The 55432-nt window shown below is 69.1% G+C and carries 59 protein-coding genes and 1 tRNA gene (2 of these 60 only partly in view); 23 read left to right on the top strand and 37 right to left on the bottom strand.

All coding sequences use genetic code 11. The annotated features are described in order from the left end of the window. On the top strand, positions 1-1005 hold the 3' portion of the coding sequence (locus tag ACWDUD_RS10545) for a sensor histidine kinase (RefSeq protein ID WP_307845987.1). 654 nt of this gene lie to the left of the window's left edge; 1005 of the gene's 1659 nt are visible here — the last part of the coding sequence; its start codon lies off the left edge, out of view; its stop codon occupies positions 1003-1005. 28 nt (positions 1006-1033) lie between these two features. Here the strand turns inward: ACWDUD_RS10545 and ACWDUD_RS10540 are convergent, their stop codons facing one another. Next, positions 1034-1681, bottom strand: coding sequence for a response regulator transcription factor (locus ACWDUD_RS10540; RefSeq protein ID WP_197250507.1), 648 nt, complete (start codon positions 1679-1681; stop codon positions 1034-1036). A 184-nt stretch (positions 1682-1865) separates the two neighbouring features. Between ACWDUD_RS10540 and ACWDUD_RS10535 the strand changes: the two genes are divergently transcribed. The 3 genes from ACWDUD_RS10535 to ACWDUD_RS10525 are packed head-to-tail and all read left to right on the top strand — an operon-like array spanning position 1866 to position 4008. Then, complete coding sequence (locus ACWDUD_RS10535; RefSeq protein ID WP_450109276.1) at positions 1866-2789, top strand: nitroreductase family protein; 924 nt, start codon at positions 1866-1868, stop codon at positions 2787-2789. A gap of 23 nt (positions 2790-2812) precedes the next feature. Beyond that, entirely contained in the window at positions 2813-3760 is a 948-nt protein-coding gene (locus ACWDUD_RS10530; protein WP_450109275.1) for an acyl-ACP desaturase, read from the top strand. Next, positions 3757-4008 (top strand): hypothetical protein, encoded by a 252-nt coding sequence (locus ACWDUD_RS10525; protein ID WP_450109274.1) that lies wholly within the window; start codon positions 3757-3759, stop codon positions 4006-4008. The genes ACWDUD_RS10530 and ACWDUD_RS10525 overlap by 4 nt, the downstream gene beginning before the upstream one ends. Positions 4009-4070: 62 nt before the next feature. On the opposite strand, the gene ACWDUD_RS10520 is transcribed toward ACWDUD_RS10525, so the two are convergent. The 3 genes from ACWDUD_RS10520 to ACWDUD_RS10510 form a co-directional block, all read right to left on the bottom strand. Beyond that, positions 4071-4976 (bottom strand): universal stress protein, encoded by a 906-nt coding sequence (locus ACWDUD_RS10520; RefSeq protein WP_450109273.1) that lies wholly within the window; start codon positions 4974-4976, stop codon positions 4071-4073. Positions 4977-5012: 36 nt separating this feature from the next. Beyond that, positions 5013-6053 (bottom strand): LLM class F420-dependent oxidoreductase, encoded by a 1041-nt coding sequence (locus ACWDUD_RS10515; RefSeq protein ID WP_450109272.1) that lies wholly within the window; start codon positions 6051-6053, stop codon positions 5013-5015. An 80-nt stretch (positions 6054-6133) separates the two neighbouring features. Then, the gene (locus ACWDUD_RS10510; protein ID WP_450109271.1) at positions 6134-7024 is read right to left on the bottom strand and encodes a universal stress protein; all 891 of its coding nucleotides are present in this window, start codon (positions 7022-7024) and stop codon (positions 6134-6136) included. A gap of 182 nt (positions 7025-7206) precedes the next feature. Here ACWDUD_RS10510 and ACWDUD_RS10505 point away from each other — a divergent pair, with 182 nt between their 5' ends. The 3 genes from ACWDUD_RS10505 (at position 7207) to ACWDUD_RS10495 (ending at position 11252) form a co-directional block, all read left to right on the top strand. Further along, positions 7207-7647 carry an RrF2 family transcriptional regulator gene (locus tag ACWDUD_RS10505; protein ID WP_197250512.1) on the top strand — a complete coding sequence of 147 codons (441 nt, stop codon included), beginning with the start codon at positions 7207-7209 and terminating at the stop codon, positions 7645-7647. Between the two features lie 55 nt (positions 7648-7702). Continuing rightward, complete coding sequence (locus ACWDUD_RS10500; RefSeq protein ID WP_450109270.1) at positions 7703-8926, top strand: globin domain-containing protein; 1224 nt, start codon at positions 7703-7705, stop codon at positions 8924-8926. Between the two features lie 73 nt (positions 8927-8999). Then, a complete protein-coding gene (locus ACWDUD_RS10495) occupies positions 9000-11252 on the top strand; it encodes a M28 family peptidase (protein WP_450109269.1) in 2253 nt (750 codons plus the stop codon). Between the two features lie 64 nt (positions 11253-11316). Here the strand turns inward: ACWDUD_RS10495 and ACWDUD_RS10490 are convergent, their stop codons facing one another. Continuing rightward, entirely contained in the window at positions 11317-11814 is a 498-nt protein-coding gene (locus tag ACWDUD_RS10490; protein WP_450109268.1) for a hypothetical protein, read from the bottom strand. Positions 11815-11934: 120 nt separating this feature from the next. Between ACWDUD_RS10490 and ACWDUD_RS10485 the strand changes: the two genes are divergently transcribed. After that, positions 11935-12549: a TetR/AcrR family transcriptional regulator gene (locus ACWDUD_RS10485; RefSeq protein WP_450109267.1), complete on the top strand. Its 615-nt coding sequence runs from the start codon at positions 11935-11937 to the stop codon at positions 12547-12549. Here the strand turns inward: ACWDUD_RS10485 and ACWDUD_RS10480 are convergent. Both ACWDUD_RS10480 and ACWDUD_RS10475 read right to left on the bottom strand, forming a co-directional pair. Next, positions 12546-14057: a glutamate-cysteine ligase family protein gene (locus tag ACWDUD_RS10480; protein ID WP_450109266.1), complete on the bottom strand. Its 1512-nt coding sequence runs from the start codon at positions 14055-14057 to the stop codon at positions 12546-12548. The two genes, ACWDUD_RS10485 and ACWDUD_RS10480, sit on opposite strands and share 4 nt — an antisense overlap. A 68-nt stretch (positions 14058-14125) precedes the next feature. Beyond that, the gene (locus tag ACWDUD_RS10475) at positions 14126-14944 is read right to left on the bottom strand and encodes a M23 family metallopeptidase (RefSeq protein WP_248675782.1); all 819 of its coding nucleotides are present in this window, start codon (positions 14942-14944) and stop codon (positions 14126-14128) included. A 259-nt stretch (positions 14945-15203) separates the two neighbouring features. Here ACWDUD_RS10475 and ACWDUD_RS10470 point away from each other — a divergent pair. The 3 genes from ACWDUD_RS10470 (at position 15204) to ACWDUD_RS10460 (ending at position 16663) form a co-directional block, all read left to right on the top strand. Continuing rightward, positions 15204-15276, top strand: a tRNA-Arg gene (locus tag ACWDUD_RS10470). 23 nt (positions 15277-15299) lie between these two features. Then, entirely contained in the window at positions 15300-16103 is an 804-nt protein-coding gene (locus ACWDUD_RS10465) for an amidohydrolase family protein (RefSeq protein ID WP_450109265.1), read from the top strand. A 101-nt stretch (positions 16104-16204) separates the two neighbouring features. Next, positions 16205-16663, top strand: coding sequence for a hypothetical protein (locus ACWDUD_RS10460; RefSeq protein ID WP_450109264.1), 459 nt, complete (start codon positions 16205-16207; stop codon positions 16661-16663). 16 nt (positions 16664-16679) lie between these two features. Here the strand turns inward: ACWDUD_RS10460 and mddA are convergent, their stop codons facing one another. The 7 genes from mddA to ACWDUD_RS10425 all read right to left on the bottom strand — a co-directional run bounded on the left by mddA (position 16680) and on the right by ACWDUD_RS10425 (position 23486). Then, a complete protein-coding gene (gene mddA, locus ACWDUD_RS10455) occupies positions 16680-17462 on the bottom strand; it encodes a methanethiol S-methyltransferase (RefSeq protein ID WP_450109263.1) in 783 nt (260 codons plus the stop codon). A 72-nt stretch (positions 17463-17534) separates the two neighbouring features. Further along, positions 17535-17864, bottom strand: coding sequence for a YnfA family protein (locus ACWDUD_RS10450; RefSeq protein ID WP_450109262.1), 330 nt, complete (start codon positions 17862-17864; stop codon positions 17535-17537). Next, on the bottom strand, positions 17861-18889 hold the full coding sequence (locus ACWDUD_RS10445) for a hypothetical protein (RefSeq protein ID WP_450109261.1): 1029 nt from the start codon (positions 18887-18889) through the stop codon (positions 17861-17863). Before ACWDUD_RS10445 ends, ACWDUD_RS10450 begins: the two co-directional genes overlap by 4 nt. Further along, positions 18886-20079, bottom strand: a complete 1194-nt coding sequence (locus ACWDUD_RS10440; RefSeq protein ID WP_450109260.1) for a sensor histidine kinase — start codon at positions 20077-20079, stop codon at positions 18886-18888. Before ACWDUD_RS10440 ends, ACWDUD_RS10445 begins: the two co-directional genes overlap by 4 nt. Beyond that, complete coding sequence (locus ACWDUD_RS10435; RefSeq protein WP_450109259.1) at positions 20076-20342, bottom strand: LuxR C-terminal-related transcriptional regulator; 267 nt, start codon at positions 20340-20342, stop codon at positions 20076-20078. The genes ACWDUD_RS10440 and ACWDUD_RS10435 overlap by 4 nt, the downstream gene beginning before the upstream one ends. 124 nt (positions 20343-20466) lie before the next feature. Next, the gene (locus tag ACWDUD_RS10430) at positions 20467-21159 is read right to left on the bottom strand and encodes a LuxR C-terminal-related transcriptional regulator (protein WP_450109258.1); all 693 of its coding nucleotides are present in this window, start codon (positions 21157-21159) and stop codon (positions 20467-20469) included. A gap of 65 nt (positions 21160-21224) precedes the next feature. Beyond that, complete coding sequence (locus tag ACWDUD_RS10425; protein ID WP_450109257.1) at positions 21225-23486, bottom strand: ATP-dependent DNA ligase; 2262 nt, start codon at positions 23484-23486, stop codon at positions 21225-21227. A 67-nt stretch (positions 23487-23553) separates the two neighbouring features. On the opposite strand from ACWDUD_RS10425, the gene ACWDUD_RS10420 reads away from it, so the two are divergent. Next, positions 23554-24465 (top strand): ABC transporter substrate-binding protein, encoded by a 912-nt coding sequence (locus tag ACWDUD_RS10420; protein ID WP_450109256.1) that lies wholly within the window; start codon positions 23554-23556, stop codon positions 24463-24465. A gap of 3 nt (positions 24466-24468) precedes the next feature. Here the strand turns inward: ACWDUD_RS10420 and ACWDUD_RS10415 are convergent, their stop codons facing one another. Beyond that, positions 24469-24900 (bottom strand): type II toxin-antitoxin system Rv0910 family toxin, encoded by a 432-nt coding sequence (locus ACWDUD_RS10415; RefSeq protein WP_450109255.1) that lies wholly within the window; start codon positions 24898-24900, stop codon positions 24469-24471. A 786-nt stretch (positions 24901-25686) separates the two neighbouring features. Between ACWDUD_RS10415 and ACWDUD_RS10410 the strand changes: the two genes are divergently transcribed. After that, on the top strand, positions 25687-25950 hold the full coding sequence (locus ACWDUD_RS10410) for a WhiB family transcriptional regulator (RefSeq protein WP_450109254.1): 264 nt from the start codon (positions 25687-25689) through the stop codon (positions 25948-25950). Positions 25951-25959: 9 nt separating this feature from the next. Here ACWDUD_RS10410 and ACWDUD_RS10405 read toward each other — a convergent pair whose 3' ends face one another. Beyond that, complete coding sequence (locus tag ACWDUD_RS10405; RefSeq protein ID WP_450109253.1) at positions 25960-26559, bottom strand: TetR/AcrR family transcriptional regulator; 600 nt, start codon at positions 26557-26559, stop codon at positions 25960-25962. Positions 26560-26708: 149 nt separating this feature from the next. Further along, positions 26709-27716, bottom strand: a complete 1008-nt coding sequence (locus ACWDUD_RS10400; protein ID WP_450109252.1) for a LacI family DNA-binding transcriptional regulator — start codon at positions 27714-27716, stop codon at positions 26709-26711. Positions 27717-27860: 144 nt separating this feature from the next. On the opposite strand from ACWDUD_RS10400, the gene ACWDUD_RS10395 reads away from it, so the two are divergent. The 3 genes from ACWDUD_RS10395 (at position 27861) to ACWDUD_RS10385 (ending at position 31304) form a co-directional block, all read left to right on the top strand. Beyond that, positions 27861-29048 carry an acyl-CoA dehydrogenase family protein gene (locus ACWDUD_RS10395; RefSeq protein WP_450109251.1) on the top strand — a complete coding sequence of 396 codons (1188 nt, stop codon included), beginning with the start codon at positions 27861-27863 and terminating at the stop codon, positions 29046-29048. Continuing rightward, a complete protein-coding gene (locus ACWDUD_RS10390; protein WP_450109250.1) occupies positions 29045-30148 on the top strand; it encodes a CaiB/BaiF CoA transferase family protein in 1104 nt (367 codons plus the stop codon). Before ACWDUD_RS10395 ends, ACWDUD_RS10390 begins: the two co-directional genes overlap by 4 nt. 160 nt (positions 30149-30308) lie before the next feature. Further along, entirely contained in the window at positions 30309-31304 is a 996-nt protein-coding gene (locus ACWDUD_RS10385) for a linear amide C-N hydrolase (protein ID WP_450109249.1), read from the top strand. A 136-nt stretch (positions 31305-31440) separates the two neighbouring features. Here the strand turns inward: ACWDUD_RS10385 and ACWDUD_RS10380 are convergent, their stop codons facing one another. From ACWDUD_RS10380 to ACWDUD_RS10325, 12 genes are all read right to left on the bottom strand, one after another. Then, positions 31441-33078 carry a solute symporter family protein gene (locus ACWDUD_RS10380; protein WP_197250910.1) on the bottom strand — a complete coding sequence of 546 codons (1638 nt, stop codon included), beginning with the start codon at positions 33076-33078 and terminating at the stop codon, positions 31441-31443. Further along, positions 33075-33365, bottom strand: coding sequence for a DUF485 domain-containing protein (locus ACWDUD_RS10375; RefSeq protein WP_197250921.1), 291 nt, complete (start codon positions 33363-33365; stop codon positions 33075-33077). The genes ACWDUD_RS10380 and ACWDUD_RS10375 overlap by 4 nt, the downstream gene beginning before the upstream one ends. Before the next feature lie 190 nt (positions 33366-33555). After that, positions 33556-35364 (bottom strand): sodium/solute symporter, encoded by a 1809-nt coding sequence (locus ACWDUD_RS10370; RefSeq protein ID WP_450109248.1) that lies wholly within the window; start codon positions 35362-35364, stop codon positions 33556-33558. Between the two features lie 6 nt (positions 35365-35370). Beyond that, positions 35371-35739, bottom strand: a complete 369-nt coding sequence (locus ACWDUD_RS10365) for a hypothetical protein (RefSeq protein ID WP_197250908.1) — start codon at positions 35737-35739, stop codon at positions 35371-35373. Continuing rightward, positions 35736-36518, bottom strand: coding sequence for a LytR/AlgR family response regulator transcription factor (locus tag ACWDUD_RS10360; RefSeq protein ID WP_197250907.1), 783 nt, complete (start codon positions 36516-36518; stop codon positions 35736-35738). The genes ACWDUD_RS10365 and ACWDUD_RS10360 overlap by 4 nt, the downstream gene beginning before the upstream one ends. A gap of 32 nt (positions 36519-36550) precedes the next feature. After that, entirely contained in the window at positions 36551-37768 is a 1218-nt protein-coding gene (locus ACWDUD_RS10355) for a sensor histidine kinase (protein ID WP_450109247.1), read from the bottom strand. Positions 37769-38041: 273 nt separating this feature from the next. Further along, positions 38042-38644, bottom strand: a complete 603-nt coding sequence (locus tag ACWDUD_RS10350; protein ID WP_450109246.1) for a hypothetical protein — start codon at positions 38642-38644, stop codon at positions 38042-38044. After that, positions 38641-39324 carry a hypothetical protein gene (locus ACWDUD_RS10345; RefSeq protein WP_450109245.1) on the bottom strand — a complete coding sequence of 228 codons (684 nt, stop codon included), beginning with the start codon at positions 39322-39324 and terminating at the stop codon, positions 38641-38643. Before ACWDUD_RS10345 ends, ACWDUD_RS10350 begins: the two co-directional genes overlap by 4 nt. Before the next feature lie 68 nt (positions 39325-39392). Next, a complete protein-coding gene (locus ACWDUD_RS10340; protein ID WP_450109244.1) occupies positions 39393-41027 on the bottom strand; it encodes a Na+/H+ antiporter in 1635 nt (544 codons plus the stop codon). A gap of 179 nt (positions 41028-41206) precedes the next feature. Continuing rightward, positions 41207-41395, bottom strand: a complete 189-nt coding sequence (locus tag ACWDUD_RS10335; RefSeq protein ID WP_450109243.1) for an antitoxin — start codon at positions 41393-41395, stop codon at positions 41207-41209. A gap of 70 nt (positions 41396-41465) precedes the next feature. Next, the gene (locus tag ACWDUD_RS10330; RefSeq protein WP_450109242.1) at positions 41466-41762 is read right to left on the bottom strand and encodes an antitoxin; all 297 of its coding nucleotides are present in this window, start codon (positions 41760-41762) and stop codon (positions 41466-41468) included. A 59-nt stretch (positions 41763-41821) separates the two neighbouring features. Then, a complete protein-coding gene (locus ACWDUD_RS10325; protein WP_450109241.1) occupies positions 41822-44299 on the bottom strand; it encodes an HAD-IC family P-type ATPase in 2478 nt (825 codons plus the stop codon). 96 nt (positions 44300-44395) lie between these two features. On the opposite strand from ACWDUD_RS10325, the gene ACWDUD_RS10320 reads away from it, so the two are divergent. Next, on the top strand, positions 44396-45007 hold the full coding sequence (locus ACWDUD_RS10320; protein ID WP_450109240.1) for a flavodoxin family protein: 612 nt from the start codon (positions 44396-44398) through the stop codon (positions 45005-45007). A 16-nt stretch (positions 45008-45023) separates the two neighbouring features. On the opposite strand, the gene ACWDUD_RS10315 is transcribed toward ACWDUD_RS10320, so the two are convergent. Both ACWDUD_RS10315 and ACWDUD_RS10310 read right to left on the bottom strand, forming a co-directional pair. Further along, a complete protein-coding gene (locus tag ACWDUD_RS10315; protein WP_248676580.1) occupies positions 45024-45212 on the bottom strand; it encodes a hypothetical protein in 189 nt (62 codons plus the stop codon). Positions 45213-45223: 11 nt separating this feature from the next. Beyond that, on the bottom strand, positions 45224-46609 hold the full coding sequence (locus ACWDUD_RS10310) for a cytochrome P450 (protein ID WP_450109239.1): 1386 nt from the start codon (positions 46607-46609) through the stop codon (positions 45224-45226). A gap of 100 nt (positions 46610-46709) precedes the next feature. Here ACWDUD_RS10310 and ACWDUD_RS10305 point away from each other — a divergent pair, with 100 nt between their 5' ends. Together ACWDUD_RS10305 and ACWDUD_RS10300 are read left to right on the top strand one after the other, a co-directional pair. Then, a complete protein-coding gene (locus ACWDUD_RS10305; RefSeq protein ID WP_197252601.1) occupies positions 46710-46931 on the top strand; it encodes a helix-turn-helix transcriptional regulator in 222 nt (73 codons plus the stop codon). Further along, a complete protein-coding gene (locus ACWDUD_RS10300; RefSeq protein ID WP_450109238.1) occupies positions 46928-47431 on the top strand; it encodes a DUF2029 domain-containing protein in 504 nt (167 codons plus the stop codon). The genes ACWDUD_RS10305 and ACWDUD_RS10300 overlap by 4 nt, the downstream gene beginning before the upstream one ends. A gap of 38 nt (positions 47432-47469) precedes the next feature. Here ACWDUD_RS10300 and ACWDUD_RS10295 read toward each other — a convergent pair whose 3' ends face one another. The 3 genes from ACWDUD_RS10295 to ACWDUD_RS10285 form a co-directional block, all read right to left on the bottom strand. Beyond that, positions 47470-47970, bottom strand: coding sequence for a hemerythrin domain-containing protein (locus tag ACWDUD_RS10295; RefSeq protein WP_450109237.1), 501 nt, complete (start codon positions 47968-47970; stop codon positions 47470-47472). Positions 47971-48077: 107 nt separating this feature from the next. Then, positions 48078-49196, bottom strand: coding sequence for an MBL fold metallo-hydrolase (locus ACWDUD_RS10290; protein WP_450109236.1), 1119 nt, complete (start codon positions 49194-49196; stop codon positions 48078-48080). Between the two features lie 78 nt (positions 49197-49274). Next, positions 49275-50006: an enoyl-CoA hydratase gene (locus ACWDUD_RS10285; RefSeq protein WP_450109235.1), complete on the bottom strand. Its 732-nt coding sequence runs from the start codon at positions 50004-50006 to the stop codon at positions 49275-49277. Positions 50007-50179: 173 nt separating this feature from the next. On the opposite strand from ACWDUD_RS10285, the gene ACWDUD_RS10280 reads away from it, so the two are divergent. Further along, positions 50180-51169, top strand: a complete 990-nt coding sequence (locus tag ACWDUD_RS10280; protein WP_450109234.1) for an Acg family FMN-binding oxidoreductase — start codon at positions 50180-50182, stop codon at positions 51167-51169. A 39-nt stretch (positions 51170-51208) separates the two neighbouring features. Here ACWDUD_RS10280 and ACWDUD_RS10275 read toward each other — a convergent pair whose 3' ends face one another. Beyond that, on the bottom strand, positions 51209-51439 hold the full coding sequence (locus ACWDUD_RS10275; RefSeq protein ID WP_450109233.1) for a hypothetical protein: 231 nt from the start codon (positions 51437-51439) through the stop codon (positions 51209-51211). Between the two features lie 15 nt (positions 51440-51454). Then, complete coding sequence (locus ACWDUD_RS10270; RefSeq protein ID WP_450109232.1) at positions 51455-52342, bottom strand: SPFH domain-containing protein; 888 nt, start codon at positions 52340-52342, stop codon at positions 51455-51457. Positions 52343-52495: 153 nt separating this feature from the next. Between ACWDUD_RS10270 and ACWDUD_RS10265 the strand changes: the two genes are divergently transcribed. Then, complete coding sequence (locus tag ACWDUD_RS10265) at positions 52496-53596, top strand: NAD(P)-binding domain-containing protein (RefSeq protein WP_450109231.1); 1101 nt, start codon at positions 52496-52498, stop codon at positions 53594-53596. A 2-nt stretch (positions 53597-53598) separates the two neighbouring features. Beyond that, positions 53599-54666, top strand: a complete 1068-nt coding sequence (locus tag ACWDUD_RS10260; protein ID WP_450109291.1) for a S1C family serine protease — start codon at positions 53599-53601, stop codon at positions 54664-54666. A 79-nt stretch (positions 54667-54745) separates the two neighbouring features. On the opposite strand, the gene ACWDUD_RS10255 is transcribed toward ACWDUD_RS10260, so the two are convergent. Beyond that, a complete protein-coding gene (locus ACWDUD_RS10255; RefSeq protein ID WP_450109230.1) occupies positions 54746-55249 on the bottom strand; it encodes a pyridoxamine 5'-phosphate oxidase family protein in 504 nt (167 codons plus the stop codon). Positions 55250-55359: 110 nt separating this feature from the next. Here ACWDUD_RS10255 and ACWDUD_RS10250 point away from each other — a divergent pair, with 110 nt between their 5' ends. Beyond that, positions 55360-55432, top strand: the 5' portion of a protein-coding gene (locus tag ACWDUD_RS10250; RefSeq protein ID WP_450109229.1) for an ABC-F family ATP-binding cassette domain-containing protein. Its footprint extends 1565 nt past the window's final position; 73 of the gene's 1638 nt are visible here — the first part of the coding sequence; its start codon is at positions 55360-55362; its stop codon lies off the right edge, out of view.

The following is a 55432-nucleotide window of genomic DNA, read 5'->3' as shown; positions in this document are numbered from 1 at the left end:
GGGTCGCTCACCGGTCAGGTCCGCGACCTCGCACGCGGCGCCGGTGCTTTCGTCGTCCTGGTGGACGGCTCGCACGGCACTGTGCGCGCCGCGTCACCCGCCGCACCGGCGACCGGGCCGGTCCTCATCGATCTCACCGATTCGCCTGTGCTGGAAGCTCTTCGATCGCGGCGCCCGGTGCGCACCGAGACTCTGGAGGGGTTGCCGTCGGCGGGTGCGGGCACCGCGGGGAGCGCGGTGGTGCTGCCGTTGTCGGCGACCTCCCCCGTCACCGGTGTGCTGATCGTGACGCGCGCGCCCGGCACCGACCCGTGGGACAGCGAGGACGTCGCGCACCTCGAATCGATGGCGAATCTCGCCGCGGTGGCACTCGAGTTCGCCGAGCAGCAACGCAAGAAGCGGCTGCTCGACGTCCTCGCCGATCGCGATCGGATCGCACAGGACCTGCACGACAACGTGATTCAGCGCCTGTTCGCCACAGGCATGAGCCTGCAGAGCGCGATGGTGCCCGGTGCCGATCCCCAGCGGGTCTCGGAAGTGGTCCAGCATGCGGTGGAACAGCTGGACCGGACCGTACGCGAGATCCGGACCACGATCTTCGATCTGCACACCACGGGCGCGGCGGCATCGACGAGTCTGCGCCGGCGACTGCTCGACGCGGTCGGCGACCTGAGCATCCACTCGTCCGTCGCCCCGAACGTGCAGTTCGTCGGTCCGATCGACACCCTCGTCCCCGACCGGATCCACCCGCACGCCGAGGCGGTGCTGCGGGAGGGGCTGAGCAACGCGCTGCGGCATTCGCAGTCCGACAAGATCACCGTCTCGGTGACCGCCGGCGAGTCGTTCTCCATCGAGATCGTCGACAACGGAACGGGTTTGCCGGCGACCCCGCGTCGCAGCGGGCTGGCGAATCTGGAACGCCGCGCCGAGCAGTGCGCGGGCGAGTGCAGCATCGGACCCGGCCCGGACGGCGGCACCCGCGTGCTGTGGACGGTGCCGCTCTGACCGGACCGCCCCGGCCGGGCCGGCACGGTCAGGCGGGACCGTTCCCGCGTTCCTTGCGCAGTTCGGTCGCCAGCACCGCGGCCTGCGTGCGTCGCTGCATGCCCAGTTTCGACAGCAGCCGCGAGACGTAGTTCTTGATCGTCTTCTCCGCCAGGAACAGCCGCTCCGCGATCTCGCGGTTGGTCAGGCCCTCACCGATCAGTTCGAAGACGGCCCGTTCCTGCTCGGACAGCTCGGCCAGCGGATCGGCGGTCCGGGAGGCGCGGATGCGGTCCATGAGCGCGGCGGTGGCGCGGCTGTCGAGCAGCGACCCGCCTTCCCCGACCGTCCGGATCGCCGAGACCAGATCGGTGCCCAGGATCTGCTTGAGCACGAACCCGGACGCGCCCGCCATGATTGCGTCGAACAGCGCTTCGTCGTCCGCGAAGGACGTGAGCATCAGGGCCCGCAGTTCCGGCATCCGCGCCCGCAGCTCACGGCACAACTCGACGCCGTTGCCGTCCGGCAGGCGCACATCGAGCACCGCCACCTCCGCACCGCTGCCGGGGATGCGCGCCAGCGCCTCCCCCACCGACGCCGCCTCACCGACGACGGTGAAATCCGGCACGCTGCTGAGCAGGTCGACCAGACCACGCCGGACGATTTCGTGATCGTCGACGAGAAACACGCGAGGCATCGGAGCCACCTTCCTTTCACACGGTCGGGTCCATCGTCCCAGTTCGGTGCAACCGTGGCGACGTCGGGCCGTTCGACGACTGTTTCGGGACCTTCGCCCGCTGCGCGCAGCACCTGCGGTGGGTGATCCTCGTGGAAACATCCCGTGACCTGCGTGAGGTGCCCGACGAGACGAGGAGTTCGACATGGCCGTCCCGAGCGACACCTGGACCACCGGAGACACCGAGATCATCGCGCGCGCCGTCATCGAGGCACCGTCGATCCACGACACCCAGCCCTGGAACCTCCGCCTGCCGGGCCGTTCCGCTGAACTCGACGAGCGGCTCGAGTTCGCCGAGCCGGGTCTCGATCCGCTGCGGCCGGACCGGTTGATCTCGTGCGGTACGGCACTGGCCAACCTCGAACTGGGTATCCGCGTCCTGGGCTGGCGCACTCGCACCACGCTCCTGCCGGACCCGGAACGACCCGAGTTGATCGCGCGGGTCGACGCCGTGGAGGTGCATCCCCCGTCGGGTTCCGACCTGCGCTTCTACGCCGCGATCTCGCATCGCCGCAGTCATCGTGAATCGTTCGCGCGGATTCCCGTGGCGGCGGAGACCCTCGCGGACGTGATGGCCGCGGTCGCCGAGGTACCCGGTGTGCAGGTGCGGTTGCTGGCGTCCGACGAGGCGCCGGTCCTGGCCGACACGCTGACCTACTCGGCGGAGGAGGTCCGCCGCAACCCGCACTACCAGCGCGAGATGTTCTCGTGGACATCGCACTGGCAGCCCGAGGGCAGCGCGGAGGTCGTCACCGACTGGGACGCCGGCCTGGACGTGGGCGGCGCCGCCGGCAAGGCGCTGGTCACCACCGGCATTCCCAACACCACCGCTCTCGCCGAGGCGATCGACCGGGAGTCGGTGCTGGTGTTCACCACCGCCACGTCGGAGCCGCTCGATCTGATCCGGGTGGGGATCGCGACCGAACGTGCCTGGCTGGCCGCGGTCGATGCCAGGCTCTCGGCGTCGGTGCTCACCCACCCCCTGCGCGTCGAGGACTCGGCGGCGCGGTTCGCCGACCGGCTCTCCCTGCCGGGACTGCCGCAACTGATCATGCGCATCGGATACTGACACCGAGACGAGGGATTCGCACTGTGACAAGACGACTCACGGACATCGAACTGCTCCGCGAACTCGAACCGGTCGCCGAGGAGAACGTCAACCGGCACCTGGCGATGGCGAAGGACTGGCATCCGCACGACTTCGTCCCCTGGGACGACGGCCGGAACTTCGCGGCGCTGGGCGGCGTCGACTGGGATCCGGAGCAGTCCTCGCTCAGCGAGACGGCGAAGGCCGCGATGATCACGAATCTGCTCACCGAGGACAACCTGCCGTCGTACCACCGCGAGATCGCCGAGCATTTCGGTTTCGACGGGGCGTGGGGCACGTGGGTGGGGCGGTGGACCGCCGAGGAGAACAAGCACTCGATCGTCATGCGTGACTATCTGGTGGTCACCCGCGGGGTCGATCCGGTGGCGCTCGAGAACGCGCGGATGGAGCACATGACGAACGGGTTCGCGCCCGGCGCCACGTCGATGCTCGATTCGGTGTCGTACGTGACCTTCCAGGAACTGGCCACCCGCGTCTCCCACCGCAACACCGGCAAGGCGTGCGGCGATCCGATCGCGGACCGGATGCTCGCACGGGTCGCCGCGGACGAGAACCTGCACATGATGTTCTACCGCAACATCGTCGAAGGGGCGCTCGACATCGCACCCGATCAAGCCCTCGAGGCGGTTCTGAAGGTCCTCACCAACTTCCGGATGCCGGGCGCGTCGATGGCGGGCTTCCGGCGCAACGCCGTGCTCATCGCCAAGGGCGGCATCTACGACCTGCGTCAGCATCTCGACGACGTCGTGCAGCCGGTGCTGCGCAAGTGGCGGATCTTCGAACGCACCGACTTCGGTGCGCGCGGTGAGGATCTGCGCGAGCAGCTCGACCGGTTCCTGGTGGACCTCGAGGCACAGGCGGTGCGGTTCGAGGAGTCCCGCGACCGCGCGCTCGCGCGGCAGGCCCGTAGAGGAGAGAAGGTGGACGCGTGAGTGCCCCGACCGAGAAGCCGGCGGACGAGCTGTTCCACGCGGTCCTGGAGATGGCGCGGAACGCCAAGCAGCAGAACGCGTCCGGCTGGCTGCGCGCCCGCTACGCGTCCGAGCACACTGAGGACGCCGCGTATCTGACGTCGCTGATGCTGGGGGTTCTCATCGAGAACGACGCGATCCGCCGCGGGGTGCACCCGGCGGACGTGTGGGCACAACTCCGCGAGCGGGGAATCGACGAGTTCGGCTGAGCCGCAGCCGAATCCCCACCGGCGGGTGGCGGCTCGGCCCCGTGGGACCGAACCGCCACCCGTTACGGCACGTCGTACGGGCGCACCACGATGACCGGGCAGTCCGCGGTCTGGATCAGCGCGTTGCTGGTCGAACCGAGCAGCAGGCCCTTGAATCCCCCGCGACCACGGGTGCCGACGACGAGAAGCTGTGCGGTCTCGGCGTATTCGCTCAGGACCCGCACCGGCCGGTCCCGCGCGACCACCCGTTCCACCACGACGTCCGGGTAGCGTTCCCGGAACCCGGCGAGGCGCTCGGCGAGCACCACTTCCTCCCCGGTCTGGATGGTGCTCCACTGCGGATCCTCGGGCACCGCACCGAGCGACGGCTGGACGCTGACGTCGCTCCACACGTTGACGGCGACGAGGGTCGCTCGTCGTGCCGCGGCCTCCTCGAACGCGACCTCGACGGCCGCCTCGCAGGATTCGGAGCCGTCGACACCGACGACGACCGGCCCCTCGGCGGGCGGTGCACCGTCGAGGGTGCGCCCGCGCACCACCGCGACCGGTGCGTGCGAATGCGCGGCGACCGCGAGCGTCACCGAACCGACGAGCAGGCCCTTCACCTCACCGAGACCGCGCGACCCGAGAACGAGCTGCCGGGCGTGGGCGGACAGGTCGACGAGGGTCTGCGCGACCTTCCCCTCGACCTGGGCGGTGGTCACCGCGAGCGGACGGCCGATCTCCTCGGCGGTCTGCCGCGCCAGGACTGCCGAGCTGTCCAGCCGGGCTCGCGCGGTGTCCTTCATCTCCTGGTGGAAACTCTGCGCGAGATAGGGCTCGGAGTAGTAGAACGACGGCACGTGCACGACGGTGACGATGTGCAGCGGCAGGGCACGGGCCGCGGCGCTGCGTGCCGCCCAGATCACGGCGGTGGTGGCCGCTTCCGATCCGTCGACGGCCACGACGATCGGCTTGGGATCGCTCATCTGTGTCCTCTTCTCGATGTTGACGCGGTGGGTCTGTCAGTCGCAGATCGCCCGGAGCTGCTCGATCAGGCGGATCCGGCCGGCGCTGTCGGCGGCGAGCGGGGTCACCGACAGGGTGGTGACGCCGGATTCGGCGAATGCGGCGACGCGTTCGCGGACATAGCCTTCCGGTCCGATCAGCGAGACGGCGCGCACCAGATCGTCGGGAACCGCGGCGGCGGCTTCCTGCTTCTTGCCGGCCAGGTAGAGGTCCTGGATGATTTCGGCTTCCTTCGCGTAGCCGTAGCGGACGGCGAGGTCGTTGTAGAAGTTCTTGCCCTTGGCGCCCATGCCGCCGATGTACAGCGCGAGGTGTGGCTTGATCCACTCGAGCATGTGGTCGACGTCCTCGCCGATGGCCAGCGCCGGGGTGGTGTAGATCTGGAGGTCGCCGAGCGACGGGTCGCGCTTGGCCTTGCCTTTCGCGAGGGCCTCGCCCCAGACGTCGGCGGCCTTCTCCGGGTAGTAGAAGATCGGCTCCCAGCCCTCGGCGATCTCGGCGGTCATCGCGACGTTCTTCGGGCCAAGCGATGCGATGACGATCGGGATCCGTTCCCGCACCGGCTGATTGATGATCTTCAGCGGCTTGCCCAGGCCGGTGCCGCGGTCGGCGGGCAGCGGGATCTGGTAGTACCGGCCCTGGTGCTGGACCTTCTCGCGGCGCCACACCTGCCGGCAGATGTCGACGATCTCGCGGGTGCGTCCGAGCGGCGCGTCGTAGGGGACGCCGTGGAAGCCCTCGATGACCTGCGGACCGGAGGCGCCGATACCCATGACGAAGCGGCCGTCGGAGACGAAGTCGAGACCGGCCGCCGTCATCGCGGTCAGGCTCGGGGTCCGGGTGTACAGCTGGAAGATGCCGGACGCCAGCTCGACCCGCGTGGTCTTCGCGGCGAGATAGCCGAGCTGGCTGACCGCGTCGAACGAGTACGCCTCCGGGACGAAGACGATGTCGAGACCGGCCCGCTCCAGGTCCGCGACCTCGGCGGCCGTCTCGGCGAATCCGCCGCTGTAGTTCAATCCCATCCCGATGCGCATGCATCTTCCCCAATCGTGCGGCGCCCGGCAGGGCACTCGTCGAAACCGTGCACCCGAACCCTACCGTCAGCAATTCGGGCTTACGCGGGACGCACCACCATCACCGGGCAGTGCGCTTCCCGGATCAGACCGTTGCCGGTGGAGCCGAGCAGCAGGCCGGTGAAGCCACCGCGGCCGCGGCTGCCGACGACGACGAGCTGCGCCTTTTCGCTCCACGCCTGCAGGTGCAGGCGCGGCCCGTCGAGGTACACCTCGCGGTGCACGACCACATCCGGGTACCGCTCGCAGTAGCCGCTGAGACGTTCGGCGAGCAGCACCTGCTCGCTGTCCTCGAACGCCCGCGGGTCGAGCAGCTCGGCCCGGTCGGCCCCGGAGAAGGTGCCCACCTTGACGTCGCTCCAGACGTGGACGGCGACGAGCGGGACCCCGCGCTGCGAGGCTTCCTCGAACGCGGCGGCGACGGCGCGCTCGCTGATCGGGCTGCCGTCCACTCCGACGACGACGGGCGCGGTCGGGTCGGGCTCGTCACCGCGCACCACCACCACGGGGCAGTGCCCGTGGCTCGCGACCACGATCGGGGTGGATCCGAGCAGGGCCTGCCCGATCCGCCCGCTGCCGGACGCGCCCAGCACGATCATGCGGGCCCGGGCGGACTCCTCGACGAACCAGTGCGCCCCACCGGCCGGCACGAGCGTGGTCTCGATCCGCACGTCCGGCGCGACCTCGCGAGCGACGGCCGCGGCGTCGGACAGCATGACCCGCCCGTCCTCCTCGGCCCATTCGAAGACCTTCGCGGACTCGACGTACGGCGCCCCGGCGTAGCCGGTCGGCGAGAAGTCGATGACGTGGACTATGCGGAGCACGAGGTCGCGAGCCGCCGCGGTCGCGGCGGCCCAGCGGACCGCTGCTGTCGATGCGGCCGATCCGTCCACACCGACGACCACCTGATTGTTGCCTTCTGGAAGCGTCACGATCCGAGGCTAACCCGCCGCCTCGGGCTCGGGTACGGACTTTGGTCCCACCGGGATCGGGCCCGGACTTCTCTGGCGGCAGCACTAGCGGATCGGCACGATGGATACATCGGAATCTTCGATTCTGCGATCCGGGTCACATTAAATTGTCATAACGGATGCAAATTATCTAGTCTGTGTCCATGCAACTCACCCAGTTCACCGATCTCGGACTGCGAGTTGTCATGCACCTGGCAGCCACCGCGGCGGACAGCCTGCCCAGCACCAAAAATGTTGCCGAGCAACTGAATCTGTCCTACGCACACACCACCAAGGTGGTTGCCCGCCTGAGCGAGCTCGGTGTCGTCACCACCCGTCGCGGCCGCGGCGGTGGCCTGACCATCACCGAACTCGGCCGGTCCGCCTCCATCGGATGGCTGGCTCGGCAACTCGAAGGCGACGACGAAGTCGTCGACTGCGAGGGAGGGAAACCGTGCCCGCTGCGGTCCGGTTGCAGCCTTCGCAAGGCGTTGCGCGACGCGCAGGAAGCGTTCTACGCCGCACTCGACTCCGTCACCATCGCGGATCTTGCTACGGCGCAACAGAATCCTGTGCTGCTGCAGCTCACCCGTCCTGCAGTCTGAACAGCCCACAAGTACGACCGCGTTCCCCGGAACCCCTCAAGAACGGAGCCCAACGATGCCGCTCTCACCCGAATCCAAGGAAGTGATCCAGGCGACGCTGCCCGCCGTGGGCGCCGCCATCGGTGACATCACCCCCTTGTTCTACAAGAAGATGTTCGCCGCACATCCCGAACTCGAACGCGACCTGTTCAACCGCGGCAACCAGAAGCAGGGTGAGCAGCAGAAGGCACTGGCCGGCTCCATCGCGGCGTTCGCGACGCTGCAGCTCGATCCCGATCCGGCCCGTGTCGAGACGATCCTGTCCCGCATCGCCCACAAGCACGCCTCGCTCGGCATCAAGCCCGAGGAGTACTGGATCGTGCACAAGCACCTCTTCGAGGCGATCGTCGAAATCCTCGGCGAGGCAGTTACTCCCGAGGTAGCCGCAGCGTGGGACGAGGTGTACTGGCTGATGGCCAACACCCTGATCAAGATGGAGGACGACCTCTACAAGGCCGCCGGTGTGGCTCCCGGTGACGTGTGGCGCAACGTGCGTGTCGCCGAACGTGTCTACCAGTCCGCGGACACCGTCTCCTTCGTCCTCACTTCACTCGACGGCGCTCCCCTTCCGGGATTCCGTGCCGGACAGTACCTTTCGGTCGGCGTCAAGCTTCCCGACGGCGCCCGTCAGATCCGCCAGTACAGCTTGTCGAGCGCGCCGTCGCAGGGGGACTGGCGCATCACCGTCAAGCGTGTGCTCGCGCACCCCACCGAGGACGGCACCGTCGCCCCCGCCGGCGAGGTCTCGAACTACCTGTTCGAGAACGTCTTCGAGGGAGACGAGCTTCAGGTGACCACGCCCTTCGGCGACCTGGTTCTCACCGAGAACGACGCGCCGCTGTTCCTCGCGTCGGCCGGCATCGGCTGCACCCCGATGATCGGCATGCTCTCGCATCTCGCGGAAACCGGTGACGCCCGCCGGGTCTCGGTGCTGCACGCAGACCGGTCCGTCGCGAACCACGCGCACCGCCAGGAGCTGGCGACGCTCGTCGAACGCATCCCCGGAGCCGAGGTACACCGCTGGTACGAGGATCTCGGTGCCCGTCAGCCGCTCGCGACGGTCCGCCTCGGTCGTGCCGAGCTGAGCGACCTGCCGCTCGATCCCGACACCCAGGCCTACCTGTGCGGTCCGCTGCCGTTCATGCTGTCGATGCGCGAGGCCCTGATCGAGCGCAACGTCCCGGCCGAGAACATCCACTACGAGGTCTTCGGTCCGGACAGCTGGTCGCCCGCTTCCTGACGCTCCACCTGCTACAGCCGTACCCCCGGTCCAGTGCCCGGGGGTACGGCTGTTCCTCCGCTACGCTCCCAGCATGGATCGCCTGCCGAACGTGCTGGGCCTGCTCGTCGTTCTCCTCGTCGGGGTCGCCGCGACGGTCGTCCCCGATCCCGCCGCCCCGCTCGGCGCCGACGCTCCGCCCGACCGGTTCAGCGCGGCGCGCGCGGCCGAACACATCGACGTCGTGGCCGCCGAACCGCGACCGCTCGCGTCACCCGGCCACACCGCGGCGCGCGACTACCTGCTGCGCGTCCTCGAGGACCTCGGCTGGGACACCACCGTGCAGGAGGGCACCGGCTGGTTCTCGCCGACCGATTCCCACACCCGGCGCGGCGCCCGGCTGAGCAACGTCGTCGCGACGCTGCCCGGCACGGATCCCACCGGAACCGTCGTGCTGGCCGCGCACTACGACACCGTGACCGCTTCCCCCGGCGCCTCCGACGACGGCATCGGGGTCGGCACCGTCCTCGAGACGGCCCGCGCCCTGGCCGACGGCGAGCGCCCCCGCAACAACGTCCTGGTTCTGGTCACCGACGGTGAGGAACGGGGCCTGCTGGGCGCCCAGCTGTTCACGACACAGCCGCCCCCGTTTCCGGGCCCGATGGTGGTGCTCAACCACGAGGCTCGGGGCAATGCCGGGATGCCGCTGACGTTCCGGATCTCCTCCCCCAATGCGGATCTGGTCCGCATCCTGGCGCAGGCACCGGACGCCCTGGCCGACTCGTTCACGCAGACGGCGTTCGAGGCGTTGCCCAACGACACCGACTTCCGCCGATTCGACGAGGCGGGCCTCCACGGCTACGACACCGCGATCGCCGGGGGCAGCGCCTACTACCACACCCCGCTCGACACACCCGATCGCCTGAGCCGGTCGTCGCTGCAACAGATGGGCGACGTCGCCCTCGCCACCGCGCTCACCCTGGGCGCGACCGATCTGACCGCGCTCGGCGGGGGCACCGACATCGTCGCCACCACGCCGTGGGGCCTGCTGTACTACCCGCGGTGGATGGAGGTGGCGCTGACCCTCGTGCTCGCCGTCGCGGTCGCGGTGCTCGCGGTGGTCCGGATCCGCCGCCGCGACGCCTCCGCCGGACAGATCGGTCGGGCCACCGGGGTCGCGCTGGTCGCGGCGGTCGCGGCGGGAGGCGCTGCGTTCCTGCCGTGGTGGATGTCGCAGCGGGTCGTCCCCGGTCTCGGTTCCGTCCCGATCAGCGAGCCCTACCGGACCGGCTTCTATCAACTCGCCGCGGTCGTCGCCGCGGTCGGTGTGCTCACCACCGCATACGTGGCGGTGCGCCGGCGATTCGGTGCGCCGGCCTTCGCGGTCGGTGCGCTGGTGGTCGTCACCCTCGTGGCGCTCGCCGCCCTGCCGTTCATGGGGATCGCGAGCGTGCTGGTGCTGCCCGCGCTCCCCGCCGTCCTCGGGGTGCTCGTCGCCGAGGCGATTCCGCAGCGGTCGACGTGGTGGCGGACCGTCGCGGTGGTCGCCGGACTCCTACCGGCCGCCCTCGTCACCGTCCCGGCGGTGCTCGCCTCGTTCGACGCCGGCCTGATGTTCGGAGCGCCGCTCGCCGGCGCGTTCGTCGCGGTGCTGTTCGCGCTCCTACTGCCGCTGACGGGCCCGCTCCTGCCGGACCAGGGCGCCGTGCCGATCGCGGTGCTCACCGTGTTCGCGGTCGTCGGGTGCACGCTGCTCGGCGGTTACACCAACCGCGCCGGCGCGACCGCACCGCGCCAGGAGGAGGTGTTCTACTCTCTCGACGCCGATCGCGGTGAGGCGGTATGGGCGTCGCCGGATCGGCCGCGCTCCGACTGGAGCGCCGAGCTGCTCACCGAGTCCCCCGCCCCGTTGCCCGACTATTTCCCTTGGCGCCCGGGAACTTCGCTGGCTCACGGTCCCGCACCGATCGCCCCGCTCGAGCCGCCGAGGGTCGACGTTCTGGACGATGCGCAGGTCGACGGCGGCCGCGTGCTGCAATTGCGTCTGTCCTCCCCGCGCGGCGCTGCCACCCTGGGTTTGTGGGTCGAGGGCGCGACGGTGCGGGAGGCGATCGTCGACGGCGCGGCCGTCGAGCCGGGTGCCGACTTCGGATTCCTGTACACCACCGAGAACCCGGAGGGCGTCGAGGTGCGCCTGGATCTCGAAACCACCGGCCCCGCAGACGAAGTCGAGTTTCGCGTCGCCGACCTGTCCGGCGATCTCGCGGTCGTTCCCGGGTACACCCCACCCGACGGGAAGGTCGTCGTCGGACCCATCGTCGCTGTCACCCGCACCGTGGTGCGCTGACGCGCCGGTGTGCCTTTGTGGCGGTGGGAGCCGCCACAAAGGCACACCGGCGGCGAAGCCGCACTCAGTACAGCGACCACAGAACGAACGCGAACATGAGCAGAATCAGCAGCGCTCCGACCTCGGCTGCGACCCCGCTGGGCCCCGCGACTCCTCCGACGTTCGCACTCCACGGCCGCAACGACCCTCCGACGCCACCCGATGCCTCGATCGGCACGTCTTCGGCGGCGCGGGCCAGCGTCGGGCCGCCGTGGGGCGAGTTGTGGTCGATCAGGCGCCGCAGCGCGGGCTCCGCGTCGTCGACGCGCTCCCATGCGGATCGGGCGATCTCCGCAGGGCTCGCTCCGGTGCTTTCCCCGGCGAACGCCTCCTGCTCGAGAAATCCCCGGTAGAGCACGGCCCATTTCGCTTCGAGCGCCGAGACCAGGTCCGACTCCGACGCGAACACACTCGACGCCTCCGGCACGTCGACGTACGGCAGCGTGGTCTGCCCCGTCTCGGCCGCCCGGTCCAGGACGGCGTCGAGGACGGCGGTTTTGCGGTGGTACTCGTCCCAGCTCATCACGACCTCCTCGTGCACAACATTCCTGGGTGCTGCGCCGGCCGGAGTTCACAAACTCGTATCGGTTCACATACTCCGAGTCGGTCAAATACCTATGGTCGGAGAGTATCGTCGCGTACTGTGAACGTTGTCAAGTCCGGCCGCCGCGAGATGTACGCCGCCCTCACCAGGGACGCGGTCCTGGAAGCGGCACGCTCCCTCTTCGTCGACCGCGGGTTCGCCAACACCTCGGTCGAGGACATCGCCAAGCTCGCGAACGTCAGCAAAGGCGCCGTCTACCACCACTTCTCGGACAAGCAGACGATCTTCGCGCAGCTGGTCCGGGATTCGCTCGCCGACGGCCTGGCGACCGTCGTGAACGCGATCGGCGACGTGACGGACCCGTGGGAACGGGTGGAGCGGGCCCTGCGCGCCTACCTGAAGGTGTACGCCGAGGACAGGGACGCACGCGCCCTGCTGCGGCAGGTCGTCGGGGTCCTCGGCGAGGAACGCACCTGCGCACTCGACAACGAGTTCGTGATCCCGACGATCAAGGCACTACTCGTCGAACTGGACAACGCCGGTGAACTGAAGCCGCTGCCGATCGAGATCACCACACGACTGCTCTTCGACCTCCTGTGCGGCGCCGCGAAGTCGCTGGCCGGCACCGAGGAAACCGAATCGACGTCACGCGAAATGGAAACGGTTATCCTGCATATGTTCTCGGGCCTGCGCCGGAACCCGGTGCCACACTAGGCTTCCCACTCGTGCACGGGCCGGCCTCCGGCCATGTTGCGCACATAGTCGCGCATCATTTCGGTGAGCGCGGTTCGGCGATCCGCCCCCGCGGCCTCCCGGCGGGCGACCTGCGCACGCTGCCACGCCGCTCCCGTCTGACGGCTCAGACTGCGCTGTTCGATGATCCCGAGGTAACGGTCCTGCGCCCGCGACGACAGCCCGAACGCCTCGAGTCCCGCGTGCGCCAGCGGCAGCAGCCGACGCAACACCAGTTCGTCCGCGCCGACCCAGCCCAGACCGGGCCAGTACAACCGCGCATCCAGTCCGTATTTCGCGCCGATACTCAGATTCCCTTGTGCCGCATCGAAACTCATTCGGTGCCAGATCGGGAGTTCGGCGTCGACGAGGGCCCGCAGCGCGCCGTAGTAGAACGCGGCATTGGCCATCATGTCGAGCACCGTGGGCCCCGCAGGCAACACGCGGTTCTCGATGCGCAGGTGCGGATGACCGTCCGCGATGTCGTAGACCGGCCGGTTCCACCGGTAGATGGTGCCGTTGTGCATCTGCAGCTCACGCAGTTCCGGGACACGACCCGCCGCCAGGTCCGCCTCCGGGTCGGCCTCGGACACCTCGGGCAACAGCGCCGGAAAGTACCGGGAATTCTCCTGGAACAGGTCGATCACCGAGTCGATCCACCGTTCCCCGAACCACACGCGCGGACGCACTCCCTGGTTCTTGAGTTCCAGCGTGCGGGTGTCGGTTGCCTGCGCGAACAACGGAATCCGGCTCTCGTGCCACAGCGCCTTCCCCGCCAGGAAAGGCGAATTCGCCGCCAACGCGACCTGCACGCCCGCGAGGCACTGCGCGGCGTTCCAGTGCGCGGCGAACTCCTCCGGCGCGACCCTCAGGTGGAGCTGCAGCGACGTACACGCCGCCTCCGGCACCACCGAGTTGGTGTCCGCCCGTAGCTGTTCGACGACGTCGGTGCCCGGCAGGGGCACCCCGTCGAGGTCGAGTTCGATGTCCTCGCCGCGCGCCGCGAAGATCTGTTCGTTGAGCGCCTCGTAGCGAGGGTTCGCCGTGATCCATTCGCGGCCGAGATGGTGGAGTTCGAGCGTCGGCAACATCCCGACCATGACGAGTTGCGCGTTCTGCCGGTGCATTCGCTCGTCGGCGCGCCGCAGCGACTGCCGGAGCTTTTCTTCGAGTTCGACGGTCGCGTCGCCGGTCAGCCGACCGGGTTCGACGTTCATCTCGACGTTGAACTGCCCGAGTTCGGTCTGGAACACCGACGCGTCGTCGATCGCCTCCAGGACCTCGAGGTTCGACATCGCCGGCGCCATGTCGTCGCGCACGAGATTGAACTCGATCTCCATGCCGAGCTGCGGTTCCGGCGGCTCGTGCACATCGATGAAAGCGTCGTCGCGCAACATGCGATCGAGCACCGACACGCAGGCTTGTACCTTGCGGCGGAACTGACGTCGGTCGTCACGCGTGAAGGATCGCATCCTGATCTCGGTGCCCATGACGTCCCCGTTCGATCCGGTAGCCGACGAACGTCCGGCCTATCCCCGGATACTATCCCCGGATCGGGTTACACGGCGCGGTAGCTGCTCCAGTCGGCGACGACACCGCGGGTGTTCAGCCACGCATTGGGATCGGTCTTGTTGCCGTCCTGATCCCACACCTCGAAATGGAGGTGCGGTCCGGTGGACCAGCCGCGGTTGCCGACGGTGGCGATCTGGTCGCCGGCGCTCACGCGCTGGCCCGCGGCGACCTGGTAGGTGTCGACGTGGCCGTAGACGGCGGTGCTGCCGTCGTCGTTGAGCACGCGCACCCACTGGCCGTAGCCGGAGGCCGGGCCGGCGTCGAGGACCGTGCCGTCGGAGGCGGACTTGATCGGGGTGCCGATCGGGGCGGCGATGTCGATGCCGCCGTGGTGCGAGCCCCAGCGCTGACCGAAGTCGGAGGTCAGGGTGCCCGACACCGGCTGCACCGTCGTCGGCTTGATCGGGTTCAGGTCGTTCAGCCACTGCCCGGCGTCGCCGAACTGGTCGACGAGGTCTGCGAGCGGGGCGGGAAGTTCGGGGCCGTGCACGTGGCCGTGGTCGTCGACGGGGGCGGTGACACCCGGGACCGCGGGAATCTCGAATCCGGCGGGCAGCAGGCCCTCGGGAACCTCGAACGGCAGCGAACCGGTCTGGGCCGGCGCCGGGGCGGCAGCGGCGGTACCCGCGGTGAGCTGAGCACCGACGGCGAAGAAGGCGCCGGTCGCGGCGGCGACGGTCGCGGCCTTCACCGGAACCGAGGGACCGGTGGGCTCCACGCGGTGACGGCCTCGCTCAGCGGCGGTGCCGGGCAGGTCGAACTCGAATGCCGCGACCTCGTCACGTCCGCGCTGGTGCCGTCCCACAGTTGCTACCTCGTCTTCGTCCGCTTCCGTCCGGAGGGTTCCGGCCGTTCCTGGCCGAACCAAGGTAACAAAACGATATCGCCATGCGCCACCGTTACGTTTCCTTTATCTCGAGTATCGGGAATCGGACCGACGCGTCGGTTTCGGAAACCCTTCCCCGCCCGGTGTGAGCGCACGGATCGACCGCGTCACAACCCCTGCTGCCCGACCGCTACACTCACATCCGCGCAGCGAATCGGCCCGCCCGTCTCCTGTGCACGCCCTCGTAGCTCAGGGGATAGAGCACGGCTCTCCTAAAGCCGGTGTCGCAGGTTCGAATCCTGCCGGGGGCACTTCACCGCACTACCGTTGCCCCGTGCCCGACTTCCCGGTGTTCGACGCCCACCTGCACATCATCGATCCGCGCTTCCCGCTGATCGAGAACGACGGCTACCTGCCGCCCGCGTTCACCGCCACCGACTATCGGAGGCGCGTCGCCACGCTCGGCGTGACCGGCGGCGCCGTCGTGTCGGGGTCGTTCCAGGGTTTCGACCAGAGTTACCTGCTCGACGCGCTGCAGGTTCTCGGCCCGGGCTTCGTCGGGGTGACTCAGCTTCCGGCCTCGGCGACCGACGACGAGATCGTCCGGCTCGACGCGGCCGGGGTCCGCGCGGTCCGGTTCAACGTCCGCCGGGGCGGATCGGCGTCGATCACCGACCTCGACGCACTCGCACGCCGCGTCCACGAGGTCGCCGGGTGGCACGCCGAACTGTATGTCGATGCCCGGGACCTGCCCGGACTCGCGGCGACGATCGAGCGGCTGCCCGCGGTGAGCATCGATCATCTCGGGCTCTCCGCGGAAGGACTCCCCCACCTGCTGAAACTCGCCGAGCGTGGGGTCCGGGTCAAGGCCACCGGGTTCGGGCGGGTCGACTTCGACATCCCGTCCGCACTGTGGGCCGTCGCCGCCGCGAATCCGTCGGCGCTGATGTTCGGCACGGATCTGCCGTCGACGCGAGCACCCCGCCCGTTCCGCGACGAGGACGTCGAACTCGTCGTCGATGCTCTCGGGGCCGAGCTCGGCGCGGCGGCCCTGTCCGGCAACGCACGAGAGTTCTATCGCCTCGATCGACTGCGCCAAGATCACCGAAACAGCCCCGAGACCGAAACCGGTCGATAAACTCGATCGAGTCAAACGGTACGCGGGACGCGCCGCGTGCGCTTCGGGGAGCGCAGTGGTGGACGCCCGGACGTGACATCCCCTTTCGAGGAAGCAGCAGCATGAGCGCCCTGCGAATGACCCGTCGAATCCTTGCCGTTGCGGCGCCGATTGCGGCGGCCGCACTCTTCACCGGCGTCGCGGCAGCGGCCCCGCCTCAGGGACTGGGGACCGCCGTCACCATCGGTTGCCTCAACCAGGGCAGCCTCGCGTCGTTCTCGGCCATCACCGCGCAGCCCGGCCCCGAAGCGTCGCCGCCCATCGGCGCCGGCGAGGTGCTGTTCACGAGCGCACCCGCTCTGGGACCGGTCCCCGCCGCCGGTCAGGTCACCGTCGCCTGGCTGAACCGCGACACCGGCCAGGCGGGAATCACCGACCTGACCGGTACCTACCCGAACCTGTGGGGTGTGGCGAAGACCGGCTCGGGCAACGTGCTGACCACCGTGTTCGGTTCGGTCAGCCTGGGCAGCGGACCGGTCTGCAACTCGACGCCTGCGACCGGGATGGTCTTCGTTCCCTGAGTTCGCAGTCCCGAGTTCAGGAACGGCTGAGTTCACGCACCGGTGACACGCGGCGCCGGCCCGGCACGAGCATCGGCACCTGAGTCCGGTAGGTGCGGTACCTGTCCCCGAAGGTGCCGATGAGGTCGTGTTCCTCGAGCTGTATGGCGACGAGGACGTAGACGGTCGTGACCGCGGCGAACATGAGTCCTCCCACGGACATCGTGGGCGCCACCCAGAACGCGATCAGGAAGCCTGCGTACAGCGGGTGCCGCACGATCCGGTACAGGCGCGGCGTGAGGAATTCCGCGGTGGCAGCGGGCAATTCGAGCTGATTGCGGATCACCTGACGGACACCGAACAGGTCGAAGTGGTCGATCGCGAATGTCGACGCCAGAACCAGTGCGAACCCACCGAGCGAGACGGCGTAGAGGACGACGCGCAGCCACATCGTCTCGACGTCCCACACCTGCTGCGGTATCGGACGCCACTGCCACATCACCAGTGCCAGTGCGGCGGTGGCGAACAGGACGTAGGTCGCGCGTTCGATCGGTGGTGGAACGATGCGGGTCCACCGGCGTTTGAACCAGGGCCGGGCCATCACCGAATGCTGCACCGCGAAGATCGACAGCAACGCGAGGTCGATGACCACCGCGACCGCGGTGGGTGCGGCGGGCCCCTCGTCGATCGTGCGGGGTACGACGAGTCCTTCGACCCATCCGATGGCGTAGAGGAATACGACGAGGAACGCGCCGTAGGCGAGCATGCCGTATCCGGTCATGAGGGTGCGGGACAGGCGTGAGGTGGTGTGAGTTGTCATGCGGTCGAGTCTGTGGACCGGCACACCCACCGGATAGGCACCCGGGGTGGCGGATTCGGCCACCCCGCCGTTTCAGCGTGGGCTGTACATGATCAGCCCGACGCCGACCAGGCACACCAGGGCTCCCGCGATGTCCCACCGATCGGGGCGGAACCCGTCCATCACCACGCCCCACAGCAGCGAACCGGCGACGAACACCCCGCCGTAGGCCGCGAGGATCCGGCCGAAGTTGGCGTCGGGCTGCAGGGTTGCGACGAATCCGTAGGCGCCGAGCGCGATGACCCCGGCGCCGATCCAGATCCAGCCGCGATGTTCCCGCACGCCCTGCCACACCAGCCAGGCACCGCCGATCTCGAACAGGGCGGCGAGAGCGAACAGGACGAGCGATTTGGTGACGGTCACGCGAAAGACCCTACGGTCCGGTCCCGCCGGTTGCCGTCGGGCCCGAACTCCGCGCGTCGCACCGATTCTCCGCTCACCAGTACGGACACCATCGTTGCCCGGCCGGGAGGAAGCACCCGGACGGTGACGGAACCGTCCGTCACGGCGGCGAGCTCGTCGGCGATCGCCGCCTGAACCCGATCCCGCACAGCGGGTTCGGCGTCGTCCATTCCGTGGTCGTCGAGCAGCACGACGTCCACTCCGCGACGGCGCGCGGCCGCAACCTCCTCGACGAGGGCGGGGTTCTGAAGCATGGGGGCCCGCACTGTGTCGCGGAGCCGTGCTTCGAGCACCAGGCATTCGAGGCGTTCGGCATCATCGAGTTCCGATCCGGACGCGATGCGCTCGAGAAGCGGGCGAGCGAGCTCGTCGAGCCTGTCGAGTTGCGCGTCGCGTTCCTCGATCATCGCCGACGCCGCGGCCTCCGCCGCGATCCGCTGGGTGGACTGCTCCCGCAACTCGTAGATCGATCGGACGACCGGTCGGATCATGTATGCGAAGACGGTGCCCATGAGTACGGGAGCAGCGTTGATCGCCACGACGACGAATCCGACTTCCCCGGCCTCCCCGGCACCGACGATGGCGGTCGCGAACATCAGCACATAGCCAAGCCAGGCGAGCGCGACACGCCCCCGCACGCACATGAACGAAAAGATGATCTTCGACAGACCGACCGTCCACAGCGGCGAGAGATCGGGCATCGGCAGCGGGCCGGCCAACAGCACGAACCCGCAGGACACCACGCCGCTCGAGGCCAGCGCGATCGACGGCCCGAGCGGCATCGGGTCGCCCGGGACCGCCACGAGCGCAACCGCGGCGGCGATACACACCCCCGCCGCAGGTATCAGCGGCCAGATCGACCCGGCGTCGGGCGCAGCGTCGACGGCGAGGAGGACGCAGGTGACGGCATACAGGGCGACCAGCGCCCAGGCGGCCGGGGTGCGCATCCCGAGCAGATCACGGATATCGGGGACGGGTCCGGTCATCTCGGCTCCTGCCAGGTGATTGTGACGATCGTGCCCTGCCGGGGCGCCGACTCGACCGTCGCGTCGCCGCCGTCGAGCGCCCGCATGCGCGCACCGATGGAGACGGCGATGCCGAGTCGGCGGCCACCGACCCGGGCCGGATCGAACCCGATACCGTCGTCTGCCGCGGTCACGGTGAGGGCTCCGGCAGCGGCGTCGACGGTGACCGCACGCGTCGCCGCCGCGCCCGCGTGGCGGACGCTGTTGCGGAGCGCCTCGGCGAGCGCGGCCGCGACGGCCGCGCCCACGTCGCGCGGGTACGGCGTGCCCGCGGCGCCGGGAGCGATGTTCACCACGAACCCGACATTCTCGTCGACTTCGGTTGCGACGGAACGAAGCCGAGCCACCACGCCGCCGACATCGGATCCCGGGTCGTCGCCGGAGTTCACGCGGAGATCGTCGAGTTCGGCGATCGCGCGCCGGGCCTGCCCGACCACTCGCTCGTCCGTCTCCTGTCGCCCTGCGGACAGCAACGTCGACATGACCCGGTCGTGGACGAGCGCGGCGAACCGCGTCCGTTCCGCGGACTTCGCCTCGGCCGCGGCGGCAGCGGACGCGGTGGCGTGGGTGGTCGCGATCGTCGCGTCGAGGGTCCGGCCGGCTGCGAGCCCGATGGTGGCGGCCCCGACGAACATCATCGAATAGGTCGCGATGAACGCGAAGGACGGCAGCGCATGATCCCCGACCGGAATGTCACGCACGATCCGGTCGGTGGCGTGCACCAGCACTTCGACGACGGCGAGATACGCGAACGGACGCCAGCTTCGCCATGCCGCGACCGCGGACAGCGCGGGCAGCCCGGGGACGAGGGTGAGCCACAGGTAGTCGTCGCCGGCGATGTGTCCACCGTTCCAAGCCGGCCACCACAGCACGGTCACCGCGACGAACAGCCACGCATTGGCTGCTGCGGTGCGGCGGAGACAGCGCACGTCCGGATGGAACGTCGCCGCGCCCATCGCCAGCGCGGAGCCGACGATCGCGGTCACGGCGAGCGGGGTCCACCACCCGGCGGTCACGGCGGCGGCGGTGGGCATGTAGCCGATTACGGGCACCAGGTAGAACAGGTAGCCGAGGACCACGAAGCGGACGAAGACCCGCACGAACCGGTCGCCTGCGGAACCACCCTCGTCGAACCGGACGCGCCGGCTCACAGCTCGTCGATGTCGATCAATCCGTCCTGCAAGGCCCGGGCGAGCAGCATGGCCTTCGTCGGGGCCGCTCTGCCGACCAGCGCGTATTTGTCCCGGATGCGGGCGATGTGGGTGCTCACCGTCGTCGGAGCGACGAACAGCCGTGCCGCCGCCTTCGATTTCGAGTCGCTCATCAACCATTCGCGCAGGATCTCCACTTCCCGTGCCGACAGCGTCGGCTTGACACTCTCCTGGTCCACAGGGCGTTCGAGCATGCTGGTCATGGGCAGGTCCTCCGTTGTCGAGCGATCTGCTGCGAAATTACGCAAACTGCGCATGCGTGCCGAGACGGATATTCCTCTGCCCAAGAAACCGGGGGCATCGTTACCTTTGCTTACAAAATGCCGCTCAGTAGACGCCCGGACCTTCACTCGCCGTCCGCGGACGTTCGGGAATCGGCAGCAATCCGTCCTCGACCGCGCGCTTGTACAGGTCCGTCTTCGTCGGCGCGGGCCGGCCCGCCTCGGCGTACTTCTGCCGGATGCGCTGCAGGTAGTCGTTGACCGTCTGCGGCGCGAGTCCGGTCAGCCGCGCCACCCGGTCGAGCTTCTCCCCCGACGCATACAGTTCGAGAACCTCCAGCTGGCGGGGGCTCAGGCCGACGTCCCCCAGATCGGGGTCCCCGTCGATGGCCGCGGCCCAGTCCGTGCTCACGACCTGCCCACCCGACGCCGCCGTCCGGATCGCCTCGACCACCACGGCCGCCGGCGCGGATTTCCGCACCACCCCGAGAACACCCGCGCGCGCGGCGGACCGCACCAGGTACGGATTCTCCGCACCGGTGAAGATCAGCGTCTCGATGCCCGCGGCCCGAAGCTGCTCGACATTGTTCTTCGGTGACGATCCGTCCTCGAGCCGGAGATCGAGGATCGCGAGATCCAGACGGACATTGCGGGCGAGCAACTCCTGCACGGTCGGTGCGGCACACACCAGTTCCAGGTCCGATTCGGCAGCGAGCATCGCGCCCAGACCCAGCACCACCGACTCGTGGTCCTCGACAACACCGATTGCGCGGACGGACGTCCCGGAATCCTCGGCCAACTTCGCCCCTCCCGAACACCCGACACAGATTCGAGAACGTTAACAGGGGAATGAGACACGTGGCGTCAGGCGCGACGCACGTCGGCGGGCTCGATGTCCTCGCGCAGTCCCCGCCAGATCGGGTGCCGCAGCCGGCCGCCGTCGGTCCACGACTGGAAGCGCACCTCCCCCACCAGTCGCGGGGTCACCCACACGGCGCCGCGCGCGTCGGCGGTGGGAATGGCCTCCACGAACGGCGAGGTGCGCCGCCGCAACCGATCGAGGGACGCGGTCAGCGTGGTGAGGGTGCGGTCGTCGAACCCGGAGCCGACGCGCCCGACGAACACGAGGTCGTCACCCTCGTACACCCCGAGCAGGAGCGCACCGAAGGTGTCCGACCGGGCGCCCTGACCGGGCCGGTATCCGCCGACGACGACCTCCTGGGTGAGCCAGTTCTTCGCCTTGATCCACGCGGTGCCGCGCTTGCCCGGCAGATACACCGAGTCGCGCCGCTTGGCGATCACCCCTTCCCAACCGCGGTCGAGGCTCTCCTCGAGGGCCTCGGTTCCGCCGCCCGGCAACGTCTCCGGCACCTCCAGTCCGGGCGCGGCCGCACCCAGCAGTTCGAGCACCCGCCTGCGGTCGCTGTACGTCTTGCGGAGCAGGGAGACTCCGTCGAGATAGAGGATGTCGAACACGAGGAAGGTGGGCCGGCCACCGGACTGCAGCAGCGGAAAACTCGACACACCGTGCGGGTCGAAGGTGACGATCTCGCCGTCGAGGACCGCGTCGTGACCGTCGAGGATCTGCGCGAGAACCCCGAGCGACGGATAGTCCGCGGTGATGTCACGACCCGACCGGGAACGGATGCGCAGTCCGCCGTCGTGGACCTCGACGATGGCGCGGATGCCGTCCCATTTGCCTTCGAACGCCCAGTCCCGTTCCTCGAGGCCGCTCACGTCGCCGAGGGTCGCGAGCATCGGCGCGAGGTCGCGGGGGAACGGCCCGGACGGCGACGGCGTCCGATCCTTCATCAGGTGCGCGAGCCACTGGGTACCTTCGGTGCGGATCAGGGCGTAGCGACCCTGCACGCGACGGCCCTGCAACTGCACGATGACCTCGTCGTCCCGCCATTTCTCCGCCACATAGGTGCCGGTGTCCCACACCGTCATCGTGCCGGCGCCGTACTCGCCCTTCGGGATGGTGCCGTGGAACGTGAGGTATTCGAGCGGGTGGTCCTCGGTGCGGACCGCCAGGTGGTTGCGGCCGGTTTCGTCGGGCAGGTTCTTCGGCACCGCCCACGACGCCAGCACGCCGTCGCGTTCGAGCCGCAGGTCGTAGTGCAGCCGCCGGGCATTGTGCTCCTGGATCACGAACCGGTCGCCGGGACCACCGGCGGCGACCGTGTCCGGCACCGGTTCGGGCGTGCGTGACGCGTCGCGTTTGCCGCGGTACTCGGCCAGTGCGTCCGCCCGATCCCGGCCGGGCAGCGGCGGATCCAGCCCCTCGAGCAGATCACCGTCGGCCTCGACACGGGCGAGCACCTCGTCGAACCGCAGCTGCGACAGACCGGGGTCCTCGAGCTCCTCCCAGGTGCGCGGCGCCGCGACCCAGGGCTCGTCGCGACCGCGCAGCGAATACGGCGCGACCGTCGTCTTGGCGGCGTTGTTCTGGCTCCAGTCGACGAAGACCCGGCCTCCCCGAGCGGCTTTCGCCATCGTCGCGGTCACCAGGTCGGGGTGCAGCTTTTCGAGATTCGTCGCGACGGTCCGCGCGACGGTCGACGCCCCGTCCGACTGCAGCGGCCGATCCAAGGGGACGTAGAGGTGAATTCCCTTGCTGCCGCTGGTCACCGGATACGCCGTCCATCCCAGTTCGGCGACCGTGTCGCGCACGAGACGCGCCACCTGCGCACAGTCCGCCAGCCCGACACCCTGGCCGGGATCGAGGTCGAACACGATGCGCGTCGCGGCGCCTCGCGTGTTACCGGCGAAACGCCACTGCGGGACATGCAGTTCCAGCGCACCCTGCTGCCCGAGCCACGCGAGGGAGGCCACCGAATCGAACAGTGGATAGGTGACGGTGCGCTGCTTGTGGTGCAGCGTCCGGCGGTCGAGCCAATCGGGGGCGTGCGCCGCCAGATTCTTCTCGAAGAACGACTGGTCGTCCACGCCGTTCGGCCAGCGCTTGCGGGTGCCGGCACGACCGGCGACGTGGGGCAGCATCGCGTCGGCGATCGCCACGTAGTAGTCGATCACCTCACCCTTGGTGGTACCGGTGCGGGGGTAGAGCACCTTGTCGAGGTTGGTCAGCTTCAGGCGACGGTCCCCGAACGTGCGGGTAGGCATCACCTCATTGTGCCAATCGTTCGCGTTGATCTTGCTGGATCGGGACGGGGAAGGCAGTATTGCCCGCGTGTTGTCCCCGCTGCGACGCCTGCGCGCTGCGGCGGTGATCATTGCCGTCGCGGCGATTCCGGCCGCCTGCACCGCATCGCCGGAACCGGATCCGGTCCCCGCGACCACCACGTCACTCGCACCGGCGACGAGCCGGATCCCACCCACCGACGCGATCGACGACTGCGGACCCGGCTCCCGCACCACCCACACCGACGGGGTACTCACCCTCGCCCCCGACGATCCCGCATACGCTCCGTGGTTCGTCGACGACGATCCCGCCAACGGCCGGGGGTACGAAGGTGCGGTCGCCGCCGCGGTCGCGGAAAGACTCGGCTACACCCCCGAGCAGGTCCGCATCGAGCGGGTCGGTTTCAACGAGATGATCGCGCCCGGGGACAAGTCCTTCGACGCGGCGCTCGGACAGGTCACGATCGTCGACACCCGCCGCGACGCGGTGGACCTGTCGTCCCCGTACTACGCGGTCGGGCAGGCGATCGTGGCGCGACAGGGCAGCCCTGCGGCAGCCGCCACCTCGCTGGCGGACCTGTCCGGGATGAAACTGGGTGCGCAACAGGGTTCGACGAGCCTGCTCGCCATCACCGACACCATCCACGCCGCCGCCGAACCCGTGGCCTTCGAGACCACCGACGACTCCAAGTCCGCCCTCGCGGACGGGACGGTCGACGGAATCGTGGTGGATCTGCCGACGGGGTTCCAGATCACCGAGCAGATTCCCGGCACGGTGGTCGTCGGTCAGTTCCCGCGGCCCAACGAGGTCACCGAGTTCTTCGGCATGGTGCTCGAGAAGGACAGTCCGCTCACGCCGTGTGTGTCGGCCGCGATCGACAGCCTCTACGCGGACGGGACACTCGACGAATTCGCGACGCAGTGGCTCGCCGGAACCGGCGGAGCGCCCGTCCTCGAATAGTCGTCAGCCGTAGAGTTCGGCGAATTTCCGCAACGACGCCTCGAGATCGCCGCGCAGAGTGCGCGCGACACCCGACCCGATCGGCCCGAACAGCGGAGCCCCGCCGAGGTCGATGTTCAGCGACAGGTCCGAACCGCCGGTGGTTCCGGTGACGGTGAGCAGCAGCCGAAACTTCGTTCCGCCCTTGCCGTTTCCGCGCAGCACCAGATGGTGCGGGGCGTCGATCTCCTCGACCTTCCACGCGACCCGGTTGCGCAGTCCCTTGACGGACACCACGGATTCGGCGGTCGTACCCACCGTCAGCTCCTCGGGCAGCTCGCTGCGCCAGCCGTCGTGGATGGTGAGCCACTCGTCGAATCGGTGCAGGTCCGACGCGGTGGCCCAGGTTCGTTCCGGATCGAGCGGGACGCGGGTGGTGACCTCGAGTTTCGCCATGCGCGGAAGCGTAGACACCGATCCGGCCGTCTCGCCAGCCCGCTTCGCGGATCCCCGTTTCGTGTCGGCCCGTCGTATTACGCTGCGAGCACGCGACCGGCCGACGATCGACGCGCCGAGTACGAATTCGCTCACGCTGCAGTCCGAGCGGATTCCGACACGGCGAGCGCATTCGGGGCCGGCCGGAGATACAGCGGTGGGCCCGCTCGGCATCCCGCGAGAAATTCCGCCGAGCGGCTCGAACCCGCTCTCCGCTTCGCACGTTTCGCGCCGCCCATCGGTGCATCCCGGCGGATCCACGGGCTTCGACTGGTCGCCACGGACGTCGATTGGGCCACGGGACGAGGACCCGAGATCCACGGGCCCGGTGAAGCACTGCTGATGGCGATGGCCGGTCGTTCCGGCGTCGCCGACGAACTCGACGGTCCCGGAGTGGCGACACTGCGTTCCCGGATCTGACACCGAAAAAATTCCCACACCTCCGCGCTTCGACATGGCACACTGGGCGACCGGAACAGCCGAACTCGACCGGAAAGGAACTCCGATGCACACCGCTTCGCACTCGCAGCGCATGTCGCAGAAGAAGATTCGTTTCCTGGATCGAGTTCTCGAAAATCCCGGTCGGAACACCGGAGTCCGCGTCCACTGACGCCCCGCCTCGGGGCGTGTGCGCCCCGAGCTTTTCGCCACCGTCACGGTGACCATCGGCCTTTCTCGGCCGTCGCGGGACCATCACGCCTCGACCATCACCACTTGCATTGCGAGAGAACGAGGTTGTCGATTGTCATGCGCCGCTCACCCACCGCCGTGACCACGTACCTGGCCGAGCACCCGCCGACCACCGACGACGCGGACTGGTCGGCTGCCGCCTGCCGCGGCGACCGGCACCCGGACCGCTGGTTCCCCGACCCGAGCGAGTCGTTCGACTACGCGGCCGAGATCTGCGGCCGCTGCCCCATCGCCGCGGCATGCGGCAGCTACGCAATCGCGACCGCCCAGACGGGCGTGTGGGGAGGACGAGAATACCGCCGCGGCAAGATGATTCGCTGACCGCTCGGTCTATCGCTTCGGGCTGCCCCACTCACCCTCGACCGCGGTGAGCCATCGTTCCACGCGCTCGATGGTTTCGGCGTGGCCGAGGGTGAAGCCGAGCGATTCCTCCATCACGACGACACGGGACAGACTGGTCGTGAGGACCGACGCGACGACGGGCGGAAAATCCTCGTGCGCAACGCCGTACCGGTCGAGCAGCACCTCGATCGCCTCCGCCTGGTCGCGCCGGAACCGCTCGGAGTAGTCGGCGAGAAGTTTCCGCAGCGCGGGCCGGTGCCGCGACATCGCCATGAACTCCATCGTCAGCGCCACCCCGGACGGGTTGCTGCTGTACCGCCACAGTGCCCACAGCGGTTGCGGGGATGCCAGCGCTTTCCGCTGCATCTCGAGGCCCTGTTCGGCGCGGCGCCGGAACACCTCTTCGAGCAACTCGTCCATGTTCACGAAGTAGTAGTGCACGAGCTGCGGCTTGAGGCCGGCCTGCTCGGCGACGCGGCGGGACGAGACGGCCGCATAGCCGTGCTCGAGCATGACCTTCTCGGCGGCGTCCAGCAGGACCGTCCGATTCTTCGCATCGGGAGCCCCGATCCTGCGCGGCGAGGGCATGCGCGCTGTCCACCTCCACAATTCGAACGGGTCTCCGTTGTCGCCCGGACATCCTATCGCTCCGAAAACGATGCGACCTCGGCCGAAGGCACGCATCGTCACGGAGGCACATTCGCCCTGGGGCTGCCTGCGCATGCCCCGGCAGCGCATCAGCTCGAGGCGCGTACCACCAGCTCCACGGGCAGCCGCATCGACTCGGCGTCACCGTCGCGAACCAGGTCGAGCAGGCGGCGGACGGCCGCGACCCCGATGTCGTGCGCGGGCGAGCGGACCGTGGTCAACGGAACCGGCAGCTGCGCGACGACGGGAATGTCGTTGTAGCCGACGACGGCGAGATCGTCCGGGATGGACAGCCCGAGGTCGCGGGCGACGCCGAGGATGCCGATGGCGATGGTGTCGCTGACCGCGAAGATCGCGCGGGGCCGATCGGGCCGGTCGAGCAGCGCCCGGCCCGCCTCCACGCCGCCGGAGACGTCGAAGCTCGACGGGACGATCCGGCCGGCCGGGACCTCCACCGACGCCTCGCGCAAGGTGTCGAGGAAACCGTCGCGCCGATCCCGGGCCGTGCTCGCATGGTCGGGACCGGCGATGATCGCGAGGTCGGTGTAGCCGCGATCGAGCAGGTGCCGGGCGGCGAGCGCTCCGCCGCGGTAGTCGTCACCGACGACGAACGGCAGTCCCGCGTCGGCGTGCCGGGTCACGGTCAGGATCGGCAGCTGCCCGAGCCCCAGGGACTCGACGAACGGGCGTCCGGGAATGTGCAGGCTGCTCAGCAACAGTCCGTCCACCTGCCGCCCGACCAGCAGGGTGATCGCACGGCGCTGCGCCTCGAGGTCGTCGGGCGGGCTCGACAGCAGGACCGAGTACCCGGCCTTCGTCGCGGCTTCTTCGATGCCCTGGTAGGTCGTCGCGACCACCCCGTCGGTCAGCCGCGGCATGACGACGCCGAGCGTGGTCGTCTTGCGGGTGCGCAGGCTCGCCGCCCACAGATTCGGCCGGTAGCCGAGCTCGGCCGCGACCTCCCGCACGCGCAGGGCCGATTCGGACCAGCCGTCGACCGGTTCGGGTTGGCGCAGCACGCGGGAGGCCGTCGAGACGTGCACGCCGGCACGCTCGGCGATCTCCTTGAGCGTCGGCGCACGGTCGGGACGGGACATTCGGCTCTCCTGCTCGTTTCGCATCGAGTTCGAGTTCCGGGTTGACGAGCCCGGAGCACGCCCCTTAGCGTAGGGCACGCAATCGTTCGTGCAAACGTTCTCGCAAACGTTATGACAAACGTTCCTCGACCCCCGGAGAGAGTCATGTCCAACCCCCAGTCGCTGACCCAGCTCTTCGCCCTCGACTCCCTGCTCGAGCAGGAGGAGATCGACATCCGCGACACCGTTCGCAAGTTCGGCAACGAGCGCATCCGTCCGCACGTGGCCCAGTGGTTCGAGGAAGCGAAGATCCCGGCGCGTGAGCTGGCGCAGGAACTCGGGCAGCTCGGCGTGCTCGGCATGCACCTCGAGGGTTACGGCTGCGCCGGCATGAGCGCCACCGCCTACGGCCTGGCCTGCCTCGAGCTCGAGGCCGTCGACTCCGGTATCCGCAGCCTCGTCTCGGTGCAGGGCTCGCTGGCGATGTTCTCCATCCACCACTGGGGCAGCGAGGAGCAGAAGCAGGAATGGCTCCCCCGCATGGCCGCCGGCGAGGCCATCGGCTGCTTCGGCCTGACCGAGCCGGACTTCGGCTCCAACCCGGCCGGGATGCGCACCAACGCCAAGCGCGACGGTGACGACTGGATCCTCAACGGCACCAAGATGTGGATCACCAACGGGTCCGTCGCCGACGTCGCCGTCGTGTGGGCTCAGACCGACCTCGAGGAGGGCGCCAAGGGCATCCGCGGCTTCGTCGTCCCCACCGACACCCCCGGCTTCTCCGCCCCGGAGATCCACTCCAAGCTGTCGCTGCGCGCCTCGGTCACCTCGGAACTCGTCCTCGACGGCGTGCGCCTGCCGGCCTCGGCGATGCTGCCGAAGGCCAAGGGCCTGCGCGGACCGCTGACCTCTCTCGGCGAGGCCCGCTTCGGCATCGTCTTCGGTGCGATCGGCGCGGCCCGCGACTGCCTCGAGACCGCGATCGAGTACTCGCAGTCCCGCGAGGTGTTCGACAAGCCGCTCGCCGGCTACCAGCTCACCCAGGCCAAGATCGCCGACATGGCGCTCGAGGTCGGCAAGGGCCATCTGCTCGCCTACCACCTCGGACGGATGAAGGACCGCGGCGAGATCGCCCCCGAGCAGGTCAGTCTGGGCAAGCTCAACAACGTCCGCGAGGCCATCGCGGTCGCCCGCGAGTGCCGGACCATCCTGGGTGCGAACGGCATCACCCTCGAATACCCCGTCATCCGGCACGCCAACAACCTCGAATCGGTGCTGACCTACGAGGGCACCTCCGAGGTCCACCAGCTGACCATCGGCAAGGCCCTGACCGGAGAGGCAGCCTTCCGGTGACAGGGGCATTGGACGGGCTGGTGATCGCCGACTTCGGTCGCGTGCTCGCCGGCCCCTACGCCACGATGCTGCTCGCCGACCTCGGGGCGGAGGTCGTCAAGGTCGAACGCCCGGGCTTCGGCGACGACACCCGGCACTGGGGTCCGCCGTGGGTCGGCGACGAGTCGACGTACTTCCTGGGTGTCAACCGGAACAAGCGGTCGGTGTCGATCGACCTGACCACCGAGGCGGGGCTCGACGAGGCCCGTAACCTCGTCGCCCGCGCCGACGTCGTCGTCGAGAACTTCCTGCCCGGCACGATGAATCGGCTCGGCCTCGGCTACGAGCAGGCCCGCGAACTCAACCCCGACATCGTGTACTGCTCGATCACCGGGTTCGGCGGCAACAACAACCTGCCCGGCTACGACCTGCTCATCCAGGCGGTCGGCGGATTGATGAGCATCACCGGGCCCGACCCGGCGACCCCCACCAAGGTCGGTGTCGCGGTCGTCGACGTCATCACCGGAATGCACGCTGCGCTGGGCATTCTCGCCGCGCTTCGGCACCGCGACCGGACCGGTGAGGGCCAGCGCGTCGAGGTGAACCTGCTGTCGTCGCTGCTGTCGGCGCTGGCGAACCAGTCGTCGGGCTATGTGGCGGCCGGCGTAGTGCCGAAGGCCATGGGCAACCGGCATCCGAGCATCGCACCCTACGAGGTGTTCAGCACCGCGGACCGGCCGTTCGTCCTCGCCGTCGGCAACGACCGCCAGTTCGCCTCGCTGGTAGAGGTTCTCGGGGCGCCCGAACTCGCATCCGACGACCGGTTCACGACGAACACCGCACGCGTCGCGAACCGCGAGGAACTGACGAAGATCCTCGACGAACTGCTGTCGACGAACACCGCCGACGCCTGGTTCGACGCCCTCACCGCGGCACGCGTGCCGTGCGGGCCGCTCAACGACATCGCCGACGCCGTCGCCCTCGCCGAGCGCCTCGGCCTGTCGCCGGTCGTGTCGATCGACGATCCGGACCGGGACGCTCCACTCCGCCAGATCGCCAACCCGATCCGGCTCAGCGCCACCCCCGCGACGTACCGCACGGCGCCGCCTCGCCTCGGTTAGATCTCGACAGCTTCTCCAACGCCTACAACACCGACGCCGGGTGACGGTTCGCGCCGTTTCGCCCGGCGTCGGTGGCGAATGTGCCACAGTCGAATACGCCCCTCGATGTTCCCAACCTATTCGATACGCATGTGCCCGGCGGGCGGGAAAGAGAGAAGACATGTGCACCAGGGTCGTGTGGCCGGATGCGGCGGGATCGGTACTCGTCGGCCGCAACATGGACTATCACCGCGACACGGGGACGAATCTGTGGTCCCTGCCGCGCGGAATCGACCGGCGGGACGGCGTCGGCGGCTCGTTGACCTGGACGTCGAAGTTCGGCAGCGTCGTGGCCGCGGCCTTCGACATGATGACCGTCGACGGCATGAACGAGGCCGGCCTGTCGGGACACATCCTCTGGCTCGCGGAGTCGGACTACGGAACGTACGACCCGTCCCGGCCGGCGCTGAGCATGGCCGTGTGGATGCAGTACTTCCTGGACAACTTCGCCACGGTCGCGGAGGCTGCGGCGTGGATCGAGCAGACCGAGGTGCAGGTCGTTCCTCTCGGCGACCCGGCCACCGGCGAGGTACCCACGGTGCATCTCGCATTGGACGATGCGACGGGTGATTCGGCGATCGTCGAGTACGTCGACGGCAAGGCCACCGTCTGGCACGACCGCAGCTATCAGGTGATGACGAATTCACCGACCTACGACAAGCAGCTCGAACTGCTCCGCGAGGTCGAGGGATTCGGTGGCGACAAGCCGTTGCCCGGTACCACGGACGCCGCCGACAGGTTCGCCCGCGCCGCCTATTACGTCGGCCGGCTTCCCGAACCCGAGAGCGGCGTGGAGGCCGTCGCCGGGATGTTCAGTGTCATCCGCAATGCGGCGCAGCCGTTCCGGGTTCCGGATCCGGACAAACCCTATGCGTCACAGACGATCTGGCAGACCGTGGGTGACCTGACCGGCAGACGCTACGTGTTCGCGTCGACGACGCGCCCGAACGTCCTGTGGGTCGACCTCTCCGAGCTGGATTTCACCGAGGGTGCGCCGGCGCGCAAGCTCGATCTGCTCGGCGACACCGCACTCGAAGGTGGGCTCGGCGGCAACGTCACGGACCGGTTCGTCGACACCGCCCCGCTCCAGTTCCTCGAACTTCCGGCTGCACAGTAGGTCCTCGAACTGCCGGTTGCGCAGTGGCAGAACCGGAACAGCAGGGAACCCGAAACGCGACGGTGCCGCGCTCCCGGGTCTGGGAGCGCGGCACCGAAGGGGTTCGCCGCCAGGGTTCTCCTGTGGGCGACTGTCTCTAGTGGGCGACCGCCTTCTCGACACCGACACCGGTGAGCGAGCGGACCTCCATCTCGGCCTGCTTGAACGGATCCTCCACCTTGCGGCGGCCGACGTAGGTGCCGACGATGCCGAGGACGAAGGCCAGCGGGATGGACACGATGCCGGGGTTCGACAGCGGGAACAGCGCGAAGTCGGCGTTCGGGAACATCGACGACGGCTTGCCGGACACGGCCGGGGAGAACACGATCAGCAGCAGGCAGCTGATCAGACCGCCGTAGATGCTGAACAGTGCACCGGTGGTGTTGAACTTCTTCCAGAACAGCGAGTACAGCAGCGTCGGCAGGTTCGCCGAGGCGGCGACCGCGAACGCGAGGGCGACCAGGAAGGCGATGTTCTGCCCCATCGCCAGGATGCCCAGCACGATCGACATCAGGCCGATGACGACGACGGTGATGCGCGAGACCCGCACCTGCTCGTCCTCGGTTGCGTTGCCGCGCTTGATGACACTGGCGTAGATGTCGTGGGCGAAGGACGCCGACGCGGTGATCGCCAGACCCGCGACGACCGCGAGGATCGTGGCGAACGCGACCGCGGAGATGATCGCCAGGAACAGGGTGCCGCCGAGTTCGAAGGCCAGCAGCGGAGCCGCCGCGTTCTCCTTGCCGGGGGCGTTCAGGATGACGTCCGGGCCGACCAGCTTCGCGGCACCGTAGCCGAGGACCAGGGTGAACAGATAGAAGGCACCGATGAGCGCGATCGCCCAGGTCACCGAGCGGCGGGCTTCCTTCGCGGTCGGCACCGTGTAGAAGCGCATGAGCACGTGCGGCAGGCCGGCAGTGCCGAGCACCAGGGCGATACCGAGCGAGACGAAGTCGATGCGGGTCATGTCGCTGATGCCGTACTTCGCGCCCGGAGCGAGGATGTCGCGACCGGCGACCGCCGCGTCCGAGGAGTTCGACGCCATGGCCTGCGCGTCGGCGAGCAGCTGGGAGAAGTTGCCGCGCACGGCGAATAGCACGAGGACGAACATGATCGCGGCGCCGGCGACGAGCAGGACGGCCTTGACCATCTGCACGTAGGTGGTGCCCTTCATGCCGCCGATGAGCACGTACACGATCATGAGCACACCGACGACCGCGACGACGATCGCCTGACCGGCCTTGTCGTGGATGTCGAGCAGCAGCGCGACCAGGCCACCGGCACCGGCCATCTGGGCGAGCAGGTAGAACAGCGAGACCGCGAGGGTGGACAGCGCCGCGGCCATGCGCACCGGCCGCTGCTTGAGCCGGAAGCTCAACACGTCGGCCATCGTGAAACGCCCTGTGTTGCGCAGGAGTTCGGCGACGAGCAGCAGCGCGACGAGCCACGCGACGAGGAAGCCGATGGAGTACAGGAAGCCGTCGTAGCCGTACACGGCGATGGCACCGGCGATTCCGAGGAACGACGCGGCCGACAGGTAGTCACCGGCGATCGCGAAACCGTTCTGCGGGCCGGAGAACTGGCCACCGCCGGTGTAGAAGTCCGAGGCCTTCTTGGTGGTGCGGCTGGCCTTGATGACCAGGCCCATGGTGACGACGACGAACGCGACGAAGATCGCGATGTTGATCAGCGGGTTGCCGACATCGGCGGTCCCACTCTGCGCGAGAACGGTCACTGGGCCGGTCCTTCCAGCTCTTCACGGATCGCGGCGGACCGAGGATCGAGCTCGCGTCCTGCGAATTTCACGTAGAGGGCGGTGATCACGAACGTCGTCACGAACTGACCGAAGCCCAGGATCAAGCCGAGATTGATGTTGCCGATCACCTTCGTCGCCATGAAGTCGGCGGCGTACGTCGCGAGCAGTACGTAGACCCCGTACCAGGCGAGGAAGAACACCGTCACCGGGAACACGAACCGCCGCAACCGGCTACGCAATTCCTGGAATTCCGGGCTCGCTTGCATGGCTACGAAGTCCTGGGGTGTGGGTTCGCGCCGTACCGGCGCGTCGAGCCCACTCTTGACTGTGGTCACTGCCGACTCCTCGGTTTGTGAGTTGTAGTGAGAACAGACGGTAATGAGACGACGGTCACACGCATAAGGAGTGCGGTCCGATCGCACGCCGAGCTGTCGTGTCGTGCGCCGAGCGGTCGACTCACCGCGACGAACGGCGCGTCCGATCCCCCGAAACGGATTTATCGGCACCGGACGCGCCCGCACCGAATGCGCCGATCTCACGGTCGCGGCCCATGCCGAGCCGTTCCGGGACGTGCATGCGCGAGAAGGTGCGCCCCACGTCCGCGGGAACCGACCGGCGGGTGGCGAGGGAGACCAGCACCATCGCCAGGAACGCCAGCGGCACGCTCACCGCGGCCGGGTAGCCGACGAGCACCGCCGGCCAGCCGCCGCGATCCGGATCGATGGGTGCGAGCACCACCACCATCGCGGCGGTCCCGGACACCAGCCCGCCGAGCACCATCCCCGCGGCGGCCCCGGCCGCGGTGAGGCCCCGCCACCAGATACCCAGGATCAGCAGCGGGCACAGCGTCGACGCCGCCACCGCGAACACCAGGCCCACCGAACGCGACAGGTCCAGCGACGTCACCGACAGCGACAACGCGAGCGGCACGATCCCGGCGAGCACCGCCGCGATCCGGAAGTCCCGGACCCGGCCACGCAGCACATCCGTCGACAGCACGCCCGCGACGCTGACCAGCAGGCCCGACGACGTGGACAGGAACGCGGCGATCGCACCCGAGGCGACGAGCGCGGCCAGCAGCTGCCCACCCCACCCGCTCAGCACCGATCCGGGCAGCAGCAGCACCGCCGCGTCCGAGCGTCCGGTGATGAGCAACTGCGGCACATACAGTCGCGCGAAGACGCCGAGCAGCGTCGGGAACAGGTAGAACATGCCGACCAGGGCGATCACGGCGAGCGAGGTCACCCGCGCGGTGCGGCCGTCGGGGTTGGTGTAGAACCGCACGAGCACGTGCGGCAGGCCCATCGTGCCGAGGAACGTCGCGAGGATCAGCGAGTACACCTGGAACATCGGGTAGTCCCCGCCGAATCCGTTTCCGGGTGAGGCCCACGAGTCGTTGTCCGGCGGCGCACCCGCAACGACCGGAACGGGCGAGCCGGCGGCGAGCACCAGCTCGGTTCCCGACGACAGCTCGTGCTGGCCCGGCGCGAGCAGCACCGGACCGGCGACCGGCCGGCCGTCGATGTGCCCGGTGACGTCGACCTGCAGCGGCTCCCCCACCTGCACGATCACATCGGTGGTGATGTCGACGGTGGTGCGATCGGTGACGGTCGGCGGCACCGCCTCGGTCAGGACCCGGTCGTGGGCGAGGAAATGCAGGGTGAGTACCAGCGCCGGCAACGCGACCGCGGTGAGCTTGAGCCAGTACTGGAACGCCTGCACGAACGTGATCGACCGCATGCCGCCGCCGACGACGTTGCCGACGACGATCGCCCCGACCGCGGCCACGCCCACCCACTCGGGCAGCCCCAGCAGGATGTTCAGCGTCAGTCCCGCCCCCTGGAACTGCGGCACCAGGTACAGCACGCAGATGACGGCGACGACGATCATCGCGAGGGTGCGCACCCAGCGCGTGCCGAGCCGGAACTCGGCGAAGTCCGGCACCGTGTAGGCGCCGGACCGGCGCAGCGGTGCGGCGACGAACAGCAACAGGCCCAGATAGCCTGCGGCGAAGCCCACCGGATACCACAGGGCGTCGGCGCCGTACTTCGCGACGAGCCCGGCGACACCGAGGAACGATGCGGCGGACAGGTATTCCCCCGCGATCGCCGCGGCATTCCAGCGCGGCCCGACCGTGCGCGACGCGACGAGGAAGTCGGAGGTCGTGCGTGCCAGGCGGACGCCGTAGATGCCGATCGCGACGGTCGCGGCGGCAGCGGCGATCAGGCCGACGACGGTGAGAACGGGAATCGAACCGGTGCCCATCGCGGCTCAGTCGTCGGTCAGGTCGGTGAAGTCCTGCTCGTTGCGTTCGGCCAGCCGCACGTACAGCCACGAGATGCCGAGCAGCACCGGATAGCCGACGACACCGAGCAGCAACCACGGCAGCCGCAGCCCCAGCAGCGTCACCTCCGCGAGCGAGGGAACCAGGGCGAACAGCACCGGCAGCGCCCCCAGCAAACACACCGCGACGAGCGCGAGCCGCAACGCCAGCCCGAGCTGCGCCCGGACGAGGCCGCGCACCATCGCGTCGCCGATCTGCGTCTGCTGCTGCACCTCGACGCGGGTGCGGACCATGCGGGCTCCGCGCCGCTGCGCGAGCACCACCCGTTCCCGCGGCGGCGGACCGGCGGTGCTCATCGGGCCGTCCAGGTCTGCATGGGACCGCGGATGAGCCGGTCCTTGAGTTCCCGGGTGTGGCGGCGGCTGACCGGAAGCTCCACCGGCTGCTGGTCCCCCTCCGGCCGCAGGCACACCACCAGGCCGGATCCGACACTGCGGATGCCCGTCACCAGCGGCAGCGCCACCAGGTACGACCGGTGTACCCGCAGGAATCCGGCGTCCGCCCAGCGGCTCTCGAGCGTCGAAATGGGGATGCGCACCAGGTGGGAACCGGTCGCGGTGTGCAGGCGCGCGTAGTCGCCGTCGGCCTCGACCCACCGCACCGACGACCGCGGCACCAGCGTCGTGACCCCGCCGAGTTCGACGGGAATCACCTCGTCGGACGACGACGGAGCGCCGCCCTGGTCGCTGCTGCTGCGGCGGCGTTCGGCGATCCGCCGCACCGCCTCGGCGAGCCGTTCCTCGCGCAGCGGCTTGAGCAGATAGTCGACCGCACCCAGGTCGAACGCCGCGACCGCGCGGTCGTCGTGCGCGGTCACGAACACCACCGACGGTGGCTGCGCGAAGTTGCGGAGGATCCCCGCGAGCTCGAGGCCGTCGAGCCCGGGCATGTTGATGTCGAGGAAGACCGCGTCGATGCCACCGTCGCGCAGCAGCCGCAGCGCGGTGGTCGCGTCGCCCGCGGTGTGAACCGAGCCGATCTCGTCGCGCCGGCGCAGCAGGTAGGCAAGCTCGTCGAGGGCAGGCGGCTCGTCGTCGACCGCCAGCACGGTGAGGGACTCCGGATTGTCGTTCACAACGGAATCATCGTGCCATGCCCCGCCGCCGGTCACGGTCGGATCCCCGGCCGGAACTTCGGCACCCGCATGCTGACCTTGGTGCCGGCGCCCGGTGCGGTCTCGACGACCAGGCCGTAATCGTTGCCGAACGCCGCCCGCAACCGGTCGTCGACGTTCGCCAGGCCCACGTGCGCGGACTCCTTGACGCCGCTGTCCTCGCGGTCCGCGACCGCGTCGAGCGAACCCGAGCGCAGGAGTTCCGGGTCCATGCCGATGCCGTCGTCCTCGACACTGATGACGCAGTCGGTGCCCTCGTCGGCGGCGACGATGCTGATGGTGCCGGCGCGCGTCGGTTTCCCGGCGATGCCGTGCCGCACCGCGTTCTCCACCAGCGGCTGCAACGCGAGGAACGGCAGCACCACCCCCAGGACCTCGGGGGCGATCTGCAACCGCACGTCGAGCGCATTGCCGAACCGGGCACGTTCGAGCGTGAGATACCGGTCGATGTTGCGCAGCTCGTCGGCGAGCACCGTGTACTCGCCCGCGGAACGGAACGAATACCGCGTGAAGTCCGCGAACTCGAGCAACAGTTCGCGAGCCCGGTCCGGGTCGGTGCGCACGAACGAGGCAACCGTGTTGAGGGCGTTGTAGATGAAGTGCGGGCTGATCTGGGCGCGTAGCGCACGAACCTCCGCGCGGTCCAGCCGCGCGCGGGACGCGTCGAGCTCGGCGAGTTCGATCTGGCTGCACGCGTATCCCGCGACCTCGGCGAGCACCCCGAGCATCGCCGGGCCCGGTTCGGTGGTGGTGACGACGCCGAGCACCCCGACCACACCGACGCCGTCGATGATCAGCGGCTGGGCGATCAGCGCCCGCGCCGCGAGCTCTTCGGGTCCGCGCACCAGATCGCCGTGGCCGACGAGCACGCGGCGCTCCCCCTCGATCGCGCGGACAGCGGCGTCGTGCATCTGGGCGGCGAGTCCCTCGTACAACCCGTGCCAGGCGAGCCGATTGCCGTCGGCGTCGAGCAGTGCCACGGCCTGCGCGCCGGTGAGGGTCCGCAGCTGCGGCGCGGCCTCCTGCGCGGAGGTCGCGTCGAGTCCGCGGCGCAGCGGTCGCGCGGCGAGCGAGGCGGTGTGCAGCGTCGCGTGCACGGCGCGTTCGGCGGGGGTGGTGACGACGCGACGGGTCCGTGCCCACACCGCGGCGATACCGCCGGCCAGGAGCGCGGCCACCACGACGAGCGCGACGACGACAGTGCCGGTCACTGCTCACCCCACCGGGCCGGGCGCTGCAGGCGTGGATGCTCGAACAGGCGCGGATGCTCGAACAGGTCGGTCGCGATCATGCATACAAACCTAGGGCGTGTCTCCCGATCCTTCTTTTCCGAGCGAATGTATCGCTCAGTCGGTTGAAGGAGACGAGCGGTACATTCGCTCGGAAGGAAGGGGGCGAGGGCGGCGATTGGGCGACAGGTGCGCCGAAATGGGGATCGGGCAAAATGCCCCATGACGCCGGACGCCGCGGACCGCCGCAACGCGTCAGGCGGGTCGTGCCCGCGCGGAACCGACGAGCGGCACCGGTTCCCTCATCGGCGCGAGCGCTCCCACCGAGAAGGTCCTTCGACGCTGCAGCACGGTACCCACCGGCCGCACCGCGAACGTGACGGCGACGTCGCACTCCCCGAAGCGCAGGGCGGTCAGCGCGCCGGATTCGACGACCGCGACGACACCGTGGAGGTCGTATTCGGCGGTCAGGTCGAGGTCGACGCGACCGACGAGCACGCCGTCGAGGCTCAGTTCGACGGACGGATGCTGGTTCGCCGTGATCCGCGTGCTGTCCAGCGGCACAAGCTGTTTCGTGCCGGTGAGGGACGTGGTGGCCGCGTCACGCAACCGCCGGTAGCGCTGCCAGCCCTGCGCGAACAGGTCGTCGAGGCCGACCTCCAGGAGTTCGGCGACCGCGGCGGCGACCTCCGCGTCGACGGCGGTGAGCACATCCGGGGTGAGCGCGTTCAGCGCCCTCACCGCGGCACGGACAGCGCCGAACCGGCCGAGGACGTCGGCCACCGCCGCGGCCGACCGGTCCGGAGGAACGCCCGGCAGCAACACGGTGCGCGCGGTGATCGCGTTCGGATCGGTCATGGGTTGTCTCCTGTCGTCCGGATGTCCCACGAGCGGGCACGGAAATCGATCCCGACCGCCGGGCCCGCCCGGTCCTCGACCGTGGTCCGCGGATTCCGGTCGGGCCGGGCGACCGCGCGCACCTCCCGGGTCCTTCGTCCGCTGCGGCGTTCACCCGGCCGGCGGAGCCGGGTGACCAGCACCGCGCCGGCGAGTGCGCCCGCTCCGGCGCCGAGTCCGGTCAGTGCCACCGTGACCGTGTTCTTCGGAGCGGGAGTACCGGCCGCGGGGGTGGGCGGGTCCGGCGGCGAGGCCACGGTGACCGGCGATCCGGCCGAGACCGTCACCGTTTCGGTGACCGTGTCCGGTGGCTGCGCCTGGTTCTCCATCACGGTCTCGGTGACGGTTTCGGTTGCGGTCCCACCCACTTCGACGGTCTCGGTGACGGTTTCGGTCGTCGTCTCGTACACCGTCGTGGTCTCGTAGACCGTCGTGGGTACGTACACCGTCTCGTACACCGTCGTGGGCACGTACACCGTCTCGGTCACCGTGGTGGTCGACACGCAGCACGAACCCGAGTCGGGGTCCTGCGATGCCCCGGCGCGGGTCGCGCCGAGGAACACGAGACCGAGCGCAGCCAGGCCCATGCCGATCGCGGCAGCCGTTCCCCGCCGCCTGCTCGTCGTCCCCGTATTTCGCATGTTCCCAGCGTCTTCCGGCGACGTCCGGGGCGCACGCGTAGTGCACTACCCGATTTCTGCCGGGCCGCTCACGTCCGGCCGCGGCGGTCGATCCGTTCCTCCGCGGCGGCCTCCTCGACGTCGAGGCTTTCGAGTTCGACGCGCAGGATTTCGTCGTCCAGGGTTCCCTCGTCGCGCGCGGCGATCAGAGCGGTGCGCTGGGCGCGCAGGATCGATCGCCGGAATTCGTCGAACAGTGCGCTGGCGTCGAGGTTGCGGTCGTCCTCGTTCTCCGACTCGACGGCCTGGGCGTCGACGCGGGCCTGGACGGACCGACGCACCCGTTCGAGGATGCGGCGCACGGACTCGGCGTCGAACCCGGACGGTGGGCGCTCCGCGAGGTTCCGGAGTTCGCCGCGAGCGGCGGTTTCGACGATGGATCGGGCGAGGGCACGCTGCTCCTCGTTGCGCAGCCGCTCGTACGGGTCGTGCACGTCGAGCCTGCGGATCAGGGCGGGCATGGTCGCACCCTGGATGAGCAGGGTTCCGACGGCGACGACCAGCGCGATGAGGTGGATGATGTCGCGACCCGGGAACGGTTCGCCGGACTCGAGCACGAACGGGATACCACCGGCGGCGGCGAGGGTCACCACACCGCGCATCCCCGCCCACGAAACGACCAGGTGTTCGCGGAAACTCAACCGGTCGCGGCCCAGCCGGACCAGCCCGATGTCGCGGGTGACGCGGCGACGTCCCCAGTTCAGCAGGCCCCACGCGGGCCGCACCGCCATGACCACGACGAGCACCGCGAGCGCGTACAGCAGCGCGAGAGCGACGTCGTAGCCGTGGTCGGTGACGTCGTCGAGCACGAACTTCAGCTGCAGTCCCATGTACGCGAAGACGAACATCTCGAGCAGGAGATCCAGGCTCTCCCACACGTAGCGTTCCTGGATCCGCGTGTTCACCGATGCGTCGGTGGCGCGGTGCCCCATGTACAGGCCGGCGGCGACCACGGCGAGCACCCCGGACGCGTGGATCTCCTCGGCCGCGAGATAGGCGGTGAACGGAAGCACCAGTCCCAGAGACGTTTCCAGTGGTGAGTGGTACATGCGGAGCCGGACCTGATGCACCACCACCGCGAGCACGAGTCCGACGGCGACACCGCCGGCCACCTCGTAGCCGAAGAACATGACCGGAGAGTCGAAGAACACCCGGGTGCCGGCGACCGTCGACACCGCGACCGTGAACAGGGTCAGGGCGGTCGCGTCGTTGACGAGCCCTTCCCCGGTGAGTACCGCGATGACCCGTTTCGGCAGTCCGAGTTTCTGCCCGACGGCGACGGCACTGACCGCGTCGGTGGGGGCGACGACCGCACCGAGCACCAGTGCGGCGCCGAACGTCAGCTGCGGGACGAGCCATTCCGCGAAGAACGCCACCGCGAAGGCGGTCGCGAGGACGGTGACGATGCCGAGCCGCAGGATCGGCGACAGGTAGCGCCGGAAGGTGGGAACGGAGAACCGCAGCGCGGCCGAATACAGCAGCGGCGGAAGCACGACACCGAGAATCACCTCGGGTTGCAGTTCCAGCCGGGGCAGTCCGGGGATGAACGACGCGGCCGCACCGATCGCGACGAGCACCAGCGGCGCCTGCAGATTGCGCCGGGTCGCCAGTCCGGTGACGGCGATCGCCGCGATGACGACGAACAGTATCCAGGTCCCGTTCACGGCAACGATTCTGCTCTGCCACGCGCGGCGATGGCGGTCGGTCGTTTCGGTCAGGACGCCGGATCGGGAGGATTCGCGCAGCTAGCGGACACGCGCACCCGTCCGTACGTGTGCGCGTGTCCGACCGCTGCGCGGCTCACGCGCGCCGGTCGATTCCGGCGCACGCGAGCCATGTCGGATCAGGCAGTGCCGAGGGCGTTCTTCGCGGCGTTCTCCGCCGCATCGACCTGGCCGGAGAACTTGCCACCGGTCTTGTCGTCCGCGAGGTCGCCGGCCTTCTCGATCGCCTGGTTCACCACGTCGGGGTGATCGGCGGCGAGTTCCTTGCCCTTGTCGACGATGCCCTTCACATTGTCCAAGAAGCCCACGGCATTTCCTTTCGTTTGGGTACCGAGCGAAAGGAAGCCTGCCACACCCGACGCAGGATCTCCGGGAACGCTATCCGGAACCGGGTCCCGGCGGCGGGCCGGGCTGCTCCGTCCCGGGTGGCGGGGTCGGGGGCTGGGCCGGCGGCGCACCCGGCGGCGGTGTGCCCGCGTCCTGGCCACCGGTGGCACCGAGGTGCTTCTTCGCCGCGTCCTGCGCCTTGTCGACATGCTGGGCGTACTTGCCGCCTGTCCTCTGATCCACCTGGTCGCCGGCCTTGTCGATGGCCGAACCGACCTTGTCGGGATTCTGGGCGGCATAGTCCTTGCCCTTGCCGAACAAGCCCTTCAACGTATCCATGAAGCCCATCTGCTGTTCCTTCCGTCGAAGCGGAACGGTTCTTGCCGAGGGTGTTCGCAATACGCCGGTCAGTGTACGCCCGGGAGCAGATCGTCCGGGGCGGCGAACAGGCGGCGGTGCTCGCCGTGCAGACGCCCGGTGACCCACCACGAGACCTCCACCAGGAACACACCGACGGCGCCGCACACGAACGCGATCGTCGTGTAGCCGAGGTCCGAGGGGTCCAGCGCGAAGAACTCGCGGCAGAACGGCACCGTGAACAGGATGACGTAGCCGAGCACCGATCCGATCAACAGCACGATCTTCCACAGCTGATACGGCCGGGCGACGACTGCGAGCACCCACAGCGCGATCATGATCAGGGTGATCAGCGCGGACGTGCCGGCCTGGATCTTCTGCTGCTCGGTCTGCTCCGGTCCCCCGTACACGAGCACGTAGCAGACGAACGTCGCAACACCGATGATCACGCCCGACGGAATCGCCAGCCGCATCACGCGGGGCACGAACCCGGGCCGGGCACGCTCGTTGTTCGGGGCCAGCGACAGCAGGAACGCCGGGATGCCGATGGTGAACCAGGCGGCGATCGTCACGTGCCGCGGCAGGAACGGATAGGGCAGCGGATCGAAGTCGAACAGTTGCGACAGCACCCCGGAGACCCCGACGAAGAACGCCAGCAGCACCGAGTACACCGTCTTGGTGAGGAACAGGTTGGAAACCCGTTCGATGTTGCCGATGACGCGGCGGCCCTCCCCCACCACGTGCGGCAGGGTCGCGAACTTGTTGTCCAGCAGCACGATCTGCGCGACCGCGCGGGTGGCGGGACTGCCCGAGCCCATCGCGACTCCGATGTCGGCGTCCTTGAGGGCCAGCACGTCGTTCACGCCGTCGCCGGTCATTGCGACGGTGTGCCCACGCGACTGCAAAGCCCCGACCATCGCGCGCTTCTGATCGGGTCGCACGCGGCCGAACGTGGTCGCGGACGCGACGGTCTCGGCGAGCTCGTCCCGGTCCTCGGGGAGGGTGCGCGCGTCGACGGGCCGATCCCCGTTCGACAGACCCAGCGACGACGCGACCGCCCCGACCGACACCGCGTTGTCACCGGAGATGATCTTGACGTCGACCTTCTGCCCGGCGAAGTACTCGAGGGTGTCCTTCGCGTCGGGCCGCACCCGCTGCTCGAGCACTACCAGCGCACGCGGGGTGACGACGCCCGGCGCGGCCTCGTCCTCGACGGGACGGTCGCTCTCGGCGAGCAGCAGCACCCGCAGCCCGTGCGCGCCGATCTCCTCGGCCTTGCGGGCGGCGTCGGATGCCGGATCGAGCAGCACGTCGGGGGCGCCGAGCAGCCAGTTGCCGTGGGCACCGTAGGACTGGCCGCTCCACTTCTTCGCCGACGAGAACGGGGCGGTCGCGGTCGCCGCACCCCAACCCGGATCGTCGGGCAGGGCCTCCGCAATCGCGGCGACACTCGCGTTCGGGCGCGGATCGTCGCCGGCCATCGCCGCGAGCGCGGCACCGACCGTGTTCTCGTCCGCGCCGTCGATCGGCACGATCTCGGCCAGCCGCATCCCGTTCTCGGTGAGGGTTCCGGTCTTGTCCGCGCACACCACGTCGACGCGGGCCAGGCCCTCGATGGCCGGCAGTTCCTGCACGAGACACTGGCGCTGCCCGAGCCGGACCACCCCGACCGCGAACGCGATCGACGTCATCAGCACGAGGCCTTCGGGGACCATCGGCACGAGCGCGGCCACCATGCCGCTGAGCGCGGGACCGAGCGACTCGCCGCTCGAGAACAGCTGGTTGTAGATGATGAGCAGACCCGCCGGGATCATCAGGTAGGTGATGAACTTCAGGATCTTGTTGATGCCGGCCATCAGTTCCGAGTGCACCAACGTGAACTTGCTGGCCTCCTCGGCCAGCCGCGCCGCGTAGGCATCGCGACCGACCTTCGTCGCACGGTAGGCACCACTGCCCGACGCGACGAAACTGCCGGACATCACCGTCGCGCCGGGCGCCTTGTCGACGTTGTCGGATTCGCCGGTGAGCAGCGACTCGTCGAGCTCGAGGCCCTCGGATTCGACGACGACACCGTCGACCACCAACTGGTCGCCGGGACCGAGTTCGATGATGTCGTCGAGCACCACCTCGCGCGGGGCGAGCTCGGCGGATCGTCCGTCGCGCCGTACGACCGGCTTGGTCTGGCTGACGATCGCGAGCTTGTCCAGGGTCCGTTTCGCGCGGATCTCCTGGATGATTCCGATGCCGCTGTTCGCCACGATCAGCAGGCCGAACATGCCGTCGATGATCGAGCCGGTGGACAGCACGATGAGGAACAGCACACCGAGGATCGCGTTGATCCGCGTGAACACGTTCGCGCGGACGATGTCCTTGACGGACCGGGACGCGCGATCGGGAACGTCGTTCGTCTCGCCCCGCGCCACACGTTCGGCGACCTGCTCGGTGGTCAGGCCGCCGGCGACATGGGCGGGATCGGTCACGACCGTCTCACCGGCACCGACGACCGCGGTGGGCTCTTCAACTGACATGAAGAACAGGCTATGCCAGCGCGGGGAAGTTGCGATCGCGCACCGAGCGGCAGGACCGCGTTTCACCCGCGAAGCGGCACGGGTACCCGCGACGGCATGACATCTCTGAAGGCGCTCGCACTGGTCTGCACGCTCAAGCCGTCCCCGGCCGCGTCGAGCAGCGATCTGATCACCGAACACGTCCTCGCCGAGCTCGGCAAGTACGACGTGACCGGTGAGGCGATCCGGCTGGTCGATCTCGACATCCGTCCCGGCGTCGAGGCCGATATGGGGAACGGCGACCGATGGCCGGACGTCCGACGGCGCATCCTCGACGCCGACATCCTGCTGATCGCGACCCCCACGTGGCTCGGCCAGATGTCGAGCGTGGCCAAACGGGCGCTCGAACGACTCGATGCCGAACTCTCCGAGACGGACGACGAGGGCCGCCCGATCCTGTTCGGGAAGGTCGCGGTCGCGGCGGTGGTCGGCAACGAGGACGGGGCACACGCGATCGTGGCGAGTCTGTTCCAGGCGCTCGACGACTGCGGGTACACGATCCCGGCGCAGGGGTGCACGTACTGGAACGGCGAAGCGATGACGCCCGGTGACTACAACGACCTCGACTCCGTGCCCGACGCGGTCGCCTCGGCGACGGCGACCCTCGCCCGCAACGCGGCGCATCTCGCCCGCGTACTGCTGAAGGATCCGTATCCGTCGGCCGAGTGAGGACCGGCCCCCGTCGCTACTCGCCGGCCCCGCCTTCTTCTCCTGCCCGGCGCGCCGGATCCGTCGCCTCCTGGCCGGCGTCGGTGCCGCTGTCGGGCCGATCCCCGTGATCCGATTCGAGATCGTCGTCCTGCGGGGTTTCCTCGGGGTCGGGTGACACCCGGTGGAAGCCCTCGTCCTCGTCGTGCTTGCCGGACGCGTTCATGTCGCTACTCCTCACCGGGGCGCACCGGCGGTGCGCGCCACCTCGAATTTCAGCCCGAAGTTGTCGAATGTGTTCGGCAACGGACGGTCGGGGGCCGGCACCGGATCGGAGACGACCCGGAAGTCCGCAGCGGCGAGCATCCGCGCCAGCAGGGTGCTGGTCACCAGCAGCACGAGGTTGCGGCCGGGGCACGCCGCCGGTCCGGCGCTGAACGGCACCAGTTCCGGACGTCTCTCCGCGCGTCCGTCCAGCCACACCTCGGGGACGAACTCGTCGGCGAACGACACGGTCTCGCCGTCGCGGTGGAAACCGGCGGTGAGGATCATGAATCCGGTGCCGGCGGGAATGGTGAACCGCTCCTGCTCCGGGCCCCACACCGTGTCGCGGGTGGAGTCCCGCAGGATCATCGGCGTCGTCGGCCACAGACGCACCGATTCGAGTACGGCGGCCCTCAGATACGGGTAGGGCTGCGGCTTCTCGGCGTCACCGGCGGCGATCTCCGCGCGTGCGGTCCCGCGCTGCCCCGGGTGACCGGCGAACAGCGCGAGCGTGCGCGCAGCGGCCATGCCCGCGGCGTCGAACGCGAACAGCCAGTGCGGAATCTGACCGACCGGATCGGTCGCACCTCCGGCGGGTAGCGCGGCGAGTGCTCCGGCGAGCGAACCCGGCTCGGCCCGGTCCACGTAGCGATACAGGTCTTCGGTGAAGCGGTCGCGAAGACGGCTCCGCTCGGGAATGAAATAGGACCAGTTCCCGTTCGCGCGAAGCTTTTTCAATCTGTCGGTGATGTCGTTGTCCTCGGCGGCGGAGTCGCCCAGGACGATCCGGCGAACGATGCGCCACCAGGTTCGGGTGAACTCGTCGTTGTCGAGAGTGCCGGTGCGGATCGCCGATTCGAGGAGGGCGACCGCCTCCCGGTCGACGACCTCCACGATCGGTTCGGCCAGGTGATGCAGGGTGTGCGCGGTGTCGAGTGCCTCTTCGTTGAGCCGGCGGCGTTCGGAGCGGATGGAGCCCTGCGAGATGAGCACACCGTGCGGCTGGAACGGCGAGAGTGCACCCTTCTTCTCCCGGGTGGCGGGGTCGAACGGGTCCGGCGAGTCCTCGAGGATCCTGCCGACATCGGCCGGGTCGAGCACGACCGCCAGCCGCCTGCCGGGCAATTCGATCTGCAGCGGCCCGGAGCCGTGTTCCGCACGCAGCCGGCGCAGTGCGTGCACGGCGGACGCGTCGGCGCCGAACCGTTCCAGCAGCGCCATCGACCGGGGCCTACGGGCGATCACCCCGGCGGCGACCGACGGGAAGCCGAGGGTCGCGACCAGACGCAGCGCCCGGAGGCCGCTCACGGCCGGGCCGGTCGCGGACGTCGAATGTGCGGTACCTGCGGGTGTCGCCATGACGCACTGGTACCCGCTCCGCCTTCCCGCGAAACGAGCCTGGGTCAGGAAAAGACAAGCACTCTTGACACCGGATGACAAGGATGCTTGACTTCCACTCGTGGCAGGCACACCGGGAAGCAACCGAGTTCGCGAGTTCCGCAAGCAACTGCGGATCACCCAGGCCGAACTGGGCGAGCGGGTCGGCGTCAGCCGTCAGAGCATCGTGTCCACCGAGAAGGGCGACTATGCGCCGAGCGTCTACCTCGCATTACGGCTTGCCCGCACCCTCGGCACCACCGTCGAAGATCTGTTTCCACTCACCGAGGAGGACTCCCCATGACCGCATTCGTCAAGGCCGCTCGCGTGATCGGGGATCTCGACGACGACTTCTACCGCGACGAACGTCAGCGTGACGTCTGGAACGAAGCGTCCGCAGTGGGATTCCAACTGACCCAATGGATTGCGCTCGTCGCGACGGCCGTCCTCCCGTGGGTCGCCGGACGCGTCGGCGCGTGGACCGCACTCGGCATCATCCTCGCGTGGTTCGTGGTCTCGATCGTCACCGCCGCCTACGCACGCTCCCAGGACGTCGACGTGTACGCCTCCGCCAAGACGTGGCGCCCCCGCGCCATCTTCGCCGCTGCGCTGTACATCGCGGGGGCGGTCGGCATCTACGCCCGCCTGTCCGCACCGCTCGACCAGGATCCGGAAACGTGGCTCGGGATGATCGTCGGCGGGATCTGCGGTGCAGCAGCGGTTTTCGCGATCATCGCATGGCGCAAGCGCCGCGACGCCCGCCGGATCGCCGAGGAAGAAGCGCGCGACGCCGAGGACATGTGAGCGCGCTTCTTCCCCGGAACCCGTTGCACCGGAACCGGTCAGGCCAGAACGGCGTCGACCGTCTTCTTGAGTGCCGACGGCTGTGCCGGTGAGCGCGGCGCCTTCTTCTTCAGTTCGAGCATCTCCGCACCGATCTCCTGCAGCTTCTTACGGCCGAGCTGCTCACGAACCTGCGGGAACCACTCTTCCTCTTCTTCTGCGATGTGGTGCTCGACGTTCTCGATCAGCACCGTGGCCTTGGCGTCGAATCGCTCGTCGGACGGCGACATTCCCGCCAGCTCGGTGACGAGCACGTCGGCGACGTGGTGTTCCTCGTAGGACTCGAGAACGTCCTCCTCGAGCTCCGGCAGGAGATCGCGGACCTTCGGATACATGCACTCGTTCTCGATGTAGGTGTGCACGGTCAGCGCCTCGATGATCTTGTCGACGAGCTGCCCCTTCTCCTTCTCCGCGTTCTCACCCGCACCCCGGAAGGCACGGAACAACCGCCGGATCTCCTTGTGATCGTCCTTGAGAATCACGATGGCATCCGTCGACATCAGAACCTCCTCGCGCCGGGGTCCGGCCACCCGAGCCGGACGCGGAATCCGTGTGGCTCCTTGGTACCCACGGCAGGAGTCGGGCAAACGGCACATCGTGCGAAGTCTCAGCCGAGGGACACCCACCACGGATGCTGGGCACCCGGCCGGAGCGCGTCGACCCGCTGCCCCGGCATCGGGACCGCGGTCGCGACCCCGGCGGCCTGCGCTGCCGGTAACAGCCGCGCGATCGGCTCGGACCACGCATGGAAGGCGAGGTTGAAGGTGCCCCAGTGCACCGGCACGAGCAGACTGCCGGGGCGGTCCGCGCAACCGAGGTCACCGTGCGTTCGCACTGCTTCCTCGGGATTCATGTGGATGTCCGGCCAGCGACGGTCGTACGCGCCGACCGGCAGCAGCGTCAGGTCGAACGGACCGTACCGGTCCCCGACGTCGGCGAACCGCCTCGTGTATCCGCTGTCGCCCCCGAAGAACACACGGCGCGTCGGACCGGCGATCACCCACGACGACCACAGCGTGATGTCCCGCGCGAATCCGCGACCGGAGAAGTGACGGGCCTCGGTGCACGTGATCGTCAGCTCCCCGACCTCGGTGTGCTGATCCCAGTCGAGTTCGACGATCCGCTCCTCCGGAACCCGCCACCGGCGCAGGTGCGCGCCGACACCGAGCGGCACCAGGAACCGGATGTCGCGTTGCGTGGCGGCCAGCATTTCGACGGTGCGGCGGTCGAGGTGGTCGTAGTGGTCGTGGGAGATCACCACCGCGTCGATGCGGGGCAGTTCGGCGAGCTGCACCGGCACCGGATGCATGCGGGCGGGCCCGATCGTCTCCGACGGCGACACCCGATCGCTCCACACCGGGTCCGCGAGAATGCGGTGCCCGTCGATCTCGACGAGCGCGCTGGAATGTCCGTACCAGGTGACCGCCAGCTCCGCGGCGTCCACCGGCGCGAGCGGCGGTGCGAGCGGCACCTCCGTCCGCGGCGTTCCGACGGACCCACGGGTCAGGATGTCCTTGAGGAAACCACCGCCCGCCTCCGGACCGAGCGTGCTGCTCGGCTCGGAGTTGTGGAACCGGCCGTCGCGGTAGCGGGGCGAACCCGCCGCGTACGGCCGGATGTCGGCGACGGACGCGCCGATCGAGGTCGGCAGACCGCGGGCGGCACGCGCCACCCACAGCAATCCGGCTCCGGCGAGGGCGGACGAGGCAGCCTGTTTGACGCTCACCACACCACTGTAGGGCGCGTCTCCCGATCCCTCTCGGATCGAAATGGGGATTGGGCGTCGTGCCCGAGGTGCGGGCGGCTACTTTCCGCGGAAGACGGGATCGCGCTTCTCGGCGCGCGCGACGCGCGCCTCCTGCGCGTCCTCGCTCAGCCATGCCGCGGCCAGCGCCGACATCTGTTCCGGCGACGGTTCGTCGCGGGTGCGGTCGTCGTTGAGGAACAGCTTCATGGCGCGCAACGACAGCGGCGCGAGTGCCGCGATCTCCTGCGCCCATGCCTGCGCCGCCTCGAGGTCGCCGATCCGGTTGGCCAGGCCCCGCGCGAGCGCTTCGTCCGCGTGGATCGAATCGGCGGCGAGGAACACCGCGCGGGCGGCTCCCCCACCGATGAGCGTCGCCAGCCGGCGTACGGTCCACCGGTCCACCGAGATCCCGAGCCGGGCGGCGGGCACCGCGAACCGGGCCTTCGGCGCGACCACCCGTAAGTCCGACGCGAGCGCGAGCTGGGTACCGGCCCCGATCGCGGGGCCGTTGACGGCGGCGATCACCGGGATCGGCGCGGTCTCGATGGTCGTGAGCATCTCGGTGAGGCTGTCGAGGAACCCTTCCGCGTACACGTCACCGGACAGATCGGCACCCGCGCAGAACGCCGGTCCTTCACCGGTGACGACGACGACGCGCGCGTCGTCCTCGACGGCCTGCTCGATGCACTCGCGGAGCTGCACACACATCTCGGTGTTGAGCGCGTTCCGCCGCTCGGCGCGCTGCAGTTTCATCGTGACGACGTCACCGTCGCGGCTGATCCCGATCATGTTCCTTGCCTCACCTTCCGATCCTGGCGCAGGCATCATCCCATCCGGCGAGCCTGAGCGTTCCACGCGGTCGCGCCTGTCGCTCGCGGTAAAATCAGGGGCGGCGAACAATGATGGGGAGCGGATCAGCACACTCGTCGGCTGTACGGCGGGCTGCACTCCCAGGAGTGGTCATGGACCCACGGATTCCCGATGTGAACACGGTCAGGATGGCAGTCGATCTCGCCTGCCGCGCACCGTCGGTGCACAACAGCCAACCGTGGCGGTGGACGTATTCCGACGGGCGCCTCGACCTCTTCAGCGACCGCAGCCGCCTGTTGCCGTCGACGGATCCGTCCGCGCGGCAACTCGTCCTGAGCTGTGGCGCGGCCCTCCATCACCTGCAGATCGCGGCGACCGCGTTGAAGTGGTCCACCGAGATCGACCGCCTGCCGGTGGGAGAACATTCCAATCATCTGGCCAGCATCCGGTTCAGCCACGGCGCTCGACCGGCATCGCACGATTTCGATCTCGTGGCCGCGATCCGCAGACGTTATTCCGACCGCAGGCCGTTCGCGCCGCCGTCGACCGGCGCCGGCTTCCCCGGACCGCTCCGTGAGGTGCTCCACCCGCGAACGAGGGTGACGGTGTTGCCGGAGGACGCCCGCCAGGTCCTCGGTGCCGCCACCGAGCTCACCGCTGCGATGCGACGCTACGACACCGCGTATCAGACCGAACTCCATTGGTGGACCGGCCATTCCGTCGAATCCCTCGGAATTCCCCCGGAGGCGCTCGCCACGGCGGAGCAGAGCGCGCGCGTCGAGATCGGCCGCCGGTTCCCGGCGGGCGACCGCACCTCGGGCGACGCCCCGGAGACCGACCGCTCGACCGTCATCGTGGTCAGCACCGAAGGAAACACGTGCGAGGACTGGCTGCGAGCGGGCGAGGCACTGTCGGCGGTATTGCTCGAGGCCACCGTCGATCGCCTGGCCACGTGCCCGCTCACCCACGTGACCGAGTTCGGGCAGAGCCGGGAGATGATCCGCACGTTGCTGCCCGAGGGCGGATGCCCGCAGGCACTGGTCCGTGTCGGCACGACCGCGCCGGAGAACCGTCCGAAGCCGACGCCGCGACTGCCCACGGATTCGGTGTTCACGGTGACCGTCCGGCGTGCGACACGGTGATCCGATCCGAACATCTTGCGGGGCAAGGATTTCCGTCCGTCACTCGTCCGTGTCGTCCGGGGCCGGCTCGGCGCGGTCGGTCTTCGCCGGGCGACCGGGGCGGCGGATCTTCTCCGCATGGCCGGGCATCCGGCCGGCCTCGGTCAACGCGCGCCGCAGCAGGAACTCGATCTGCGCGTTGGTGCTGCGCAGCTCGTCGCCCGCCCACCTCGCCAGTGCGTCGTGGACCGCCGGATCGAGCCGCAGCAGCAGCTTCTTGCGTTCGGCCATGCGGATCGGACCTGACTACTGGTAAAGCGAACCGGTGTTGACGACGGGCTGGGCACCCTGGTCCCCACAGAGTACGACGAGCAGGTTGCTGACCATCGCGGCCTTGCGTTCCTCGTCGAGTTCGACGGTGTGCTCGCGCTCGAGCTGATCGAGGGCGGTGGCGACCATCCCGACCGCGCCCATGACGATCTGCTCCCGGGCGGCGATGACCGCGCCCGCCTGCTGGCGGCGCAGCATGGCCTGTGCGATCTCCGGGGCGTAGGCGAGCTGGTTGATGCGCGATTCGACAACGTGCACGCCGGCCGACCGGACGCGCTCGGCGACCTCCTCGGACAGCTTGGTGGTGATCTCGGCGGCATTCTGACGCAGCGACATCGTGTCGGCGGGCGCGTCGTACGGGTAGCTGCCGGCGATGTGACGAACGGCGGCTTCGGTCTGGACCGCGACGAACTCCTCGAAGTCGTCGACGTCGAAGACGGCGCGGGCGGTGTCCTGGACCTGCCACACGATGACCGCCGAGATCTCGATGGGGTTGCCGTCCGCGTCGTTGACCTTCGCCTTGCCGGTCTCGAGGTTGCGGATCCGGGCGGAGATCCTGCGGCGGGTGTTGAGCGGGTTCATCCAGCGCAGTCCCGGTTCCCGGAGAGTGCCCGCGTAGGAGCCGCCGAGCAGCTGCAGCACGCGCGCCTGGTTCGGTTCGACCAGCACGAGACCGGCGAGGGCGGCGCTCGCGAGCACGACCAGGACGGCACCGGCGACGATCAGCGGAATGTTCGTCTGCAGTGCACCCAGCACGATCAACCCGACGCCGGCCAGTTCGACGAGGAGCCCGATGCCGAGCACCAGCCAGCCGCTGCGGGAACGCCCGGGGCGTTCGGTGATCGTCGATTGCGTTGCGGCCATGGCGCGCTCCTCGTCGTGGTCGGTAATGCGATATTAAAGTGATATCACATTTCCACCCGTGGTTTCGATAGCTCGGAGTCATAGCCCGGTGGACCGCCCGGACAGTTGGCATCATGATTGCCACAGACCAACCCACGACAGGGAGCGGACACGATGACGACCGGTGATCCCGACACGTCCGTGGACATCGTCGTGATCGGAGCCGGGCAGGCCGGGCTGTCGGCGGGTTACTACCTGCAGAAGTTCGGCAAGGAACCGGACAGCGGGTTCGTGGTACTGGACCGGTCGTTCGGCCCCGGCGGGGCATGGCAGCACCGCTGGCCGACGCTGACCCTCGACACCGTCAACGGACTCCACGACCTGCCCGGGTCCTCATTCGCCGAGGCCGTCGACACCACCGACGGGAAGGTACCCGCCGCCGCGGCGGTCCCCGAGTACTACCGCGACTACGAGCAGCGCTACCACCTTCCGGTGCGCCGGCCCGTCCAGGTGATCGTGGTGTGCGACCGCGGCGAATACCTGCGCGTGGAAACCGATCACGGCGTGTATGCCGCGCGCGGCATCATCAACGCGACCGGCACCTGGGAGCACCCGTTCGTGCCGTGGTATCCCGGCGCCGCACGGTTCCGCGGACGGCAACTGCACACCAAGGACTACCGGACGGCCGAAGAATTCGCCGGCAAGCACGTCCTCGTCGTCGGTGGCGGCATCTCCGCGGTGCAACTGCTCGACGAGATCTCCCGCGTCACCGAAACCACCTGGGTCACCCGACGCGAACCTGCTTGGCGCGACGAGGAATTCACTCCCGAGGAGGGGCGGGCCGCGGTCGCGGTCGTCGAGGACCGGGTCCGGCACGGGCTGCCTCCGGGATCGGTGGTGTCGGTGACCGGTCTCCCCCTCACCCCGGCCATCCGTGCCGCCCGCGAACGCGGTGTGCTCGAACATCTTCCGATCTTCTCGGAGATCACCGAGCACGGTGTCCGATGGCCGGACGGTCGAGAGCTGGACGTCGACGTCATCCTGTGGTGCACCGGATTCCGCAGTTCCCTCGACCATCTGGCACCGCTCGGCCTGCGCAACCCCGGCGGCGGAATCACCATGACCGGCCGGCTCGCGACCCAGGTCGCCGTCGATCCGCGCATCCACCTCGTCGGGTACGGTCCGTCGGCGTCGACGATCGGCGCGAACCGCGCCGGCCGGGCCGCGGCCCGCGAACTCGTCGACCACCTCGAAGCGGAAGCCTCCGCGAGGTGAGCATGCGCGGCCTGTCGATGTTGGTCGTCGGACTCGCCACGGCCGCGAGCCTGACGCTGTCCGCACCGACCGCCGTCGACACGCTCGTGCCGCCCCCACCCCCACCCGTGCCGGCGGCGCCACCCCTGCCCGCGACCGCGGAGGAACTCGCCGCCCGGATCGTGCCCGCCGTCGTCACGATCACCGCCACCGACGGGTGGACGGGGATGGCGGGGACAGGGATCGTCCTGACCTCCGACGGCCTCGTGCTCACCAACCATCACGTCGTCAGCGGCGCCGACGAGATCAACGCCTTCAGCGCCGCGACCGGCCTGTCCTACGACGTCGCCGTCAACGGCTACGACCGCGTCCACGACATCGCGGTCGTGCAGCTCGGCAGCGCCCGGGATCTGCCGGTCGCGACGCTCGCCGACGCCGAGGCGCCCCGAGTGGGTTCCGCCGTCACCGCGTTCGGCAACGCCGACGGTGGTGGGGTCGTCGTCGCCACTCCCGGCACGATCGTCGCAACCGGGCGCAATGTGCTCGTGCGAGACTCGGCCGACGGGTCGCGGCACCGGCTGACCGGGATGCTGCAGTCGGACGCGGCGATCCGGCCCGGCGATTCCGGTGGTCCGCTCGTCGACGCGTTCGGCGCCGTCGTAGGGGTGAACACGGCCGGCGCGATCTCGGAGGATCCCGCCGAGACCCCCGCCGCCCCGGAGGCCTACGCGGTGCCGATCTCCGCCGCGATGCGCATCGTCGAGCAGATCCGCGCGGGCACCGGCGACGGCACCGTGCACGTGGGCCCGACTCCTCTGCTCGGAGTCACGGTCACCACCGTCCGCGAGGACGGCGAGAACCGCGGCGCGGAGGTGCTGTGGGTGTCGTTCGACTCACCGGCCGAGGCCGCCGGGCTCGACATCGGCGACATCATCACCTCGTTCGACGGCAAGCCCGTCGCCTCCAACGGCGACCTCGAAACCCTCCTGATGGCGCGACGCCCCGGCGACACCGTCGAGATCTCCTGGCGCGACAAGACCGGCGACGCGCAGACCGCGACGCTGACCGTCGAATCCGGCCCCCCGCGCTGACGCCCCGGCCGAGTGCGCAGATCTTGTTGTCTCCCATCGAAAATCGCGACAGGTTCTGCACACTCGACGACCGCGGCGCTCACCGCAACCGGTGCGTGGTCTGCCCGTGCGGGTGCTTCGCGAACACGAGGACCTTGCGCGGGTCGACCCGGAACACCTCCGCGCCGAATCCCTCGCCGCCGAATCCTCCGTCGACCACCTCGAAGCGCCACTGCTCTCCGTACTTGGCGAGGTAGGCGTCCGCCAGCGTCTGCAACTGCGCGGGATCGGTGATTCGGTGGGCGTCGCCTTCGACCACCACGTCGGCGCCGTCGGCCCACGTGTTCGTGCCCGTCGTCACCGCGACCTGCGTCTCGTGCTGCAGGTTGCGGGCCTTCTGCTCGCCCGGACCCGTGCAGAACCAGAACGCGCCGTCGCGCCAGAGCCCGATCAGCGGGGTGACGTGCGGTCCCCCTCCGCGCCCGGTGGTGCTCAGCCAGTACAGTTCCGCGTCCGCGAGCAGGCGCTCGGTGTCGCTCCACGCCATCGGCTGCGCGTCCGGATCACCGAACCGTGTGTCGATCGTCGTCACCGGTGTGCCCATGCCGGCCTCCCTCGTTTCGCCGATTGTCCACCGGTACCGACCTCGCCGAGCGCCGAAACTCAGCATCCCCGGGTGACGGGCCCGTACACCCGGGGCGGGATAATCGCCCGGTGAGCGCAACACTACGAATCGACGGGCTGTCCGCGTCCCGCGGCGAACGGACCCTGTTCAGCGGACTGGACC

Source organism: Rhodococcus sp. NPDC003382 (genome assembly GCF_053589135.1).
The sequence above is the reverse complement of the archived record's forward strand: the minus strand, read 5'-3'. Positions and strand labels throughout refer to the sequence as shown.

Excerpts from the sequence above, each read along its gene's own strand:
- ACWDUD_RS10435 (WP_450109259.1), bottom strand. The coding sequence starts at position 20,342 with ATGACCAGCATGCTCGAACGCCCTGTGGACCAGGAGAGTGTCAAGCCG.
- ACWDUD_RS10490 (WP_450109268.1), bottom strand. The coding sequence starts at position 11,814 with ATGAGCTGGGACGAGTACCACCGCAAAACCGCCGTCCTCGACGCCGTC.
- ACWDUD_RS10385 (WP_450109249.1), top strand. The coding sequence starts at position 30,309 with ATGTGCACCAGGGTCGTGTGGCCGGATGCGGCGGGATCGGTACTCGTC.
- ACWDUD_RS10535 (WP_450109276.1), top strand. The coding sequence starts at position 1,866 with ATGGCCGTCCCGAGCGACACCTGGACCACCGGAGACACCGAGATCATC.
- ACWDUD_RS10350 (WP_450109246.1), bottom strand. The coding sequence starts at position 38,644 with ATGACCGATCCGAACGCGATCACCGCGCGCACCGTGTTGCTGCCGGGC.
- ACWDUD_RS10395 (WP_450109251.1), top strand. The coding sequence starts at position 27,861 with ATGTCCAACCCCCAGTCGCTGACCCAGCTCTTCGCCCTCGACTCCCTG.
- ACWDUD_RS10275 (WP_450109233.1), bottom strand. The coding sequence starts at position 51,439 with ATGGCCGAACGCAAGAAGCTGCTGCTGCGGCTCGATCCGGCGGTCCAC.
- mddA (WP_450109263.1), bottom strand. The coding sequence starts at position 17,462 with ATGACAACTCACACCACCTCACGCCTGTCCCGCACCCTCATGACCGGA.
- ACWDUD_RS10320 (WP_450109240.1), top strand. The coding sequence starts at position 44,396 with ATGACATCTCTGAAGGCGCTCGCACTGGTCTGCACGCTCAAGCCGTCC.
- ACWDUD_RS10375 (WP_197250921.1), bottom strand. The coding sequence starts at position 33,365 with ATGCAAGCGAGCCCGGAATTCCAGGAATTGCGTAGCCGGTTGCGGCGG.
- ACWDUD_RS10345 (WP_450109245.1), bottom strand. The coding sequence starts at position 39,324 with ATGCGAAATACGGGGACGACGAGCAGGCGGCGGGGAACGGCTGCCGCG.
- ACWDUD_RS10325 (WP_450109241.1), bottom strand. The coding sequence starts at position 44,299 with ATGTCAGTTGAAGAGCCCACCGCGGTCGTCGGTGCCGGTGAGACGGTC.
- ACWDUD_RS10330 (WP_450109242.1), bottom strand. The coding sequence starts at position 41,762 with ATGGGCTTCATGGATACGTTGAAGGGCTTGTTCGGCAAGGGCAAGGAC.
- ACWDUD_RS10445 (WP_450109261.1), bottom strand. The coding sequence starts at position 18,889 with ATGACCGGACCCGTCCCCGATATCCGTGATCTGCTCGGGATGCGCACC.
- ACWDUD_RS10515 (WP_450109272.1), bottom strand. The coding sequence starts at position 6,053 with ATGCGCATCGGGATGGGATTGAACTACAGCGGCGGATTCGCCGAGACG.
- ACWDUD_RS10315 (WP_248676580.1), bottom strand. The coding sequence starts at position 45,212 with ATGAACGCGTCCGGCAAGCACGACGAGGACGAGGGCTTCCACCGGGTG.
- ACWDUD_RS10265 (WP_450109231.1), top strand. The coding sequence starts at position 52,496 with ATGACGACCGGTGATCCCGACACGTCCGTGGACATCGTCGTGATCGGA.
- ACWDUD_RS10285 (WP_450109235.1), bottom strand. The coding sequence starts at position 50,006 with ATGATCGGGATCAGCCGCGACGGTGACGTCGTCACGATGAAACTGCAG.
- ACWDUD_RS10480 (WP_450109266.1), bottom strand. The coding sequence starts at position 14,057 with ATGGGCACCGAGATCAGGATGCGATCCTTCACGCGTGACGACCGACGT.
- ACWDUD_RS10500 (WP_450109270.1), top strand. The coding sequence starts at position 7,703 with ATGCCGCTCTCACCCGAATCCAAGGAAGTGATCCAGGCGACGCTGCCC.
- ACWDUD_RS10310 (WP_450109239.1), bottom strand. The coding sequence starts at position 46,609 with ATGGCGACACCCGCAGGTACCGCACATTCGACGTCCGCGACCGGCCCG.
- ACWDUD_RS10370 (WP_450109248.1), bottom strand. The coding sequence starts at position 35,364 with ATGGGCACCGGTTCGATTCCCGTTCTCACCGTCGTCGGCCTGATCGCC.
- ACWDUD_RS10260 (WP_450109291.1), top strand. The coding sequence starts at position 53,599 with ATGCGCGGCCTGTCGATGTTGGTCGTCGGACTCGCCACGGCCGCGAGC.
- ACWDUD_RS10540 (WP_197250507.1), bottom strand. The coding sequence starts at position 1,681 with ATGCCTCGCGTGTTTCTCGTCGACGATCACGAAATCGTCCGGCGTGGT.
- ACWDUD_RS10365 (WP_197250908.1), bottom strand. The coding sequence starts at position 35,739 with ATGAGCACCGCCGGTCCGCCGCCGCGGGAACGGGTGGTGCTCGCGCAG.
- ACWDUD_RS10410 (WP_450109254.1), top strand. The coding sequence starts at position 25,687 with ATGCGCCGCTCACCCACCGCCGTGACCACGTACCTGGCCGAGCACCCG.
- ACWDUD_RS10460 (WP_450109264.1), top strand. The coding sequence starts at position 16,205 with ATGAGCGCCCTGCGAATGACCCGTCGAATCCTTGCCGTTGCGGCGCCG.
- ACWDUD_RS10405 (WP_450109253.1), bottom strand. The coding sequence starts at position 26,559 with ATGCCCTCGCCGCGCAGGATCGGGGCTCCCGATGCGAAGAATCGGACG.
- ACWDUD_RS10295 (WP_450109237.1), bottom strand. The coding sequence starts at position 47,970 with ATGTCGACGGATGCCATCGTGATTCTCAAGGACGATCACAAGGAGATC.
- ACWDUD_RS10255 (WP_450109230.1), bottom strand. The coding sequence starts at position 55,249 with ATGGGCACACCGGTGACGACGATCGACACACGGTTCGGTGATCCGGAC.
- ACWDUD_RS10505 (WP_197250512.1), top strand. The coding sequence starts at position 7,207 with ATGCAACTCACCCAGTTCACCGATCTCGGACTGCGAGTTGTCATGCAC.
- ACWDUD_RS10425 (WP_450109257.1), bottom strand. The coding sequence starts at position 23,486 with ATGCCTACCCGCACGTTCGGGGACCGTCGCCTGAAGCTGACCAACCTC.
- ACWDUD_RS10270 (WP_450109232.1), bottom strand. The coding sequence starts at position 52,342 with ATGGCCGCAACGCAATCGACGATCACCGAACGCCCCGGGCGTTCCCGC.
- ACWDUD_RS10495 (WP_450109269.1), top strand. The coding sequence starts at position 9,000 with ATGGATCGCCTGCCGAACGTGCTGGGCCTGCTCGTCGTTCTCCTCGTC.
- ACWDUD_RS10300 (WP_450109238.1), top strand. The coding sequence starts at position 46,928 with ATGACCGCATTCGTCAAGGCCGCTCGCGTGATCGGGGATCTCGACGAC.
- ACWDUD_RS10415 (WP_450109255.1), bottom strand. The coding sequence starts at position 24,900 with ATGGCGAAACTCGAGGTCACCACCCGCGTCCCGCTCGATCCGGAACGA.
- ACWDUD_RS10400 (WP_450109252.1), bottom strand. The coding sequence starts at position 27,716 with ATGTCCCGTCCCGACCGTGCGCCGACGCTCAAGGAGATCGCCGAGCGT.
- ACWDUD_RS10280 (WP_450109234.1), top strand. The coding sequence starts at position 50,180 with ATGGACCCACGGATTCCCGATGTGAACACGGTCAGGATGGCAGTCGAT.
- ACWDUD_RS10520 (WP_450109273.1), bottom strand. The coding sequence starts at position 4,976 with ATGAGCGATCCCAAGCCGATCGTCGTGGCCGTCGACGGATCGGAAGCG.